Genomic DNA, 51334 nt, shown 5'->3' on the forward strand with positions numbered 1-51334 from the left:
AACTCGGAGTCCGTCAGCCGCGGTGGGCGGCCCAACCATCGCGTTCGGGGCAGGTGATCATCGATCTGCACGTAGAGTGCGGTCAGGAGGGTGTCCAGCTCTTCGGTCGTCACAACCCGAATGCTGGACACCCTTCCTGCGTGTCCGGAGCAGAACCAGCAAAGCCAGCCGACTTCGGAACTACTCGTCTAGGCCCCCGGCGTCTCCCCCGGCCACTCCTCCGCCGTCATCGCGTACCGCTCGTGATCCCGCCAGGCCCCCTGCAGGAACAGCATCCGCGGTGTGAAGCCCTCGTGCCGGAAGCCCAGCCGCTTCGCCAGCGCGATCGAGCGCTCGTTCTCCGGCTGGACGTTGATCTCCAGCCGGTGCAGCCCCAGGCCGCCGCGCGACTGCGGGGTGAAACAGCGGTCGAGCACCAGCCTCATGCCCTCGGTCATCCGTCCGGTGCCGGCGAACGGCAGGTAGGAGTCGTAGCCGAGCGCGCCGTTGCAGAAGCGGCCCATCACGATGTTGGCGACGTTGACCTTGCCCGCCAGTCCCCCGGTGGCGGTGTCGACGACCAGGAAGGTCCGCAGGCCCGGGCCCTGACGCCCCAGCAGGTCGGGCAGGCCGTCCGGCTCGACCGGGTTCCAGCGCCCGATGTGCTCGGCGGACCGTCGCACCGCCGCCGCGTACGGACCCACGTCGTCGGCCCGCGGGGCCCTGATCATCACTCGCATCCCCCCATCATCGGCCATGCGAACGGCCCGCCGCCCGGTAATCCCGGGTGGCGGGCCGTTCGGGGAAGCGGGGACCTACAGCAGGTCCTTGAACTCCTTGGGCAGCTCGAAGTCGGCCGGGCCCTTGCCCGCGCCGAGGCCGAACGCGCCGCCCTGGGCGGGGGCCTGGCCGGCGCCCGGGCCGAGTGCCCGGCGCTCGGCCGCGGCGGCCTCCTCCTGGGCGCGCTTCAGCGGGTTGCCGGACTTGCGCTTGCCCTTGGCGGCCGGGGCCTTCTTGGCGGACTTCTTGCCGCCGCCCATGCCCGGGATCCCCGGCATGCCGGGCATGCCCTTGCCGGAGGCCATCGCGGACATCATCTTGCGGGCCTCGAAGAACCGCTCGACCAGGTTGTTGACCTCGCCGACCTGGACGCCGGAACCCTTGGCGATGCGCAGCCGACGCGAGCCGTTGATGATCTTCGGGTCGGTCCGCTCGGCCGGGGTCATCGACTTGATGATCGCGCCGACGCGGTCGACGTCCTTGTCGTCGATGTTGTTGATCTGCTCGCGGATCTGGCCCATGCCGGGGAGCATCCCGAGCAGCTTGGAGATCGAGCCCATCTTGCGGACCTGCTCCAGCTGGGCCAGGAAGTCGTCGAGCGTGAAGTCCTTGCCGCCGCCCTGCAGCTTGGAGGCGATCTTCTCGGCCTCGGCCTGCGAGAAGGTCTGCTCGGCCTTCTCGATCAGCGACAGCACGTCGCCCATGCCGAGGATGCGCGAGGCCATCCGGTCCGGGTGGAAGGCGTCGAAGTCGTCGACCTTCTCACCGTTGGAGGCGAACATGATCTGGCGGCCGGTGACGTGCGCGACCGACAGCGCGGCACCACCGCGGGCGTCGCCGTCGAGCTTGGAGAGCACCACACCGGTGAAGTCGACACCGTCGAGGAAGGCCTGCGCGGTGGTGACCGCGTCCTGGCCGATCATCGCGTCGACGACGAAGAGGACCTCGTCCGGGTCGACCGCGGCGCGGATGTCGGCGGCCTGCTGCATCAGCTCGGCGTCGATGCCGAGGCGGCCGGCGGTGTCGACGATGACGACGTCGTACTGCTTCTGCTTCGCGTACTCGATCGAGTCGCGGGCCACCTGCACCGGGTCGCCGACGCCGTTGCCCGGCTCGGGACCGTAGAAGGCCACGCCGGCCCGGTCGGCCACCACGTTGAGCTGGTTGACGGCGTTGGGTCGCTGGAGGTCGCAGGCGACCAGCAGCGGGGTGTGCTTCTGCTTCTTCAGCCAGTGGCCGAGCTTGCCGGCGAGGGTGGTCTTACCGGCACCCTGGAGACCGGCGAGCATGATCACCGTCGGGCCGGTCTTGGCGAACTTCACCCGGCGGGTCTCGCCACCGAGGATGGCGATGAGCTCCTCGTTGACGATCTTGATGATCTGCTGCGCCGGGTTCAGCGCGCCGGAGACCTCGGAGCCGAGTGCCCGCTCCTTGACCTGCTTGATGAAGGCCCGCACGACCGGCAGCGCGACGTCCGCCTCCAGCAGCGCGATGCGGATCTCGCGGGTGGTGGCGTCGATGTCCGCCTCGCTGAGGCGGCCCTTGCCCCGGAGGTTCTTGAACGTCGCTGCGAGGCGATCGGAAAGGGTGTCGAACACGTCGTCGCGGGTCCCTTGCGGCATCGGTACTTGTACGGTCGTCGCCCCCCAGGGTATCCGGCCGCCCCGGGTCCGGTCTCCACCCCCGTTCGCCTGCTTCCGCGACGGCCCCGCCCGGGGCTCCGCACCGGGCCGTGCACCGGGCCGTGCACCGGGCCGTGCACCGGGCCGCGGAGCGGGGCGGAGCGGGGCCTCAGCCCAGGGCGGAGCGCACCGCCGCCGCGACCTCCCCCGCCCGCTGCGCGGACAGCGGCCGGCCCGCCTCGTCGGTCAGGTAGAAGGCGTCCACGGCGTCCGCGCCCAGCGTGCTGACGTGCGCGGTACGGACCCGGACGCCCGCCGAGTCCAGCGCCCGGCCGATCCGGTGCAGCAGTCCCGGCGCGTCGTGGGCGCGGACCTCCAGCACGGTGGCGCTGGCCGAGGCCACGGCGGGCACCACGGTGACCACCGGCGGCGGGGTGGAGATGCCCCGGCGGCGCGGCGCGGCGGCGTCCCGCTCGGCGAGCCGGCGGGCGACGTCCAGCGAACCCTCCAGCGCCCGGCGCAGGTCGGCCCGCAGCCGCGCCGCCTCCGGCAGCTCGCCGAACTCGGCGGCCACCGTCCAGGAGAGCAGCAGCACCGGGCCGGCCCCGATCGGGTCCAGCTCCCGCAGACCGGCCTTGCGGACGGTCAGCCGGTGCAGCGCCAGCACCCCGGCCACCGTGCCGAGCAGCCCGGGCCGGTCGGGCACGGCCAGGGTCAGCTCCACCCCCATCGGCTCGATCCCCGGAAGCGGGCCGCCCTCGCCGCCCGAGGGGCCACCCGGAGCGGCCCCGCCAGCGGTGACCCCGCTCCGGGGGATCCGCCCCTGGGCGCCACCCGCCGGACCCTCCTCCGGGACCGGCTCGGCCTCGGTCTGGGCCCGCAGCGAGAGCGCCGGCCCCTGGGTGCGGGCGGCCTCCACCGCCAGCCGCTCCTGCTCCGCGGTCGGCTCGGTGTCCGGCGGGAAGAAATGGCCCCCGGCCAGCTGGGCCGCCGCCCGCTCCACCAGGGTGTCCACCAGCGAGGCGCGCCAGGCGCTCCAGGCGGCCGGCCCGGTGGCGGTGGCGTCGGCCTCGGTGAGCGCGTGCAGCAGCTCCAGCTGCGGCAGGGCGGCGACCGCCTTGGTGATCGTCTCGACCGTCGCCGGATCGTCCGGGTCCCGCCGGGTGGCGGTGTCGATCAGGGTCAGGTGGTGGCGCACCAGCACCGCCAGCGTCTCGGTGTCCTCGTGGTCGAAGCCCATCCGTACGGCCACGTCGCGGACGATCACCTCGCCCGCCTCGGAGTGGTCGCCGGGCCAGCCCTTGCCGATGTCGTGCAGCAGCGCGGCGACCAGCAGCAGGTCCGGGCGGGCCACCCGGCGGGTCATCGCGGCGGCCTTGACGGCCGTCTCCACCAGGTGCCGGTCGACCGTCCAGCGGTGTACGGCGTTGCGCTGCGGACGGCAGCGCACCCGCTCCCAGTCCGGCAGCAGCCGGGTGATCAGCCCCTCGGCCTCCAGCGCCTCCCAGACCGGGACACAGGCCTCGCCCGCGCCGAGCAGCGTGACCAGCTGCTCGCGGGCCTCGTCCGGCCAGGGCACCGGCAGCGGACGGCACTCGGCGGCCAGCCGGCGCACGGTGGCGTGCGAGACGGTCAGGCCGTTCTGCGCGGCGGCGGCCGCGGCCCGCAGCGGCAGCACCGGATCGGCGGCCGGACGGGCGCTCTGCGCGAGCACCGCCTCGCCGTCCTGCTCGACCACGCCCTCGGCGAGCGGACGGCGTTCCACGGCGCCCCGGGCCACCGCGCCCCTGGCCCCGCCGGCGGCGCGTCCGGCGCCGGCGAACGGGAACAGCCGCGGCACCCGCCGGCCGCGCTGGGAGCGGGCGGCGAGCACCCGGTCGACCGCCCGCCAGGTGACGTCGCTCGCGTACGCGATGGTGCGGGCGGCCTCGTACACCTGGCGCAGCAGGGTGTCGGCGTCCAGCACGCCGAGCTGCCGCGCGACCTGGTCCTGGTCCTGCAGGCTGAGCCGTTCGGTGGCCCGGCCGGTGACCAGGTGCAGGGCGTCGCGGACGTCGGCCAGCCGCAGGGCGGCGCCTTCGAGGCCCTCGCGCGGGGCGTCGGCGAGCCAGGTGGCGGCGATCGCGTTGAGGGCGACGACGTCGCGCAGGCCGCCGCGGGCCTCCTTGAGGTCGGGCTCCAGGAGGAAGGAGAGCTCGCCGTGGCGCTCGGCCCGTTCCCGGCAGAGTTCGCGCAGCTCGGGGAGCCGTTCGGGGGCGGCGGCGCGCCAGTCGGCGAGGACGGCGGAACGCAGCGCGGAGGTCAGCGAGCGGTCGCCCGCGATGTGCCGGGCGTCCAGCAGGCCGAGCTGGGCCTTGAGGTCGGCGGCGGCCACCGAGCGGGCCTCGGCGACGGTGCGGACGGAGTGGTCGAGGGCGGCGCCGGAGTCCCAGACGGGGTACCAGATCCGCTCGGGCAGGGCCGGGTCGAGCGGGCCCTCGTGCAGCAGCAGGACGTCCAGGTCGCTGCGGGGGGAGAGCTCGCCGCGCCCGTAGCCGCCGACGGCGACCAGCGCGACACCGGCGGGGATCCCGGAACCGGAGGACCCTGCCGACCCGGCCTCGGCGAGCAGCCCGGAGAGCCACTCGTCGGTGAGCCGGGCCAGCTCGGCACGGCGGGCGGGCCCGGCCGGCCCGGGGCCGTCCAGCAGCCGCGCCCGGGCCTCGCCGTACCCGAGCGGCCCGTACCCGAGCGGCCCGTCCCCGGCGGAACGGTCCGCAGCTCCGGGAGAACCGGCGGGCCCGGAAGGGCCGGAGGAAACGGAAGGACCGGAGGAACCGGGACGGCCGGCCGACCTGGCGGAATCAGAGGAATCGGTGGAACCGGAGGGGTAGGCGTCGGTGGTCATTCGTTCTCCCCGTCCATCGTGCGCTGGGCCGATACGCCGTCAGCGGACCGGCGACCGGATGCCGGTCGCAGGCCCGCCTGCGGGTCAGAGCTGAATGCTAGGGCGTGCCTCAGAGCGCGTCGGGGCCGCGCTCGCCGGTCCTGACCCGGACGGCGGTGTCGACCGGGACGCTCCAGACCTTGCCGTCACCGATCTTGCCGGTACGGGCGGCCTTCACCAGGACCTCGATCAGCTGCTCGGCGTCCTCGTCCTCGACCAGGACCTCGATGCGGACCTTGGGCACCAGGTCCACGGTGTACTCCGCGCCCCGGTAGACCTCGGTGTGACCGCGCTGGCGGCCGTAGCCGCTGGCCTCGGTGACCGTGAGGCCGTGCACTCCGAAGGCCTGCAGGGCGGCCTTCACGTCGTCCAGGCGGTGCGGCTTGATGACCGCGGTGATCAGCTTCATCGGGCGTCGACCTCGGCCTTCTCGGTGTTCACGGACACGGTGACGGGTGCCGCGGAGGCGGCAGGGGCGGCCGGGGCGGCGGCCGTGGTCATCGCGGGGATGCCGCGGGCGATGCCGGCGCCCAGCGCGCTGAAGTCGTACGCGGACTCGGCGTGCTCCGCCTGGTCGATGCCCGCGACCTCGACCTCCTCGGCGACCCGGAACCCGACGGTCTTGTGGATCGCCATGCCGAGCAGCCAGGACAGGACGAAGGAGTACGCGCCGACCGCGGCCACGCCCATCGCCTGCTTGCCGAGCTGCTCCAGGCCGCCGCCGTAGAACAGGCCCTTGGCGCTCTGGCCGACGCCGCCGGTGGCGAACAGGCCGATCAGCAGCGAGCCGACCACGCCGCCGACCAGGTGGACGCCCACCACGTCGAGCGAGTCGTCGAAGCCCCAGCGGTACTTGAGGCCGACCGCGGCGGCGCAGGCCACACCGGCGATCAGGCCGATCGCGACGGCGCCCAGCGGGGAGACCGAGCCACAGGCCGGGGTGATGGCGACCAGGCCGGCGACCGCGCCGGAGGCGGCGCCCAGGGTGGTGAACGCGCCGTGCTTGATCTTCTCGAAGACGAGCCAGCCGAGCAGCGCCGCCGCCGTGGCGACCTGGGTGTTGACCAGGGCCATCGCCGCGACACCGTTGGCGGCCAGCGCCGAACCGGCGTTGAAGCCGAACCAGCCGAACCAGAGCAGCCCGGAGCCGAGCATCACCAGCGGCAGGCTGTGCGGGCGCATCGGGTCCTTGCGGAAGCCGACCCGCTTGCCCAGCACCAGGCACAGGGCCAGGCCCGCGACACCGGCGTTGATGTGCACGGCGGTGCCGCCGGCGAAGTCGATCACGCCGTTGCGGTCGCCGAGCCAGCCGCCGTTGCCGCCGTCGAAGAAGAACACCCAGTGCGCGACCGGGAAGTAGACCAGGCTGACCCAGAGCGCGATGAACAGGCCCCAGGCCGCGAACTTGGCGCGGTCCGCGATGGCGCCGCTGATCAGCGCCGGGGTGATGATCGCGAACATCAGCTGGAAGGCGGAGAACGCGGTGACCGGGATCGTGCCGGTCAGGTCGGTCACGCCGATGCCGCGCATCCCCAGGAAGTCCAGGTTGCCGATCAGGCCGGCGCCCGCGTCGGGGCCGAAGCTGAGCGAGTAGCCGTAGAGCACCCAGAGCACGCTGACGATGCCCAGCGAGATGAAGCTCATGGCGAGCATGTTGAGCGTGCTCTTGGCCCTGACCATGCCTCCGTAGAAGAAGGCCAGGCCCGGGGTCATCACCATGACCAGGGCCGCGCTGATGAGTACGAAGGCGGTATCGCCCGCGCTGAAGCCGTCCGGCATCGGCGTCTCCTCTGAATGGAAGCCGCTCCACACCCGGGATCCCTGTCCCGTGCCACCCGGGGTGTCGGCGATGAAGAGGAGAGTGCCGAAGGCGGGTTTCGGCCGATGCGGCCGGTTGTTTCGCGGCCGTGACGAGGCCGACGTCCGGGTTACGCGCTCGTGAACTACGGCCGTGCCGGCCCGCCGGATGGGTTACCGTTCGGCCGCGCGCCACCGGGAGTGCCGTGAACGCCACCGACCGTGGCGGCGGCGGCCGCCACGGTCGGGGTCGGGTGGTCCGGAGCGGGTTCCCGGTGGCCGGAACCCGTCCGCGGGGGCGGGAGCGGTCGCTCAGACCGCCGAGACGTACTCCGGGAGGTCCTGGGTCACCCGCTCCTGGAGCCGGTTGACCGCGTCCACGCCCTTGAACCGGTTGGCCGCCGCCTCGGTGGTCTTGCGCACCCGCGAGTTCAGCCGCTCGGAGCGGACCTTGGCGGCGATGTCCACCGCCTGCTCGGCCATCGCGGCCGCCTGCTCCGCCTCGTTCTGCAGCACGTGCACGCTGGCCATGCCGATCAGGTTGAAGGCGTAGGAGCGCACGTGGTCCTCGTCCTGGCGGAACAGGTCCACGGCCCGCTCCATCACCGGTGCGGACATCGAGGCGTACAGCTCGGAGCGGCCGGAGTGGTAGGCGAGGTCGCGGTAGGAGTGGGCGTTCTCCGCGTTGAGCTCGGCGGGTGAGAAGAACTTCAGCCAGTTCGGCTCGTCGTCGCTCTCGCGGATGTCGGTGAAGGTGTCCTCGGCCAGCCGCACCGCGCGGGCGCAGCGGTTCACCTCGCCGATGGTGGCGTACGCGCGCGCCTCCATCGCGTACAGCAGGGCCTGCTGGCGCGGGGTCGCGGTGTCGCGGCTGCCGTACTGGGCGAGGTGGATCAGCTCCAGGGCGTCCTCGCCGCGGTTGAGGTGGATCATCTGGCGGCTCATGTCGGTGAGGATCAGCGCGCCGAACGGGCGGTCGCCCGCCTCCTTTGCCGCGTGCAGCGCCAGGACGTAGTACTTCTGGGCGCTGGGGTGCATGCCGACGTCGTACGACATCCAGCCGGCGAGGTGGGCCAGCTCGGCGGTGAGCCGGAACAGCCGGCGGGTGGTGTGCTCCGGGTAGGTCTCCTGGAGCAGGTCGGTGACCTCGTGCAGCTGGCCGACCACGGCCTTGCGGCGCAGGCCGCCGCCGTTCTGGGCGTCCCACTGGCGGAACATGACGGTGGTCTGCTCCAGCAGTTCCAGCTCGGGCTCGGAGAGCCGGCCGCTGTGCGGCTGCCCGCCGTTGGCGGCGGCCAGGATCGGGGTGGGCGCGCCGCCCGGGCCGGGGGCGAGCCAGCGCTGCATCGGCTCGATCAGCGCGGCGCCGGCCGTCAGGGCCAGCGAGGTGCCGAGGAAGCCCCGGCGGTTGAGCATCAGGTCGCTGCGGGAGTAGTCACTGATCAGCTGGACGGTCTGCGGGGCGCTCCACGGCAGGTCGACGCCGCCGCCGACGGTGGAGACCGGGATGGCGGCGCGCAGTCCCAGGTCCTCGATGGAGACCACGGAGCCGAAGCGCTCGGAGAACAGCTCGGACATGATCTTCGGGATCGGCTCGCGGGGCTGCTCCCCGTCGAGCCAGCGACGCACCCGCGAGGTGTCGGTGGACACGTGGTGGGCCCCGATCTGCCGGGCCCGGCGGTTGACCTGACGGGCGAGCTCGCCCTTGGACCAGCCGCTGCGCGCGAACCACGTGGTCAGCTTCTCATTGGGTTGCTTCTCTGCCATGGGAACGTCCCCATCCCGCCCGGCCCCTGTCGCGGAGCCCCGATCGTGACTGCCCGACGCGCGGCCGCCCGAGGGTCGCGGGCTCCTGCCGGACGTGCCGTACCTGAGGTGCTGTCATCTTTGGTGTGCTGAACGTAACGCCCCCTGCGCCGTCCGGGGGAGCGTCCCTGGCGAAACGCCACCTTTCGCCACCCCCAGGAGTGAACCGAAGCCAGTCGGCACACGCTTCACTGGTTATCCCGGCGGCCCGGCATATGCGGCCCGCCAAGTCACACGGCAAACCACAGCAGCCACAGGCGAGTTCGCCCCCCGCGCGGGATGGCGTCCGTCTCGCGCACACGACGATCCGGCACCGGCACCGTCCGCCACAAGGCGGCGCACGAGGCACGTCCGAGTAACAGGCGCACGCCACGCGCTGCGCGCCGCCACCGCACGACGCACCACGCAACGGACAATCAACACAAAGTCACCGTCCCGTAACCACCGGCAACGAGAACCTGTTGGGGGAGGCATGGACAACCTGTTCGGCGAACTTCGGCTGGGGCACCTGCGGCTGGTACCGAGGGGCGCGCGCCGCCGTACCCGCGTCACCGCGTTCCAGGCGGCCGCCGAGTACACCGGCCGCTGGGGCTGGGCGGTCGCCGCCGGCACCCCGGCCGGACCCGCCGGCACCCCGGCCCGCTGCCCGTGCGGCTCGTCCGGCTGCGGCGCCCCCGGCCTGCACCCGGCGGCCGGCGGCGAGCTGCCGGCCGGCACCGGGCCGCGCGGCGACGGCGCCCCCGTCCTGTTCCCCACCGGTCGCGCCTTCGACGTGCTGGACGTCCCCGAGCAGGCCGGTCTGCAGGCCCTGGTCCGGCTGGAGCGGATGGGCACCCAGGTCGGCCCGGTGCTCGCCGCCCCGACCGGCCGGCTGCAGTTCCTGGTCGCCGCCGGCACCGCCCGCCGGCTGCCGGACCTGCTGTACCGGATGGGCTGGGACGACGCCGCGCTGGACCTCGTCTGCCACGGCGAGGGCGGCTACGTCGCCGCTCCCCCGACCGTGCTCGCCGGTCTCGGCCCGGTGCGCTGGCTGCGCCGCCCCACCCGCGACAACGCCGGCTGCCCGCCGGAGGCCCGTCTGCTGCTCGGCACCCTGGCGTACGCCTGCCACCGCGGCCGCGAGCGCGCCCCCGAGCCGGCCTGGATGGCCTCCTGACCCTCCCCGGCCGACGCTCCCCGCTGACGGCGTCCGGGCACGCGGAAGGGCCCGCCCCGAACGGAGCGGGCCCTCGCGGAGCCGGGTGCCGGACGGGGAGCTCAGTCCCCGATCAGCGCGTCCACGAACGCGCCCGGCTCGAACGGCGCCAGATCGTCCGCGCCCTCGCCGAGACCGATCAGCTTGACCGGCACGCCCAGCTCGCGCTGCACCGCGATCACGATGCCGCCCTTGGCGGTGCCGTCCAGCTTGGTCAGCACGATGCCGGTGATGTCGACCACCTCGGCGAAGACCCGGGCCTGGACCAGGCCGTTCTGGCCGGTGGTGGCGTCCAGCACCAGCAGCACCTCGTCCACCGGGCCGTGCTTCTCGACGACCCGCTTGACCTTGCCGAGCTCGTCCATCAGGCCGGTCTTGGTGTGCAGCCGGCCGGCGGTGTCCACCAGGACGGTGTCCACGCCCTCGGCGATGCCCTCCTTGACCGCGTCGAAGGCGATCGAGGCCGGGTCGCCGCCCTCGGGGCCGCGGACGGTGCGCGCGCCGACCCGCTCGCCCCAGGTCTGCAGCTGGTCGGCGGCGGCGGCACGGAAGGTGTCGGCCGCGCCGAGCACCACCCGGCGGCCGTCGGCGACCAGCACCCGGGCCAGCTTGCCGGTCGTGGTGGTCTTGCCGACGCCGTTGACGCCGACCACCAGGACCACCGCCGGGCCCTCCTCGTGCTTGGTGGAGCGCACCGTGCGGTCGGAGTCCTCGCCGATCAGCTGGACCAGTTCCTCGCGCAGCAGGCCGCGCAGTTCCGCGGGGGTACGGGTGCCGAGCACCTTGACCCGGGTGCGCAGCCGCTCGACCAGCTCCTGGGTCGGGGTGACGCCGACGTCGGCGGTCAGCAGGGTCTCCTCGATCTCCTCCCAGGTGTCCTCGTCCAGGTGCTCGCGAGAGAGCAGCGAGAGCAGGCCCTTGCCGAGCGAGTTCTGCGAGCGGGAGAGCCGGGAGCGCAGCCGGACCAGCCGGCCTGCGGTGGGCTCGGGGACTTCGAGGGCGGGGACCTCCGCCGCGGCCTCGGCCTCCTCGACCTCCTCGACGGTGGGGAGCTCCACCTCCTCGACGGTGCGGCGCGGCTCCTCGGTCGGCGGCGCGGACTCCTCGCCGACCTGGGGCTCGCTCGGGGTCGGGGGCGCCGTGATGACCGGCGCCTGCGACTTCGGGGGCAGCTGCTGGCGTCGTCTGCCGGAAACGACGAGGCCGGCGATCGCGCCGACGGCGACCACGGCGATGACTACGGCAAGGATCACGTATTCCATAACGCGTCCCAGTATCCGTGACCCGGGCCCGGACGGACCGCAGGAGTCGCGCCGGATCCGCGCGGGCACCCCCTGACGGCCCCCGGACGACGGTGGACGGATCCCTGTCGGCTCCGGCTACCGCCGTCCGCCGGTCCGCTCCCGGTGCTCCTCGCGCAGCCGCTGGCTGATCACCTGGGAGATGCCGTCGCCCTTCATGGTCACCCCGTAGAGGGCGTCGGCGGACTCCATGGTCAGCTTCTGGTGGGTGATCACGATCAGCTGGGAACTCTCCCGCAGCTCCTCCATGATCCCGACCATCCGGCGCAGGTTGGTCTCGTCCAGCGCCGCCTCCACCTCGTCCATCACGTAGAAGGGGCTGGGGCGCGCCTTGAAGATCGACACCAGCAGGGCGACCGCGGTCAGCGAGCGCTCGCCGCCGGAGAGCAGAGAGAGCCGCTTGACCTTCTTCCCCGGCGGGCGGGCCTCCACCTCGACCCCGGTGGTCAGCATGTTCTCCGGATCGGTCAGCAGCAGCCGGCCCTCACCGCCGGGGAACAGCCGGGCGAAGACGCCCTCGAACTGGGCCGCGGTGTCGTGGTAGGCCGCGGTGAACAGCTGCTCGACCCTGGTGTCCACGTCCTTGACGATGTCCAGCAGGTCGCGCCGGCCGCGCCTGAGGTCGTCCAACTGCTCGCCGAGGAAGGTGTGCCGCTCCTCCAGCGCCGCGAACTCCTCCAGCGCCAGCGGGTTCACCTTGCCGAGCTGCTGGTACGCCTTCTCCGCGGCCCGCAGCCGCTTCTCCTGCTCGGCGCGGACGTACGGGCGCGGCTCCCCCGGCTCCCCGCCGTCCTCGGGCACGGACGGCGGCACCGGACGGTCCGGCCCGTACCCGGCGAGCAGGTCGCCGCCCTCGATGCCGAACTCCTCCAGCACCCGGGTCTCCACCTGCTCGATCCGCAGCCGCTTCTCGGCCCGCAGGACCTCGTCGCGGTGCCCGGCGTCGACCAGCTTGTCGAGCTCGGCCTTGAGCTCGCGGCCGTGCTCGCGGTGCTCGCGCAGCTCCGTCTCGCGTTCGCTGCGGGCCTGCTCGACCGCGGCGCGCTCGGCGTCCGCGCGGGCGAGCGAGACGTCCAGGCGGGCGAGCAGCTGCCGGGCGCCGGACGCGACGGCGGCGGCCACCCTGGCGTCGTGCTCCGCGCGGCGGCGGCGCTCGGCGGCCCGCTCGCGCGCCTCGCGTTCGGCGCGGGCGGCCCGGTCGAGCTGGTCGGCCCGGCCGGCCAGCGAGCGGACCCGCTCCTCGTGGGTGCGGACGGCGAGCCGGGCCTCCAGCTCGGCCTGCCGCGCCCCGGTGGCCGCCTCGGCGAGCCGGTGGCGCTCGGTCTGGTCCGGTTCGTCCTCGCCGGCCGCGTCCGACTCCTCGGCGGCGGCGAGCCGTTCGGCGAGTTCGGTGGCGGCGGCCAGGGCCCGGTCGAGTCCGTCCTCGGCGCGGGCCGCGGCGGCCGACAGCCGTTCGGCCTCACCGGCGGCCGCCCGGGCCTGGCCGATGAGCCGGCCGAGCGTGCCGGCCAGCCGGGCCCGTTCCTTCTCGGCCCGCCGTCCGTCGGTCACCAGGCGTTCCACCTCGGCGGCCGACTCCCGGCGCCGTTCGGTGAGTTCGGCCAGCCGTTCGGCGGCTCCGGCGCAGCGGACGCTCAGCCCGGCGAGGGCGCGGGCGGTCTCGTCCACGGCCGCCCGGGTCTCCAACGAGCTGGGCACACCCGCCGAGCCGCCGTACCCGGAGCCGCCGGCGAGCAGGTCGCCCTCGGCCGTGACGGCGGTCAGGCCCGGGTGGTCGGCGAGCAGCCGCAGCGCGTCGTCGAGCGAGTCCAGCACCACCGTGCCGGCCAGCAGTCCGTGGACGGCGGGCAGCAACTCGGCGGGTCCGTCGACCAGTTCGGCGGCCCACCGGGCTCCGGCGGGCAGCGCCCCGGCCGGGCGGGCGGGCGCGGGCGCACCGGCGATCAGCAGGGCGGCGCGGCCGGCGTCCCGTTCGCGCAGCAGCCGCAGGGCTTCGACGGCGGTGGTGGCCGAGTCCACGGCGAGCGCGTCGGCGGCCGCGCCGAGCGCCGCGGCGACGGCGACCTCGTGGCCGGGTGCGATCCGCAGCAGTCCGGCGGCCGGGCCGAGCAGTCCGGCGGGCCGGTCGGCGTCCGCGAGCAGGGCGCCGGCGCCGTCCTTGTGGCGCAGGCCGAGGGCCAGGGCCTCGTGCCGGGCGGTGAGCGCGGCGCGTTCGCGCTCGGCCGCGCCGGCGACCTCCCGGGCCTCGGCGAGTTCCCGCTCGACGGCGGCGAGGGCGGCACGGGCGGCCTCGTGGGCGCGCTCGGCCTCCTCGTCCAGGGCGCCGAGCGCCTCGGTCTCCTCCCGCAGTTCCCGGTGCTCCCGCTCGGCGGCCGCGGCGCGCAGCAGCGCCTCGTCACGGGCCTCGGCGAGCCGGCCGATCTCGGCCTCGGCGCCGGCCGCGCGGGTGCGGGCCGCGGCGGCCTGGCCGTGGAGCCGGGCGAGGCCCTCGCGGCGGTCGGCGATGGCCCGGGCGGCGTCCTTGAGCCGGCGCTCCTCCTCGGCGAGTCCGCGTTCCAGCCCGCCCCGGGTCTCGACGGCCTCGGCGAGCGCGTACGAGGCCTCCTCCAGGGCCTCGGCGAGCGCGGCCTCCTCCTCGCGGATCCGCTCGGCCTCGCGTTCCAGCTCCTCGGGGTCGCGGCCGCGGCGCTCCTCGGTCCGGCCGTCGGCGGCGGCGTGCCGGGCCCGGGCCTCGGCGAGCCCGATGGTGCCGCGGGTGCGTTCGGCGAGCGAGGACAGCCGGTACCAGGTCTGCCGGGCGGCCTCCAGGCCGGGCCCGAGCTGCTGGACCTGGGCCTCCAGCACGGCTTCGCGCTGGATCGCCCGGCCGAGTTCCTGCTCGACGGTGGAGCGGCGCAGCCGGAGCGCGAGTTCGTCGGCGATCTCCGCCTCGACGGCCCGGCGCAGGGCCAGCAGGTCGTCGGCGAGCAGGCGCAGCCGGGCGTCGCGCAGGTCGGCCTGGATGCCGGCGGCCCGCCGGGCGATCCGCGCCTGCCGGCCGAGCGGGCCGAGCTGGCGGCGCAGTTCGGCGACCAGGTCCTGGACGCGGTTGAGGTTGACCTGCATCGCGTCCAGCTTCCGCAGCGCCTTCTCCTTGCGCTTGCGGTGCTTGAGGACGCCGGCGGCCTCCTCGATGAAGGCGCGCCGGCCCATCGGGTCGGCGTGCAGGACGGAGTCGAGCCGGCCCTGGCCGACGATGACGTGCATCTCGCGGCCGATGCCGGAGTCGGAGAGCAGTTCCTGGATGTCGAGCAGCCGGCAGGTGTCGCCGTTGAGGGCGTACTCGCTGCCGCCGTTGCGGAACATGGTCCGGGTGATCGTGACTTCGGCGTACTCGATGGGCAGGGCGCCGTCGGTGTTGTCGATGGTGAGGCTGACCTCGGCGCGGCCGAGCGGGGGGCGCCCGCTGGTGCCGGCGAAGATGACGTCCTCCATCTTGCCGCCGCGCAGCGATTTGGCGCCCTGTTCGCCCATCACCCAGGAGAGGGCGTCCACCACGTTGGACTTGCCGGAGCCGTTGGGGCCGACCACGCAGGTGATGCCGGGCTCGAAGCGCAGGGTGGTGGCGGACGCGAACGACTTGAACCCGCGCAGCGTCAGGCTCTTCAGGTGCACGCGCCGGTTCTCCTCGTCACTCGCCGGGGCTCGTGGAGGGCCCCGGCGGCGACTGTATCCCGGAGGACCGGGAGGATCCGGACACGACGAAGGGACGCCACGCAGGGCGTCCCTTGCAAGCTGCGTCCCTTTCGGGGCTCAATGCACAGCGGCGTCGATCCGTGAGATCGGGCGGGACTCAGGTGAGAGCCGGCTCCCGCTGATCCAGATCGATGCTGCTGAGCAGCGAGTGCTCGTCAGCGACAGCGGTGAGAGCGTCGTTCTCAGCCTGCATCCGAAGGAGTTCGGACTCCAGATCCTGGACGCGCTGCTGAAGCCGTCGCATCTCGGAGAGCATTCGCGGGTCGGGGCCGCCGACGTACCCGAGAAGCGCCTTTGCCATGATGAATGGTCCTCCACGCTGAGTGACCGAACCGGAACGGTTTGGGTCTAGGGGGAAGGGGGACGCACGCGCGGCGAGCGACCGGCAGTGCTGGCTGGGCACCATGGCACAACCACCGTGAGCTGGGCCCACGGGGGTATGCGCCTACCGGACGAACGCGGTCGTGTGCGCGGGCTTCCAGCGTCTCACCAAAGACGGTACGGGTCAACACGATCACCGCACGCTACCGCGCCCCTGTCACCTGCATGGCGGCATCGTCACGCCGTGCGGTCTCGGGCGGGCTCCACCGGGGTGCTCGTGGATCATCACTCGATGCGGAGTCAACCACGAGTCTGCCCGGATGGCAACCGTATGACACCGGCAGTTGCCTGCACTTTTCCGCGATCCGCGAGCCGGACGACCCGAACGAGTGAACCGGGTGCGGGGTTCAGCGGATCTCGAAGCCCGGGTAGCCGTCGCCGGTGGCCGTCCAGATCTCGGTGACGCCGGTCACGTTACCGGGCGTGCCGGGCCCCCTCAGCAGCGTGAGCAACCGCTCGCAGTCCGGCGGCAGGCCCTCGGCCACCACCTGGACGCGGCCGTCGCCGAGGTTGCTCGCGTAGCCGGTGAGGCCGATCTCCAGCGCGCGGGCCCTGGTCCACCAGCGGAACCCGACCTGCTGCACCTTGCCCCGCACCCAGGCGGTCACCCGGACCGGCTCGTCCCCGTGCGCGTCACGACCATGCATGTCCCGACCCTATCCGGCGGCCGGGACGGTCGCCCCCGACGGCGTGCGGCCGGCCGCGGGCGGCGCCCGCGGCGTCAGCCGGCCTTCGGATCGACCGGGCCCTCGACGGCCCAGCCGGGGCTGTGGATCTCGATCCGCAGGTCGTCGCGGACACCCTCCCGCCCGCAGGTGCGACAGGTCCAGGCGGGGTCGTACGGGTGGGGCCCGCAGCCGTCCGGGGCGTGCCGCAGGGTCACCGGGGGCTGCGGCAGCAGCCAGCGGTCGCCCCAGGAGAGCAGGGCCTGGGTGAGCGGGGCGAGGTCCCGGCCGGCCTCGGTGAGGTGGTACTCGAAGCGCGGCGGGCGCTCGCTGTAGGCGCGGCGCTCCACCACGCCGGCCTCCTCCAGGGCGCGCAGCCGGGCGGTGAGGCGGTCGCGCGGGGCCCCGGTGTTGCGGGCGATCCGGTCGAAGCGGTGGTTGCCGTAGAAGATCTCGCGGACCGCGAGGAGGGCCCACTTCTCGCCGACCACCTGGAGGGCGGCGGCGATCGAACAGGGCCGGCCGGGGATGTCGTCGGGGGTGCGCGAGCTCACACGACCAGCCTGCCACACAGGGTTGTGTTCTCAAACCCGGTCGCGCTACCTTCCCGGGCCATGGACAGAGTTGGAAATTCAAACCCACTTCGTGAGGCCGCCCCGGCCGCCCCCGCCGCCCCCGCCCGCCCCGCGGGCCCGGTGTTCCTGGTGGTCGCCGCCGCCGTCTTCGTCTCCAACCTCGACCTCTTCGTGGTCAACGTGGCCCTGCCCGCGATGGCCGGCCACTTCGGCGGCGCCGCGCTCGCCTCCCTCTCCTGGGTGCTCAACGGCTACGCGATCGTCTTCGCCGCCCTGCTCGTCCCGGCCGGCCGCCTCGCCGACCGGATCGGCCACCGCGCGGGCTTCCTGGCCGGCCTCGCCGTCTTCACCCTCGCCTCGGCGCTCTGCGCCCTCGCCCCCGGCGTCGCCTGGCTGGTCGCCGCCCGGGTGCTCCAGGCCGCCGGGGCCGCGCTGCTGATGCCCACCTCGCTCGCCCTGCTGCTGGACGTCACCGAGGCACAGCGTCGTCCGCGCGCCGTCCGGGCCTGGGCCGCGATCGGCGGGATCGCCGCCGGGCTCGGCCCGGTGCTCGGCGGGCTGCTGGTCGAGGTGGACTGGCGCTGGGTCTTCCTGGTCAACCTGCCGGTCGGGGTGGCCGCCCTCCTCGCCGGCCGGCGGGTCCTCCCCCGCCCGGCCCGTACCGAGCGGGGGCCGCTGCCCGACCTGTTCGGCGCGCTGCTGCTGACCGCCGCGATCGGCCTGCTCGCCGTCGCCCTGGTCAAGGCCGAGGCCTGGGGCTGGGGCTCGTACCGGGTGGTCGGCGGTCTGTTCGCGGCGGCCCTGCTGACCGGTTGGTTCCTGCTGCGCTCGGCCCGCCACCCGGCGCCGGTGGTGGAGCTGCCGCTGCTGCGGGTACGGGGCTTCGCCGCGGCCAACGCGGCCGCCCTGCTGTTCACCGCCGCCTTCGCCGGGATGCTGCTCGGCTCCGTCCTCTGGTGCCAGCAGGTCTGGGGCTACTCGGCGCTGCGAACGGGCCTCGCGCTCGCCCCGGGCCCGCTGCTGGTCCCGCCGGTGAGCCTGGCCGGCGGCCCGCTGCAGCGCCGGATCGGCCCCGGCCCGCTCGCCGCGCTCGGCCCCCTGGTGTTCGCCGCCGGGATCGGCTGGTGGGCCCTGGCCCTCACCGCCGAGCCCGACTACGCGGGCGCGCTGCTGCCCGGGATGCTGCTCACCGGGCTCGGCGTCGGGCTCACCCTGCCGACCCTGATCGGCGCCGCGGCGGCGGCCCTGCCGCCCGCCCGCTTCGCCACCGGCTCCGCCGTCACCTCGATGGCCCGCCAGATCGGCGCGGTGGTCGGCGTCGCCGTCCTGGTCGGCGTGCTCGGGACCCCGCGCGACACCGCGGCCGCCGTGGACGCCTTCCGCCACGGCTGGATCGCGATCGCCCTCACCGCCGTGCTCGCCGGCGCGGCGGCCCTCCTCCTCGTCCGCCCCCGGACGTCACCGCGCTGAGCCCCGCCGCCCCGGGCCCGGACCGACGGGTCCGGGCCCGGTCCGTCCGTCCTTCCTTCAGAAGCCCCCGCCGAAGTCGCCGCCACCGCCGAAGTCCCCTCCGCCGAACCCGCCCCCGAAGTCACCGCCGGAGAAGTCGCCGCCCGAGTGGTCACCCCCGTCGTAGCCCGAGCCGTCCCCCGGCGAGGCGTAGGCGGGGCCGCTCAGCATCGCCGAGCCGAGCATCGTCCCGACCAGCAGGCCGGGCAGCAGCCCGCCGCCGTACCCGCCGAAGTAGCCGCCCGCCCACGGCCCGTACGCCGGTCCCGCGTTCCAGTACGGCTGCGGGCCCGCGGCGGTGGGCACGGTCCGGATGTCCGGCTCCCGTCCGGCGGCCAGCCGCTCGCCGTCCGCGGCGCAGACCGGGACGGCCCGGGCGGCGCCGCCGGCCGGCGCCCAGTCGGCGTCCCGGACCGAGGGGCCGTGCCGCGGGTCGAAGAAGCAGGGCGGACGGCGCTCGGGCACCTCGCGGCCCTCGCGCCGGGCGGCCAGCACGGCCAGCGAGAACCGGCCGTCCTCCAGCGCCTCGGTGACCGGCCCGACCTGCTCCGGCCCCTTCGCCTCGTCCATCAGCCGCTTGGCCCGGTCGTAGGAGTCCAGCGCGCGCGCGTAGTCACCGCGCTGGGTGTCGTCGGCGTCGGCCGCGCCCGGGTCGAAGTCCAGCCGGTCCAGCTCCTCGCCGAAGGCGGTGATGTCCTCGTCCACCACCCGGCGCAGCTGGGCCAGTTCGGCCCGGCGCTGCTCCTCCTTGCGCTGCCGGGAGCGGCGCAGCACCAGGAACACCCCGGCGCCGACCAGGGCCAGCAGGGCGAGCGGGACGACCACCCCGGCCACCGTCGGCCCGGTGTCGGCGGCCACGCCGTGGCCCCGGACCTGCGGGGCGGCGGTGTCGACGAAGTCGTTCAGGACGGCGTCGACGTCGCCGGGGTGCGAGCGCAGGGACGCCCCGGCGATCCGTTCGGCGCTGGTACTCGGCAGGGCGGCGGCGTCCGAGCGGGCCTGGAACTCCTCGCCGCGCCAGATGCCGTAGACGCCGGTGATGCCGACCTTGGTGCGCAGGTCCTGGAAGACGGTCTGCGCGCCGTACTGGTCGGTGGCCGGGACGACCGCGAGGAAGATCGGCTTGTCGGCGGAGCGGACCTTCTCGGCCAGCGCGTCGGCCCGCGCCGGGCCCAGCCGGTCCGCCATCGCCGGATCGACGTAGACCCGGCCCTCCTTGAGCGCGGCGGAGGCGTCGTCCAGTCCGGCCGCCGAGGCGGCGGGGGCCAGCAGCAGCGAGGCGAGCAGGAGCAGCAACCCGAGCGCCGCCGCCACCGGGGCGAACGGCCCGGCGGCCCGGGTACGTCGTCGTACGAGGGGTCCCATGGCAGCGACGCCACCTCTCGAATCGGGCGAATGTGCACATGCTTCACATACCCCCACGCGGCCCACCCCCACCGTCCGCCGGGGTGCCCGCCCTCCTCGGGGATGATGTTTCGCCCGCCGGCCCCTGAACCCGCTCCGGAGCGGGAACCCCCGCCCTGGGCCGCACGTCGTCCCCGCGGGGGGCGGCCTCCCGCGACCAGGCATAGTGGAGCCTGCCTTTTCCCTTCCATGACCATCTCTTGACCATGACTCTCGATCGGAGCACCTGGTGATCATCGGCCTCGTCACCGCCGTGGCAGCCTCGGCCTGCTACGGCACCGGCTCGGTCCTTCAGGCCGTCGGGTCGCGCCGCTCCGCCCGGGAGGAGGCCGCCAAGGGGGCCTCCGGCGGGACCACCGAGCACGGCGGCCCCTCCCTCTCCTCCACCGCGAAGGCCGCCGTCACCTGGGAGTTCATCGTCGGGACGGTGCTCGACCTGATCGGCTTCGGGCTCGGCGCGCTGGCCGCCCGGCTGCTGCCGCTGTTCCTCTCCCAGACCATCATCAGCGCCAACCTGGTGATCACCGCGGTGCTGAGCATCAAGCTGCTGGGCATCCGGCTCAAGCAGCTGGAGTGGGCCTCGATCGGCGTGCTCTGCTCGGCCCTGGTGATGCTCGCGGTCGCGGCCGGCCCGGAGGGCGGCCACCACGCGGACATGACCTTCCACTGGTGGCTGCTGACCGTCACCACCGTGGTGCTGGTCGGGGGCAGCCTGCTGGTGCGCCGGATGGGCTCCAAGGGCGCGATCGTCGCCGGTCTGCTCTCCGGCCTGGGCTTCGGCGCGCTCGGCGTCGGCGTGCGCATCCTCAACGGCGTCGACCCGTTCGAGCTCGGCGCGCTGCTCTCCGACCCTGCTCTGTACGCCGTGCTGATCGGCGGCATCGGCGGCATGTACGTGCACACCGTCGCGCTGCAGATCGGCTCGGTGAACGGCGCGACCGCCGCCCTGGTGGTCGGCGAGACCGTGTTCCCCGGCGCGGTGGGCGTGATCTGGCTGGGCGACGTCACCAAGTCCGGCCTCGGCTGGCTCGGGGTGGTCGGCTTCGTGCTCGCCGTGGTCTCCGCCGTCGGGGTCGCCTACTTCGGCCAGGACACCCACGGCGCCGGCCCGGAGCCGGCCGAGGCCCCGCAGCCGGAGCTCAGCAAGCGCTGAGACCTGCGAAGCCGCAGGGCCCGCCGGTTCACGTCCCAGGCGTACCGGCGGGCCCTTCGCGTTCTCAGCGCGCCCGCGGCGGGCGCTGGCAGCGGGGGCAGAAGTAGCTGGAGCGGTTCATCCAGGCGGCCCGGCGGATCGGCGTGCCGCAGCGGCGGCAGGGCTCGCCCTCCCGGCCGTAGGCGTCCAGGTCGCGGGAGAAGTAGCCGCTCTCGCCGTTCACGTTGACGTAGAGGCTGTCGAAGCTGGTGCCGCCGACGGCCAGCGCCGCGGTCATCACGTCCCGGGCGTTGGCCAGCAGCAGGGCCGCCTGCGGGCGGGTGAGGGTCGCGGTCGGGCGGTCGTAGTGCAGTCGCGAGCGCCACAGCGCCTCGTCCGCGTAGATGTTGCCGACGCCGCTGATCAGGGTCTGGTCCAGCAGGGCGCGCTTGACGGTGGTGCGCCGGGCACGCAGCGCGGCCGTGAAGACGGCGTCGTCGAAGCGGGCGTCCAGCGGGTCCCGGGCGATGTGCGCGATGGACAGCGGGGTGGACTCGGCGTCGTCCTCGGCCTCCTCGACGGCCAGGCCGCCGAAGGTCCGCTGGTCGACGAAGCGCAGCTCGCGGCCGCCGTCGGTGAAGCGCAGCCGGACCCGCAGATGGGTCTCGTCCGCCGCCGAGGGGTCCTGGACGAGCAGCTGGCCGCTCATCCCGAGGTGCCCGATCAGCGAGAATCCCGCGGTCCGCGGCTCCGCGGTGCCCAGCGGCACCCAGAGGTACTTGCCGCGCCGCCGGGCCTCGCCCAGCGTGGTGCCGGTCAGCCGGGCGACGAAGTCCGCGGCGCCGGCCGGCTGGCGGCGCACCGCGCGCGGGTGGAGCACCTGGACGTCGGCGACGGTGCGGCCGGCGACCCAGTTCGCGAGTCCGCGACGGACGACCTCCACCTCGGGGAGTTCTGGCACCTCGACGGCCTCCTGTGCGACGGGACGGGCAGCACGAAGGGTACTGCGGGTCCGGGGTCCGTGAACGCGGGCCCCGGATCCCGTTCGGAGGTCGGAGGGGAGAGCGGGGTCAGGCCCCGCCGGCCGGCAGGCGGTCGGCGTACTTCTCCTTGATCGCACGCCAGGCGCTCTCGGCGGCCTTCTGCTCGGCCTCCTTCTTCGAGCGGCCGACGCCGCTGCCGAAGTCCTCTCCGGCCACCCGGGCGGCGGCGGTGAAGGTCTTCTCGTGGTCCGGGCCGGACTCCTCGACCACGTACTCCGGCACCCCGATGCCCACCGAGGCGGTGAGCTCCTGGAGGCTGGTCTTCCAGTCCAGGCCGGCGCCGAGCTGAGAGGACTCCTCGATCAGCGGGTCGAACAGCCGGTGGACGAACTCGGTGGCCGCGTCCAGGCCGCGGTCCAGGTAGACGGCGCCGATCACGGCCTCGACGGTGTCGGCGAGGATCGACGACTTGTCGCGGCCGCCGGTGCCCTCCTCGCCCTTGCCGAGCCGGATGAACGCGCCGAGGTCCAGGCCCCGGCCGACGTCGGCGAGCGCGCGGGAGTTCACCACCGCGGCGCGCAGCTTGGCGAGCGTGCCCTCGGGGACGTCCGGGTGGACGCGGTAGAGGGTGTCGGTCACCACCAGGCCCAGCACCGAGTCGCCGAGGAACTCCAGGCGCTCGTTGGTGGGCAGCCCGCCGTTCTCGTACGCGTACGAGCGGTGGGTGAGGGCGCGCACCAGAAGGGCGCGCTCGAGCGTGTACCCGAGGCGCCCTTCCAGGACGTCGTATTCGGTCGAAGCCGGCCCGCCGGCCTTGCCACCGCCGGACTGGGCGGAGGACGACTTGCGGGAGGAGTTACCGTCCGACATCGATCCGTGCACCCCGCCGATCAGACCGAGAGGACCTGGCGACGGTTGTACGTGCCGCAGCTCGGGCACGCGATGTGCGCGAGCTTCGGCTCGTGGCAGCGGTCGCACGCCACGAGGGCCGGGGCAACGGCCTTCCAGTTGGACCGGCGGTGGCGCGTGTTGCTGCGCGACATCTTCCGCTTCGGAACAGCCACGGCTACTTCTCCTGGTTCTCGGCGGCACCCTCACGGGTGTCGCTGTTCTCGTTTCCCGGCCGCCGATCAGCGGCTTCGGCACGGGCCTCGTCGCCGTTGTCGGCGGAGAGTCCCTGCAGAGCCGCCCACCGGGGGTCGACGGCGTCGTGGTGGTGCGCCGGGTCGTCACTCAGGCGCGCCCCGCATTCGGAGCACAGGCCCAGGCAGTCTTCCTGGCACACCGGCTGCAGCGGCAGTGCGAGCACCACCGCGTCACGCAGCACCGGCCGGAGGTCGAAGAAATCGCCCTCCAGACGGTAAGTCTCTTCCTCGGAATCCTCGTCGAGGTCCTCGGTCCCGGCGGTCCGGGCGCGGTGACGCTCGTCGGACTCCGGGTAGTAGTACAGCTCCTGGAAGTCCACGTCGATGTCGAACTCGACGGGCTCCAGGCACCGGACGCACTCGCCCTCGACCTGGGCCTCGGCCGTGCCGGTGACCAGCACGCCCTCGACCACGGACTCCAGACGGAGGTCCAGCGCGATCTCGCTCCCCTCCGGCACACCGATCACGTCGATGATGCCCAGGCCCTCGGGGGCCTCCAGGGTCCGGGCGACCTTGCGCAGCGAGCCGGGGCGACGGCCCAGCTCGTGCGTGTCGAACACGAGGGGGTCGCGGTGGTCGAGGCGGTTCAAGGTTCCTGACTTCCTGGGAAAAAAGCTGATGCGCGGCTCTGCTCGCCGGACGATGCGTGGGCAGACCGACGGCCCGACACGGAGAGGCCGGAGTGGTCAGACTACCGGACAGTCCCGCCAGGACCCAATCCTGGCGGGATCCTCCCGCCCCGGGCAGGTCAGCGCCCGCCCAGCTCCCGGAGCCTGGTCATGTCGATCATGCTGGTGTCGAAGAAGCTGGTCTCGTCCAGGCTCTGCTGCTGCGGGACGGCCGGCGGCAGCGCGGGCGGCGCGGGCGGCTGCTGCGGGTAGTGCCCGCCGGTCTCCTGCCCCCAGCCGTCGTACTGCTGGCCGCCGTAGCCCTGCTGCTGCGGGTACGCCCCCGTGGCCCCCGGCCCGGGGTGGCCCCAGCCGTCCGCCCCCGGCTGGCCGGCCGGGTAGGCCGGCTGCTGCGGGTAGCCGCCGTGGGTGTCCTGGCCCTGGTGGCCCCACTGGGCGGCCGCGTAGGGGTCGGCCTGGCCGGCCGGGTCGAAGCCGCCGCCGTACGCCTGCGCGTACTGGTCGGGCTGCTGCGCGGCCGCGTACTGGTCCCCGCCCGGGGTCTGCCAGCCCGCGGCGGCGGGGGTCTGCTCGGGCCAGGTCTGCTGCTGCGGGACGTCGGCGCCGTACCAGGACTGCTCGTCGCCGTCGGCGGCGAAGCCGGCCGCGACCGCCTCGGCGCGGTCCTTGAGCTGCTGGGCCTGGTCGGCGGCGGCGAGGTAGGCGCCGAGCTCGTCGATCGGGGCCTTGCCGAGCAGCTTGTCGCGACCCTTGCCGACCGCCTCCAGGGTCTTGGAGAGGACGACCTCCAGGGTGGCGAGCTTCACATCGACGTACTCGTCGACCTCGGGGCTCGGGCTGATCCGCTGCGGGCGGAACTCCTCGCCGTCGCCCTCGCCCTCCGGCTCGGACTCGAAGACGCTGGAGTCGCCGCGCAGCTTGGTGCGGCCGCGGCCGACGGCGCCGAGCGTCTTGGTGAGCACCACCTCGAAGTTGGCGAGCTTGCTGTCCACGTAGTCGTCGGCCTCGGCGCGCTTGCCCTCGACCTCGGCGCGGGCCTGCGCGAGGATGCGGTCCGCCTCGGCGCGGGCCTGCCGGACCACCTCGGTGTCGGAGATCAGCGAGCCCCGCTCGGCGTGCGCGCCCTGGATGATCCGCTCGGCCTCGGACTGGGCGTCGGCGACCACCTGCTCGTGGTCGGCCATCACCGACTGGGCCTGGGCCAGCTCGGCGGGCAGCGCCGCCCGGAGGTCCTGCAGCAGCCCGACCAGCTCGGCTCGGTTCACGACGCAGGAGGCCGACATGGGCATCGAGCGGGCGTTCTCGACGGCCGCGACGATCTCGTCGACCTTGTTCTGCACGTCCACGGGTCTTCAGTCTTTCCGTGTGCCGCCGACGTTCCGGCGGAGGCAGCGCCCGGCGCGGTGGACCTCACCGCAGGGCAGGGATACAGACTGTACGGCCACTGCCCGGCGAGCTCACAACGCCTGCGGCACCCCGCCCGGCCGGGCGGGGTGCAACCCATGACGAAACAACGGAAAACGACCCATCGGGCACCCGGACGCCCGGGCCGGTCACTGGGCCGCGCGACGCTCCGCGATCCGCTCGACCAGCCGGTCGTGCACCACCGGCGGCAGCAGGTGCGAGACGTCCCCGCCGTACGAGGCCACCTCCTTGACCAGCGTCGACGACAGGAAGCTGTAGGTCGGCGAGGTCGGTACGAAGAGCGTCTCCACCCCGGTCAGCCCGTGGTTCATCTGGGCCATCTGCAGCTCGTAGTCGAAGTCGCTGACCGCCCGCAGGCCCTTGATGATCGCCGGGATGCCCCGGTCGCGGCAGAAGTCCACCAGCAGGCCGAGGTGCGACTCGACCACCACGTTGCCGTACTGGGCGGTGGTCTCCTCGATCAGCGCGATCCGCTCCTCGATGGTGAACATGCCCTGCTTGTTCCGGTTCACCGCGACCGCGACGTGCACCACGTCGTACAGCTTCGAGGCACGCCCGATGATGTCGAGGTGCCCGTTGGTGATCGGGTCGAACGATCCGGGACAGACGGCGCGGCGCATGACGTGTGCTCCCTCGTGGGGTCCTGGTGCTGCGGGCCCGGCGCCCGCTAGTCGTGCTGGCGGGTCTCGGCGGCGGCGCGACCGTACCAGAGCGTGCCCTCGCCGTAGCGGCGGGAGCGCAGCACCTCGAAACCGTCGGGCCAGCCGAACTCGCCGCCTCGGGTGCTGCGCTCCACGGTGACGAGTGCGTCCTGCGCGAGCCAGCCCCCGGCCAGGAGTGTGATCAGCATCTCGCGGAGCTCATCGTCGGTGACCGCGTACGGAGGATCCAGGAACACCAGGTCGTACGGGCTCTGCGGGGCCGGCCCGGCGATCACCTTCTCCGCCCTGGCGGCGCGCAGCTCCGCGCCCGGCAGGGCGAGGGTCCGGACGTTCTCGCGGATCACCCGGGCCGCCTGGCCGTCCGCCTCGACCAGCAGGACGTGCTCGGCGCCGCGCGACAGCGCCTCCAGGCCCACCGCGCCGGACCCGCCGAACAGGTCGAGCATCCGGGCCCCGTGGATCGTGCCGCGCAGCGCCTCCAGGGTGGAGAACATCGCCTCGCGGGCCTTGTCGGAGGTCGGACGGGTGCCCCGGCCGGGCGGTACGGCCAGCCGGCGGCCGCCGGCCGCTCCGGCGATCACGCGGGTCATGAGGTGGCGGATTCCCTTCTGTACGGCTGCGCGCCGGCACGCGGCCGCGCGCACGGCGGAGCCCCGCCGGCCGGCCGGCGGGGCTCCCCATTCAACGCGGTCCGCCCGCGGGTGCGCTATTCGGCCGCGGCCTGGGCCGGCACGGTCGCGCCGAGCAGGGCCGGCGAGGCGTACCGCGACCAGGACAGGCAGCCGTCGGGCGGGCAGTACTCGGGACGGCGGGGGTCGTGGCCCAGCTCACGGAGCTTGGTGCGCACGGAGTCGGGCGTCCGGCCGAAGCGGGCGGCGATCCGGGCGACGGTCTCGGCGTCGTGGAAGCGCCGGACCAGCTCCTCCTCGTGCTGCGGCACCCAGGGGGCGCCGTGGCCGGGGTAGAGCTCGCGCAGCACGTCACGGTCGGGGATGGGCTCGGAGACGTCGGCGACGATCGCCAGGGCGCGCAGCGCGCGGTTGAGCGCGATCCGCAGCGAGGCGACGTCCTCGACCGGCAGGCGGAGCTTGCCCGAGGCGAGCGGCGCGGCGGCCGCCCCCTCGCGCCAGCCGGTCAGGGTGAGGGTGACCTCGCGGTCGTCGTCGCTGGCGAGTTCGATCCGGAAGACCTTGTCGCCCAGCGGGAGCTCGTTGAGATGACGGAATGCCATGGCAGGACCCCCAAGTGTCGCGCCAGGAACGCACCTTGAGGGTGCGTCCTGAACAACTACATTCTCTCCCGGGGGTCTGACAATCGGCCCGGCGCGACAGGGCCGGGCCCGCCCGCTCAGCCCTTCTCCAGATACTCCGCGCGCTCCTCGTCGACCAGGCTCTCCAGCGCGGTGCGCAGCGCCGGGTGGGCGTCCAGCCGCGGGTCCTCCTCGACCAGCCGGGTGGCGGCGGCGCGGGCGGTGACGATGACCTCCTCGTCCTCCAGCACGGAGAGCACCTTGAGCGAGGACTTCACGCCGGACTGCGCCTGGCCCAGCACGTCGCCCTCGCGGCGCTGCTCCAGGTCGATGCGGGAGAGCTCGAAGCCGTCCAGGGTGCCGGCCACCGCCTCCAGCCGGGCGCGGGCGGCGCTGCCCGCGGGCATGTCGCTGACCAGCAGGCACAGGCCCGGTGCGCTGCCGCGGCCGACCCGGCCGCGCAGCTGGTGGAGCTGGGAGACGCCGAAGCGGTCGGCGTCCATAATCACCATGGCGGTGGAGTTGGGCACGTTGACGCCGACCTCGATGACCGTGGTGGCCACCAGGACGTCCACCCCGCCGGCGGCGAAGCGGCGCATCACCTCGTCCTTGGCCTCGGGGGCGAGCCGGCCGTGCAGGATCTCCACCCGCAGGCCGGCCAGCGGCCCCTTCGCCAGCTTCTCGGCGGTCTCCACCACCGACAGCGGCGGGCGGCGGTCCTCGCCGCGGGCGCCGTCGTCGGCGGGGCCGTCGAGGTCCTCCAGCTCCTCCTCGGCCTTGGCGGCCCGGGCGCCCCGGCGGCCCTTGGCCGGCTCCGGCTCCTCGTCGCCGATCCGGGGGCAGACCACGTAGGCCTGGTGGCCCTTGGTGACCTCCTCGCGCACCCGTTCCCAGGCGCGGACCAGGAAGTTGGGCTTCTCCAGGGCCGGGACGACATGGGTGGCGATCGGCGAGCGGCCGGCCGGCAGTTGGTCCAGGACGGAGGTCTCCAGGTCACCGAAGACGGTCATGGCGACCGTGCGCGGGATCGGGGTGGCCGTCATGACCAGCAGGTGGGGCGGCTGTTCGCCCTTGGCGCGCAGCGCGTCCCGCTGCTCGACGCCGAAGCGGTGCTGCTCGTCGACGACGACCAGGCCGAGGTCCTGGAACTGGACCTTGTCCTCGATCAGGGCGTGGGTGCCGATGGCGATGCCGGCGTCCCCGCAGGCCATGTCGAGCAGCGCCTGCCGGCGGGCCGCGACGCCCATCGAACCGGTCAGCAGCACCACCTTGGTACCGAGCTCGGAGCCGCCCAGCATGCCGCCCTCGGCGAGGTCGCCCATCATCTCGACGATCGAGCGGTGGTGCTGCTGGGCGAGCACCTCGGTGGGCGCGAGCAGCACGGCCTGCCCGCCGGCGTCGACCACGGCGAGCATCGCCCGCAGCGCGACCAGCGTCTTGCCGGAGCCGACCTCGCCCTGGAGCAGCCGGTGCATCGGGTGCTCGCCGGCCAGGTCGGCGAAGATCTCGTCGGCGACTCTCCGCTGCCCGTCGGTGAGGGTGAACGGCAGCCGCGCGTCGAAGGCGTCCAGCAGCCCGCCGGCCCGGCGCGGGCGCGGGCGGGCGGGCAGCGCCGAGTCGGCGGCCCGGCGCTGGGCCAGGGCGATCTGGAGGACGAAGGCCTCGTCCCAGCGCAGTCGGCTCTGGGCGCGCTCGCGGTCGGCGTGGCCGCGCGGCCGGTGGATCAGCTCCAGCGCCTCGGCCAGCGGGATCAGGTCGTGCTCGGCGCGCAGCTCCTCCGGCAGCGGCTCGACGACCTCGCCGAGATGGGTGTCGAGCGCCATGTCGACGCACTTGGAGAGCTTCCAGCTGGGCATCTGGGCGCTGGCGCCGTACACCGGGATGAGCCGGCCGGCGAAGCGCTCGGCGACCCCGGAGTCGGCGTCCTGGTCGAGCAGCTGGTAGTCCGGGGAGACCAGTTGGCGCTCGCGGTTGAAGACGCCGACCTTGCCGGCGAACAGGCCCTGCGCGCCGGGACGCAGTTCCTTCTGCCGCCAGCCCTGGTTGAAGAAGACCAGCGAGAGCCGGCTGCGGCCGTCGGTCACCTCGACCTTCAGCCGGTCGCCCTTGCGGCCGTGGAAGGGGATCAGGGTGACCTTCTCGATCCGGGCCAGCACGGTGACGTGCTCGTCGATCTCCAGCTCGTCCAGACTGGTGAGCTGGCCGCGTTCGACGTAACGGCGCGGATAGTGGTGCAGCAGGTCGCCGACCGTGCGCAGCTTGAGGCTGTCGGCGAGGACCTTGGCGGTGCGGTCGCCGACGAGCTTGGTCAGTGGTTGATCGAGAGCGCCCATCACGCCCTGTTTACACCACCGGACCGACAGATCACTCCACCCCGATGAGCAGCGGCGCGGACTCCTGCCCGCCGTGGAAGACCGCGGCGTCCACCTCGGGCCGCCGGTACCGGGCGTGCGCGACCAGCCGGTCGGCCAGGCCGTCGGGGGCGCCCTCGCCGAGGATCAGGGTGACGAGCTCGCCGCCCGCGCCGAGCATCCGGTCGAGCACGCTGGTGCCGACCTCGATGAGGTCGGCGCCGATCACCGCGACGTCGCCGTCGATCAGGCCGAGCACGTCCCCGGCCTGGCAGACGCCCGCCATCGTCCAGGACTCCCCCTCGGCGAGGGCGAGTTCGGCGTACCGGGTGGCGCCGGCCGCCGAGGTCATGGCGACCACGTCCTCGTCGAAACGCCGCCCGGCCTCGTGCACGGCGAGCGCCGCCAGGCCCTGGACCGGCGAGCGGGTGGGCAGCACGGCGATCCGCACGCCCTCCTCGCGCAGCTGGTCGGCGGCGGCGCCGGCGGCGGCCCTCAGCTCGGGGTCGTTGAGCAGCAGGACGACCTCGCGGGCGCCGGCCCGGCGGACCGCCGCGGTGAGGTCGGCGCTGGCCGGGGGCCGTCCGGCGGCGTGCAGGACGACGGCGCCGGCCTGCTCGCACAGCTCGGCCAGGCCGGGGCCGGGGACGACGCTGAGCACCGCGCGGGTGCGCACCTCGCGCTCGCCGCGGTCGTCGCCGGCACCGGAACGGGCGGCGGCCTCGGCGAAGTGGGTGATCCGGATCTGGTGCGGCCGGCCGGCCTCCACCCCGGCCTCCACGGCGGCGCCGGCGTCGTCGACGTGCACGTGGACGTTCCACAGGCCGTCCCCGCCGCCGACCACCAGCGAGTCACCGAGCCCGGCCAGCCGCCCGCGCAGCGCGGGCAGCGCGTCGTCGGGGGCGTCCAGCAGGTAGATCACCTCGAAGGCCGGATGCCCGGGGCCGGGCGGCCGCACGTGCCCCTCGCAGCTCCCGGCGATCCGCACGTCGTCGCGCAGCGCGACCGGGCCCATCGGCTGGTGGCCGGCCACCGCGTCGGCCAGCGCGCCGAGGACGGCGACCAGGCCGCGTCCGCCGGCGTCGACCACCCCGGCCTCGGCGAGCACGGCGAGCTGTTCGGGGGTGCGCCGCAGGGCCTCGCGGGCGGCCCGGTAGGCCGTCTCGGCGACCTGGGCGAGCCCGTCGCCGGCCCGCGCGGCCTCCCGGGCGGCCACCCGGGCCACGGTCAGCAGGGTGCCCTCGACGGGTTCGGCGACGGCCTGGTACGCGGAGTCGGCGGCCCGCTGCAGCGCGGCCCGCAGCTGGTCGGCCCCGCCGCCCTCGGCCAGCGTCTCGGCGGTGCCGCGCAGCCACTGGGCGAGGATCACCCCGGAGTTGCCGCGGGCGCCGACCAGCGCGCCGCGGGCCATCACCCGCGCGGTCTCGCCGAGGCCCGGGGCGGCCCGGTCGGCCCCGGCGGCCTCGCTGAAGCTGTTCTCCACCGCGGCGGCGGCGGACTCGACGGTCAGGTAGAGGTTGGTGCCGGTGTCGCCGTCGGGTACGGGGTAGACGTTGAGCGCGTCGATCTCCTCGCGGGCCTGGCCGAGCGCGCGCAGGGCCAGCCGGCACCAGGTGCGCACGGCCGGGGCGTCGAGCGTCTGCAGCACCAGGTCTCCTCCGGACGGGACACCGCGATGGCCTCGGGGTGAACGGCGAGCGGCGATGTTGGCAGGTTATCGGGGAGCGGGCGGTGGCCGCTGGAGGGTGAGGGCCGGAGCGATCACCGGCGCGATCGTGGTAGTTTCGTTGAACGGAAGCAAGCGTTGTATGCTCTTCCGGTTGCCTGGAACAGTTCCGGGCTCACCCCTTGGTCCGGTCCGGTTCACGTGAGTGCTCCGGTGGGTTGACGGGGTTTTCGAACGTACATGATCTGAAGTCTTGGAGTGACTCCTGTGGCTGCCAACTGCGACGTCTGCGGCAAGGGGCCGGGCTTCGGCAACAGCATCTCCCACTCGCACCGCCGCACCCCCCGTCGTTGGAACCCCAACATCCAGACGGTGCGCGCTGTGATCGGGCGGACGCCGAAGCGGCTCAACGTCTGCACCTCGTGCATCAAGGCCGGTAAGGTCTCGCGCTGACGCGCAGACCGGTACGCCGGTCCTCCAGTCAGCCGGTTCATCCTCGGATGAACCGGCTTTCTGTCGTTCCCGCGTGACCTCCGGAAGGCCGGTCCCCGGAAGGCCTGTCCCCGGGAGCACGTGCCCCCGGGGACCCGCCGCTACGACCCGGCCGGACGCCAGCGCCAGGCGTGGTCGACCGGGCCGATCCCGGCCCCCAGGGCGAAGCCGCCCGCGATCGCGCCGGTGATGTACTCCTTCGCCGAGCCGACCGCCTCGGGCAGCGCCTCGCCCTTGGCGAGCCCGGCCGCGATCGCGCTGGCCAGGGTGCAGCCGGTGCCGTGGGTGTGCCGGTTGTCGTAGCGGGGGGCGCGGTACCAGTGCACCTCGTCCGGGCCGCCGTACAGCAGGTCCGCGGCCTCGCCGGCCAGGTGGCCGCCCTTGACCAGCACCCAGCGCGGGCCGAGGTCGAGCAGCGCCCTGGCCGCGTCCAGCATCTGTCCCTCGTCCTCGACCGTGCGACCGGTGAGCTGCGTCACCTCGTGGAGGTTGGGCGTGGCGAGGGTGGCCACCGGCAGCAGCCGCTCCCGTACGGTGGCGACGGCCTCGGCGGCGAGCAGGGCGTCCCCGTGCTTGGAGACGCCGACCGGGTCGACCACCACCGGGGCGGCCACGCCGGCCAGCAGCTCGGAGACGGTCTCGACCAGCTCGACCGAGGCGAGCATGCCGGTCTTCACGGCCTGGACGCCGATGTCGTCCACGACGCTGCGGAACTGGGCCCGGACGGCCTCGGCGGGCAGTTCCCAGTAGCCCTGGACACCGAGGGAGTTCTGCGCGGTGACCGCGGTGATCACGCTCATGCCGTGGACGCCGAGGGCGAGCATCGCCTTCAGGTCGGCCTGGATGCCGGCGCCGCCGCCGGAGTCGGAGCCGGCGACGGTGAGCACGCGGGGAGGAGCTGTCATGGGCCCCAACCTACCGGGCGGGGTTCAGAGCACGGCCTCCGATTCCGCCCAGCGGTCCTTGGGCACGGTCTTGAGCCGGGTGACCGCGTCGGCGATCGGGACCAGCGCGATCTCGCCCCGGCGCAGCGCGGTGAAGTGGCCGAAGGCGCCCTTGTGGACGGCCTCCACGGCGTGCCAGCCGAACCGGGTGGCGAGCACCCGGTCGCGGGCGGTGGGGATGCCGCCGCGCTGGACGTGGCCGAGGATGACCGGCCGGGCCTCCTTGCCGAGCAGGTCCTCCAGCTCGTGGGCGAGCCGGTTGCCGATCCCGCCGAAGGTCCGGTGGCCGAACTGGTCGAGGTCGCCGTGGTCGAAGCGCATCGTGCCGGGCATCGGACCGGCCCCCTCGGCGACCGCGATGATGGCGAACTTCTTGCCGCGGGCGAAGCGGTCCTCGACCAGCCGGGCCACCGCCTCGATGTCGAAGGGCTTCTCCGGGAGCAGGATGCCGTGGGCGCCGCCCGCCATCCCCGCGGTGAGGGTGATCCAGCCGGTGTGCCGGCCCATCAACTCGACCACCATGACCCGCTGGTGGGACTCGGCGGTGGTCTTCAGCCGGTCGATCGCCTCGGTCGCCACGTGCACCGCGGTGTCGAAGCCGAAGGTGACGTCGGTGGCGTCGATGTCGTTGTCGATCGTCTTCGGGACGCCGACCACCGGCAGCCCGGCGTCGCTGAACAGCCGGGCCGCGGTGAGGGTTCCCTCGCCGCCGATCGCGATCAGCGCGTCGATGCCGAGGTTGCGGGCGAGGGTGGTGGCGTTCTCCACCGCCCACTCGATCCGCTCGCGCCTGACCCGGGCCGAGCCGAGGATCGTGCCGCCCAGGGTGAGCAGTCCGGTGACGTCGTCGTGCGAGACCGGCCTGGCCCGGCCCTCGATCAGGCCGAGGAAGCCGTCCTCGATGCCGAGGATCTCGTCCCCGTGGACGTCGGTGCCGCGGTGCACCACGGAACGGATCACCGCGTTGAGGCCGGGGCAGTCGCCGCCGCTGGTCAGGACACCGATACGCATGGTGGCTGTGCTCTCCCGTTCCGCCGTGGTTCGGGCCACCCGGGGCTTCCCGGGCGGCCCCGGTCGGTAGGCAGCCTAGGGCCTGTCGCTTGGATTTTGTCGGATCAGACCGCGGCTCCCCCAACCTTCGGCTGGGGGGACCCCCATTCGTGCGTGCATCGCAAGGCGGAGGAAGGAGCCACTGCGGTGGGGGCACCTCCCGGCCGGAGGCTGGGGGCCATTGGCGACCGACGACAACGCAGCGTGGGGGCACCTCCCGGCCGAAGGCTGGGGGAGTGCGTGCCCGGACGCCGCGGGCCCGGCAAGGATCCGAGCGACAGGCCCTGTTGGTTCGGGGACCGCCGGGGCCCGTGACACAGCCGGACCGACGCGCCCCGGCCCACGGCCGTTCACTCGGCGAAGTGGTCCCAGCCGCCGACCCGGTCCCAGGGGGCGCCGTCCACCGTGACCCGGCCGCCCCGGCTGCCCGTCGGTCGTCCGGTCACCCGGCCCACCACCCGCCAGCGGGCGGGCAGTTGGACGCCGGCGGGGAAGGTCGCCGCGATCGCGTGGTCCTCGCCGCCGGAGAGCACCCACACCAGCGGGTCCACCCCGACCGCCTGGCCGATGTCGGCCATCTGCGCCGGTACGTCGAAGTCGGCCGCGCGCAGGTCGATGTCCACCGCGCTGGCCTTGGCGACGTGACCGAGGTCCGCGACCAGCCCGTCGCTGACGTCGATCATCGAAGTGGCGCCGAGCTCCGAGCCGGCCGGGCCCGCGTGGTAGGGCGGTTCGGGCCGACGGTGCGCCTCGACGAAGGCCCGCGGCGAGCGGAAGCCGCGCTGCAGCACGGTCAGTCCGGCGGCCGACCAGCCCAGCCAGCCGGTCACCGCGACCACGTCGCCGACCTGCGCCCCGGCGCGCGTCACCGCCGCGCGCCCCTGGAGGTCCCCGAGCGCCGTGATGGCCAGGGTGATGGTCTCCCCGCGCACCACGTCGCCGCCCACCACCGTGGCGCCGGCCACCTGGCACTCGTCGCGCAGCCCGTCCATCAGCTCGGTGGCCCAGGTGGTGGGCAGGTCGGCGGGGGCGACCAGGCCCAGCAGGATCGCGGTCGGCACCGCGCCCATGGCGGCCACGTCGGCCAGGTTCTGCGCGGCGGCCTTGCGGCCCACGTCGTACGCGGTGGACCAGTCCCGGCGGAAGTGCCGACCCTCGATCAGCACGTCGGTGGTGGCCACCACCCGGCCGTCCGGCGCCTTCACCACGGCCGCGTCGTCGCCCGGGCCGAGGTCGACCGCCTCGGTGAGCGGTACCCGGGCGGTCAGCTCCTTGATGAGTCCGAACTCACCGAGCTCGCCCACGGTCCCCTGCATCTGCCGTCCTCTCGCAGTCCGGCCGACACCGGCCGGACGATTCCACTCGAACGTTTCGCAACCCCCGTCCCCGGGGAGAGCGCGCCCCCCGCGCGCAGCGTACGCCCTCCGGACGCGCAGAGGTCTCCCCTCCCCGGCCCGCTGCGCGGTAGCGTGGTGATCAGTCTGCCGTTGCCCCCCGCGCTCCCCACCCGGGCGCCCCGACCGGGCGGTCACGGCGGCGGTCCCCGTTCCCAGCCGCCGGGAGGTCCCCGTGGTCCAGGCATACATCCTGATCCAGACCGAGGTGGGCAAGGCCGCCTCCGTCTCCGAGACCATCAAGGGTCTCCCGAGCGTCCAGCAGGTCGACGACGTCACCGGCCCGTACGACGTGATCGTCCGCGCCGAGGCCGACGACTTCGACGAGCTCGGCCGCCTGGTCGTGGCCCAGCTCCAGAGGATCGAGGGCATCACCCGCACCCTCACCTGTCCGGTGGTCCACCTGTAAGGCCCGGCTACCATCGGCGGGTGGCCCGACAACTGCGCGTCCCCCGCGTCCTGGCGACGCTCCCGGCCCCCGTCCGGTGGCTGGCGCTCCCGCTCGCGCTGACCTGCACCGTGGTGGTGCTGGTCGGCAGCTGGAGCACGTCCGAGGAGCCGATCGAGGTGCCCGTGCCGACGGGCAAGGCCGCGGGGTACTGCCGGGAGCTGGCCGGGGCGCTGCCGCAGGCCCTGCTGGGCCACCCCCGCAAGGACCCCTCCCCCGCCTCGCCGTACGTGGCCGTCTGGGACTCCTCGCCGCGCACGGTGCTGCGCTGCGGCGTGCCGCACCCGGACGAGCTCACCTTCGAGCGGCAGAAGGAGATCTCGCCCACCATCGACGACGTGACCTGGTTCGCACACGAGCTGGGCGACGGCGGCTACCGGTTCACCGCGACCCAGCGCGCGGCCTTCGTGGAGGTCACCGTGCCCGGAGGGGCCTACGCCAACCCGCTGGACGCGGCCGCCGCGCTCTCCGCGGCGGTCAAGGCGCACGTCCCGGCCTGAGCCGGGACGACGGGAGGGGCGGGCCCGTCGACGGGCCCGCCCCTCCTCGCGTCGGGCGTCAGCGCAGGCCGGTGGAGCGGTTCAGCGCCCGCTGCAGCAGCCGGTCGATCAGCTCGGCGTACGGCATCCCGGTGGCCTGCCACATCTTGGGGAAGGCCGAGATGGGCGTGAAGCCGGGCATGGTGTTGATCTCGTTGACCATCCAGGTGCCGTCGTCCAGCAGGAAGAAGTCCACCCGGGCCAGGCCCTCGCAGCCGAGCGCCTCGAAGGCCGCCAGCGCCTGCCGGCGGATCTCGGCGGTCTCCTCCTCGGAGAGCCGGGCCGGGATCTGCACCTCGGAGGAGTCGATGTACTTGGCCTCGAAGTCGTAGAACTCGTAGCCGCCGCCGACCAGGACCTCGGCCGGCACGCTGGCCCGCGGACCGTCCTCGAACTCCAGCACCGCGCACTCGATCTCGCGGCCGGAGACCCCCGCCTCGATGATCAGCTTGGGGTCGTGCCGGCGGGCCTCCTCGATCGCGGCGTCCAGGTCGGCCAGGTCCTTGACCTTGGTGATGCCCATGCTGGAGCCGGCCCGGCAGGGCTTCACGAACAGCGGCAGCCCCAGCCCGGCGGCCCGCTCGCGGACGGCGGCGCGGCCCTCCTCGCTCTCCCACTCGCGCGGGCGCACGATGGTGTACGAGCCGACGCCCAGCCCGTGCGAGGCCAGGATCCGCTTGGTGAACTCCTTGTCCATGCCGACCGCGCTGGCCAGCACGCCGTTGCCGACGTACGGGACGCCGGAGAGTTCCAGCAGGCCCTGGAGGGTGCCGTCCTCGCCCCAGGGGCCGTGCAGCAGCGGCAGCACCACGTCCACCTCGCCGAGGGCCTTGGGGGCCGTTCCGGGCTCGCTCCAGACCACCTCGCGGCTGCCCGGGGCGAGCGGCAGCGCGACCTGGCCCTCGACGGACTCGGCGACCTGGGCGACGTCCGGCAGCCGGCCGTCCGTGATGGCCATCCGGGCGGGCTCGTCGCTGACCAGCGCCCAGCGGCCCTCGTGGGTGATGCCGATCGGCAGCACCTCGTACTTGTCACGGTCGATCGCCCGCAGAACGCTGCCCGCGGTGGTGACCGAGATGGCGTGCTCGGAGCTGCGGCCGCCGAAGACGATCGCTACGCGCGGCTTCGCGGACGGGTTCTGGGAGGTCTTTTCGATGCTCATATCGGGTTTGAGACTACCGTGCGAGGGGTTTCCGGGACGTCAGCCGCCCCGGCCCGCCCGTCGGCCGCCCGCCCGTGGGGCCCGGCGGGCCCCACGGCGCTCAGCGGCTCAGCGGCGCAGAGACTCGGAGGCTCAGCGGCGCTCCGGCTTGGCGGAGCGCGACATCAGCGCCTGCAGCGCCTCCTGGGTGGGCCGGCCGTTGTGCACCACGTCCACCACCGCCTCGACGATCGGCATGTCGACCCCGCTGCGGCGGGCCAGGTCCAGCACCGACTCGCAGGACTTCACGCCCTCGGCGGTCTGCCGGGTGGCCGCGATGGTCTCGGCCAGCGACATCCCCCGGCCCAGGTTGGTGCCGAAGGTGTGGTTGCGCGACAGCGGCGAGGAGCAGGTCGCCACCAGGTCGCCCATCCCGGCCAGCCCCGCGAAGGTGTACGGGTCGGCGCCGAGCGCCAGCCCCAGCCGGGTGGTCTCGGCGAGCCCGCGGGTGATCAGCGTCGCCTTGGTGTTGTCGCCGAGCCCCATGCCGTCCGCCATGCCGACGGCCAGGCCGATCACGTTCTTCACCGCGCCACCCAGCTCGCAGCCCACCACGTCACCGTTGGTGTACGGCCGGAAGTACGGGGTGTGGCAGGCCGCCTGGAGCCGCTTGGCGACCTCCTCGTCGGCGCAGGCCACCACGCTGGCGGCGGGCTGCCGGTTGGCGATCTCCCGGGCCAGGTTGGGGCCGCTGACCACCGCGACGCGCTCCGGGCCGACCCCGGCGACCTCCGCGATGACCTCGCTCATCCGCTTGGCGGTGCCGAGCTCGATGCCCTTCATCAGGCTGACCAGCACCGTCCGGTCGCCGAGCAGCGGCGCCCAGACGGCGAGGTTCTCGCGCAGCGTCTGCGAGGGCACCGCGAGCACCGCGAAGTCCGCGCCGGCCAGCGCCTCGGCGGCGTCGGTGGTGGCCCGGACCGACGCGGGGAGCTCGATCCCCGGCAGGTAGTCCGGGTTGACGCGGGTGGTGTTGATGGCGTCCACCAGCTGCTGCCGGCGGCCCCACAGCACCACCTCGCTGCCGGCGTCGGCGAGCACCATCGCGAAGGCGGTGCCCCAGGATCCGGTGCCGAACACGGCGCATCGGGTCACTTGGCCGCCTCCTCGCCGTTGCCGCGGGCCTTGCCGGCCGCCCGGCTGCGCTCGGCCTCGGCGGCCTCGGCCCGGTGCCGGGCGGCGGCGCGCATGTCGTACCGCTCGGCCGGCGGCTCCTCGCCGCGGATCCCGGCCAGCACGGCCGTGATCGCCTGCATGATGTCCTCGGTGGCGTCCCTGAGCACCTGGGCGGTCAGCTCCTGGCCCTGGTACTTGGTGAGGTCCACCGGCGGGCCGGCCGCGACGGTCACCCCGTGGCGCGGGAACAGGTTGAACTTCGCCTTGCCCGCACCGCCCCTGCCGTACGGCGGGATGATCTCGTGGGCGCCCCAGTGCGCCACCGGGATGACCGGCGCGCCGGTCATCAGCGCCACCCGGGCGACCCCGCTCTTACCGGTCATCGGCCACAGGTCCGGGTCCCGGGTGAGCGTTCCCTCCGGGTAGAACTGCACGCACTGGCCGCCGTTGACGGCGTCGATCGCCGCCCGGAAGGCCTGCGCGGCGTCGGTCGACTCGCGGAACACCGGGATCTGGCCGGTCTTGCGCAGCATGAACCCGATGAACGGGACCGAGAACAGCGAGGACTTGCCGAGGATCCGCGGCGGGCGCCCGCTGTTGTACTGCCAGTGCGCGTAGACGAGCGGGTCGATGATCGAGTTGTGGTTGACGGCCGTGATGAAGCCGCCCTCCTTCGGCAGGTGCTCCCAGCCCCGCCAGTCGGGCTTGACCAGAGCGGTCGTCACCGGCTTCACCAGCACGGCCGCGAAGCGGTACCAGATGCCGTAGTCGGCGTTGCCGAAGCTGGCGTACGAGCGGCGGGCCACCCCAGGTCCTCTCATCCGGTGCGGCACGTGGGGTGCCGCGGTCAGTGCCGCCCGGCCCCCGTCCGGGGAACCCCGGTGCCCGGGGCCCGGGCGCGGAACAGTCTCGCCCGAGCGCTCACCGGCTGTCGAGCGACCCCCGCGGCGGGCCGGGCACACGTGACCAATCGCACGTCAGCGCCCGTCCGGCGGCCTGGCGGGGGTTCCGGGACCGGCGCCACAATGGCGCCGATGACCCAGGACACCGTACGCCCCAGCGGACCCCTCCCGCCGCCCGCACCCGCCGCCGGCTGGTCCCTGGTGCTGCCGCTCAAGCCGCTCGCCCTGGCGAAGAGCCGGCTCGCCCCCTTCGCCGGGCCGCACCGCGCCGACCTGGCGCTGTCCTTCGCGCTCGACACCGTCACGGCCGCGCTGGCCACCCCGGGCGTGGCGCGGGTCCTGGTCGTCACCCGGGACGCCGCGGCCGGCGAACGGCTCGCCGCGCTCGGCGCCGTGGTGGTCGCCGACGAGCCCGGCGGCGGCCTCAACCCCGCGTTGGCGCACGGCGCGGTCACCGCGCTGGCGCTCGCGCCCGACGCGCCCTTGGCCGCGCTCTCCGCCGACCTCCCGGCGCTGCGCCCGGCCGAACTCGCCCGGGTGCTGGCCGCCGTGCCGCCCGTCGGACGGGCCTTCCTGGCCGACGCCCCGCGGCTGGGCACCACCCTGCTGGCCAGCGCCCCCGGCAGCGCGCTCGCGCCGGCCTTCGGCGACGGCTCCCGGGCCCGCCACCGGGCCGGCGGCGCACGCGAACTGCGGCTGGACGGCGTGGAGTCGGTGCGCCGGGACGTCGACACCGGGGCCGACCTGGCCGAGGCGCTGGCGCTGGGCGTGGGCCGGCACACCGGGGCGGCGGCGGCCGCGCTGCGCTGACCGCTCCCGGGGCCGGCGGCGTGTGCCCGGACGGCGGCGGCGTGCGCGCACGACGACCGGCCGCCCGTGGACGACGGGCCGCGTTGTCGGTGCCCCTCGCTATGCTGCAACCATGCAGGCCACCGCGTTCACCTTCGACCCCGCCACCCGGGCCGGCTCCGTGCTGCTCGACGACGGGACGCCGGTCCCCTTCGACGCGGCCGCCTTCGACGCCGGCGGGCTGAGGCTGCTGCGCCCCGGTCAGCGGGTGCGGATCCGCACCGAGGGCGCCGGCGAGGCCCGCCGGGTGGTCTTCGTGACGCTCCAGACCTTCCCCGACCCGGCCGACGCGGTCTGATCCCCGGGTCCGACCGGACCGGGCCCCGGACGCGAGAAGAGCCGTGGCGGTCCGCCCGCCCGGGGGAATTCCGGGAGGGGTGACCGTCACGGCTCTCGAAGGCCGTCCGGACTACTTCGCGGTGGTCTTGCGCGCGGTGGTCTTGCGGGTGGTGGTCTTCTTCGCCGGAGCCGTCTTCTTGGCGGCAGCGGTGGTCTTCTTCGCGGCGGCGGCCGTGGTCTTCTTCGCCGCGGCGGTGGTGGTGGCCGTCTTCTTCGCGGCGGCGGCCTTCTTGGTGGCGGCCGTGGTGGCCGTCTTCTTGGCCGCGGCGGCGGTGGTCTTCTTGGTGGCGGTCGCCTTCTTGGCGGCGGCGGCCGTGGTCTTCTTCGCCGCGGCGGTGGTGGCGGTCGCCTTCTTGGCGGCGGCCTTCTTCGCCGGGGCGGCGGCAGCGGCGGCGGCCGTGGCGGCACGCTTGGTGGCGGCGCGCTTGGCGGCCGGGGTCGCGGCGACACCGCTCTTGCCCGGGGTGAGGGAACCCTTGGGGGCCTTCTTGACGGACGGGCCCTCCTTCGGCAGCTTCTTGGCGCCGCTGACCAGGTCCTTGAAGCCCTGGCCGGGACGGAAGCGCGGAACGGAGGTCTTCTTGACCTTGACCTTCTCGCCGGTCTGCGGGTTGCGGGCGAAGCGCGCGGAGCGCTCCACCTTCTCGAAGGTGCCGAAACCGGTGACCGAGACCCGGTCACCCGCCACGACGGCACGCACCATGGTGTCGAGCACTGCGTCGACGGCTTCTGCGGCAGCCTTGCGACCGCCCAGCTGCTCGGCCACCGCTTCGACAAGCTGAGCCTTGTTCACGTCTTCCCCTTCGGAAACGGGCGCCGGATGATTCCATCCGTTCATTTCGCACGTTAGGTATGTATCTGCGGACTTTCAATTACCAAACGCGCGAATCACCCTAGTGTCGCAATGGATTTGCGCGTCGGCGACCTCAGAGGCCGGGCGGGCGCCCGGCGTCGAGGTCCTGCACAAAGCGACCCAACCGCCTTGCCGCCTCCGGAAGATCGCGCTTGGCGGTCTCGGTGACGATCAGGAGTTGACGGGTGAGAGCGGTCTTTGCATCGGCGGACACGTTCAGCGCATGCACGCGGGCGTGAGCTTGCTTCAACCGCTCGGCCACTAGCGCGTAGAGCGCTTCGACGTCCTGGTCGTCCGGCCCCTCAGCGGCTGAGGTGGCGGCGTCCCGCGGATCGTCAATTCGGCGTTCGGCTCCCCGGCCCATGGACTCCGGTGACGCGGGTTCGCCGCCCGCGTACGGAGGTTCATGGTGCCGGTGCATGTACTGATTGTGCCATCTACCCGCAGTTGTGCTCGCGCGGGGCCCTCCGGGGCATTGCATTGTCGGCAATCGGGGCGCTCGCGGGAGTCGAACTCCGGCTCCGGAACGGCGGATGGCCCGCCCCCCCGAGGGGAGGACGGGCCATCCGGTGGAACGCGGTAATGCGGTACCCGACGAAGAGTCAGGCGGCGTGCTGCGTACGGGGCTTGAACGCCGGACGGCGCGCCTCGAAAGCGGCGATGTCCTCCTCGTCGCTCAGCGTGATGCTGATGTCGTCCAGACCGTTCAGCAGCCGCCAACGCACGTTGTCGTCCAGCTCGAAGGGGGCCGTGACGCCCTCGGCGCGGACCTCGCGGGCCTCCAGGTCGACGGTGATCTCGGCGGTCGGGTCGGCCTCCGTCAGCGCCCACAGCCGCTCCACGGTCTCCTGCGGGAGGACCACCGTCAGCAGGCCGTTCTTCAGCGAGTTGCCGCGGAAGATGTCGGCGAAGCGGGACGAGATGACGGCGTGGAAGCCGTAGTTCTGCAGGGCCCAGACGGCGTGCTCACGGGAGGAGCCCGTGCCGAACTCGGGGCCGGCCACCAGCACGGTGGCGCCCTGGCGCTCGGGGCGGTTGAGGACGAACGCCTCGTCCTTGCGCCAGGCCTCGAACAGCCCGTCCTCGAAGCCGGAGCGGGTGACCTTCTTCAGCCAGTGGGCCGGGATGATCTGGTCGGTGTCGACGTTGCTGCGGCGCAGCGGGACGGCACGGCCGGTGTGGGTGGTGAACTTCTCCATGCTGCTCAGGCCTCCACAGCGACATCGGACGACAGATCGGCGGGCGCGGCCAGACGGCCGAGCAGGGCGGTCGCGGCGGCGACCTGCGGCGAGACCAGGTGGGTGCGGCCGCCCTTGCCCTGGCGGCCCTCGAAGTTGCGGTTCGAGGTCGAGGCGCAGCGCTCACCGGGGGCCAGCTGGTCGGGGTTCATGCCCAGGCACATCGAGCAGCCGGCGTGGCGCCACTCGGCGCCGGCGGCGGTGAAGACCTTGTCCAGGCCCTCCTCGACGGCCTGCAGGGCGACCCGCACCGAGCCGGGCACGACCAGCATCCGTACGCCGTCGGCGATCCGGCGGCCCTCCAGAACGGCGGCGGCGGCCCGCAGGTCCTCGATCCGGCCGTTGGTGCAGGAGCCGACGAAGACCGCGTCGACCTTGACCTCGCGCAGCGGGGTGCCGGCCTCCAGGCCCATGTACGCCAGGGCGTTCTCGGCCGCGATCCGCTCCTGCGGGTCGGCGAAGGACGCCGGGTCCGGGACGGAGGAGCCCAGCGGGGCGCCCTGGCCGGGGTTGGTGCCCCAGGTGACGAACGGGGTCAGCTCGGTGGCGTCGATGAAGATCTCGTGGTCGAAGACCGCGTCCTCGTCGGTGCCCAGGGTCTTCCAGTACGCGACCGCGGCGTCCCAGTCCTCGCCCTCGGGGGCGTGCGGGCGGCCCTTGAGGTACTCGAAGGTGGTCTCGTCCGGGGCGATCATGCCGGCCCGGGCGCCCGCCTCGATGGACATGTTGCAGATGGTCATCCGGGCTTCCATGGACAGCCCGCGGATGGCTGAGCCGCGGTACTCCAGGACGTAGCCCTGGCCGCCGCCGGTGCCGATCCTGGCGATGACGGCCAGGATCAGGTCCTTGGCGGTGACGCCCTCGGGCAGCTCGCCCTCGACGGTGATCGCCATGGTGCGGAACGGCGCCAGCGGCAGGGTCTGGGTGGCCAGCACGTGCTCGACCTGGCTGGTGCCGATGCCGAAGGCCAGGGCACCGAAGGCACCGTGGGTCGAGGTGTGGGAGTCGCCGCAGACCACGGTCATGCCGGGCTGGGTCAGGCCCAGCTGGGGGCCGACCACGTGCACGACGCCCTGCTCGACGTCGCCCAGCGAGTGGATGCGGACACCGAACTCGGCGGCGTTCTTGCGCAGGGTCTCCAGCTGCACCTTGGAGACCGGGTCCGCGATCGGCTTGTCGATGTCCAGGGTGGGCGTGTTGTGGTCCTCGGTGGCGATCGTGAGATCGGTCCGACGGACCTTGCGCCCGGCCAGCCGGAGGCCGTCGAAGGCCTGCGGGCTGGTCACCTCGTGCAGCAGGTGCAGGTCGATGTAGAGCAGGTCGGGCTCGCCCTCGGCGCGCCGCACGACGTGGTCGTCCCAGACCTTCTCTGCGAGTGTCCGTCCCATCGGAATCCCTCCAGCCGGCCGCGTTGCCGGCCTTCTCGTCTCGTCGAGCTCAGTAGCTTCCGCCGCCCTGTGAGGCACACTCCGCGCTGCCTGCACGCCGGATCGGTGTCCACGATGCGGACACCCGGTGGGGGTCGCATCCTGGATGTCTCCCGGGCTGCTGCATCCAGAGTGGCGCTTTTCTCGCGAGATTGAACTTGCGTCTCGCGGAATGAGACTGCAGTCTTAGGGCATGGACAACACTAGCGGCGTCGGCGTTCTCGACAAGGCCGCTCTGGTGCTCAGCGCACTGGAGTCGGGCCCCGCCACGTTGGCGGGGCTGGTCGCCGCCACCGGTCTGGCGCGCCCCACGGCCCACAGACTCGCCGTCGCACTCGAACACCACCGTCTGGTCACCAGGGACATGCAGGGGCGCTTCATCCTCGGCCCCCGTCTCTCCGAACTCTCCGCCGCGGCGGGCGAGGACCGGCTGCTCGCCACCGCGGGCCCGGTCCTGACCCACCTGCGCGACGTCACCGGCGAGAGCGCACAGCTCTACCGCCGCCAGGGCGAGATGCGGATCTGCGTAGCCGCCGCCGAGCGGCTCTCCGGCCTGCGGGACACCGTCCCGGTCGGCAGCACCCTGCCGATGAAGGCCGGCTCGGCCGCCCAGGTCCTGCTGGCCTGGGAGGAGCCCGAACGGCTCCACCGGGGACTGCAGGGCGCCCGCTTCACCGCCACCGCCCTCAGCGGCGTGCGGCGGCGCGGGTGGGCCCAGTCGATCGGCGAGCGGGAGCCGGGCGTGGCCTCGGTCTCCGCGCCCGTCCGCGGCCCCTCCAACCGGGTCGTGGCCGCCGTCTCGGTCTCCGGCCCGATCGAGCGCCTGACCCGCCACCCGGGCCGGCTGCACGCCCAGGCCATCATCGAGGCCGCCAACCGGCTCACCGAGGCCCTCCGCCGCAGCTGACCGCCGCGGCCGGGACGACGAAGGGCCCGCCCACCTCGTGGAGGTGGGCGGGCCCTTTCCCGTTCGTCCGCGCGGCCTCCCGGGGCCGGCCGGGGCGATTCCCGCGCGGGCGGCCGCCCGGGAATGCGTACCGCCCGGAAATGCGCGACCATCCGGAAACGCGAAAGGCCCCGGATCTCCGGGGCCTTCATTTCTGGCTGGGGTACCAGGACTCGAACCTAGACTAAATGAACCAGAATCACTCGTGCTGCCAATTACACCATACCCCAACAAAGCAATCGGCCGATGGGGTGACCCACCGGCTTCCTGCTTCGGTACCCCCGACCGGATTCGAACCGGCGCTACTGCCGTGAGAGGGCAGCGTGCTAGGCCGCTACACAACGGGGGCTTTCCAGGTGATCCCTTGCGGGATCCGTACCCCCGACCGGATTCGAACCGGCGCTACTGCCGTGAGAGGGCAGCGTGCTAGGCCGCTACACAACGGGGGCTTGATCTTCATTTGTACTGCCGAACCGCGATCCTACCGGATCACCGTACTGCGCTGGGGTACCAGGACTCGAACCTAGACTAAATGAACCAGAATCACTCGTGCTGCCAATTACACCATACCCCACCGGAGTTGATCCCCCTGCGGGGTCTTCCCTGGCGTTGCGCCTCCTGCTCGGTTACCGACGGGGTTTCACTCCCTCGTCCGTTCCCTCCCGGGCGGCGCAGAAAGAACATTACCCGATGCCGGGCGCGGCTCCAAAATCGATAACCGCAGGCAGCGGCCGGGGCGGCTGCGGGCCAGGTCAGCACCGGGCCCGCGGCCGCCCCGACGGGCCTCAGGAGGCCGGCACGACCGCCAGCGCGGCGTTCAGCCGGCGCAGCGTCTCGGGGCGCCCGAGCAGCTCCATCGACTCGAACAGCGGCGGGGAGACCCGGCGGCCGGTGACGGCCACCCGCAGCGGCGTGAAGGCGAACTTGGGCTTGATGCCCAGGCCCTCCACCAGCGCCTCGCGCAGCGCGGCCTGGATGGGCTCCGGGGTGAAGTCCTCCAGCGCCTCCAGCGCCTTGACGCTGGCCTCCAGCACCGGCCGGGAGTCGGCGCCCAGCACCTTGGCCGCGTCGTCCGGGTCGAGGGCGAAGTCCTCCGGCGCCACGAAGAGGAAGCCGGCCATGTTCACGATCTCGCTCAGCGCGACCATCCGCTCCTGGGTGAGCGGCGCCACCTTCGCCAGCAGCTCCAGCTGCTCGGCGGTGGGCTCGGCCGGCAGCAGACCGGGGGCCTGGAGGTACGGCACCAGCCGGCGCACGAACTCCTCCGGGGCGAGCCGGCGCACGTGCTCGGCGTTGATGTGCTCGCACTTCTTGAGGTCGAAGCGGGCCGGGTTGGCGTTGACGTCCGAGATGTCGAACGCCTGGACCAGCTGCTCCATCGAGAAGAGGTCGTCGTCCGCGGAGAGCGACCAGCCGAGCAGCGACAGGTAGTTGAGCAGGCCCTCGGGGATGAAGCCGCGCTCGCGGTACAGGTTGAGCGAGGCCTGCGGGTCGCGCTTGGAGAGCTTCTTGTTGCCCTCGCCCATGACGTACGGCAGGTGGCCGAAGCTCGGGGTGGTGCCGTTGCCGACGCCGATGTCCGCGAGCGCCGCGTACAGCGCGATCTGGCGGGGGGTGGAGGAGAGCAGGTCCTCGCCGCGCAGCACGTGGGTGATGCCCATCAGCGCGTCGTCCACCGGGTTGACCAGGGTGTACAGCGGCGCGCCGTTGGCCCGCACGATGCCGTAGTCGGGCACGTTCTCCGGCTCGAAGGTGAGCGTGCCGCGCACCAGGTCGTCGAAGGAGATGGTGCGGTCGGGCATCCGGAAGCGCAGGATCGGCTCGCGCTTCTCGAGCTTGAAGACGGCCACCTGGTCGTCCGTCAGCTCGCGGCAGTGGCCGTCGTAGCCGGACGGCCTGCCCGCCGCGCGGGCCGCTTCGCGGCGGGCGTCGAGCTCCTCGGTGGAGCAGTAGCAGTGGTACGCGTGGCCGGCCTCGTGCAGGCGGCGGGCGACGTCGGCGTAGATGTCCATCCGCTGCGACTGCCGGTACGGCGCGTGCGGGCCGCCGACCTCGGGACCCTCGTCCCAGTCGAAGCCGAGCCAGCGCATCGCGTCGAGCAGCTGCTCGTACGACTCCTCGGAGTCGCGCGCCGCGTCGGTGTCCTCGATGCGGAAGACCAGCGTGCCGCCGTTGTGGCGGGCGAAGGCCCAGTTGAAGAGGGCGGTGCGGACCAGGCCCACGTGCGGGTTGCCGGTCGGGGAGGGACAGAAGCGGACCCGGACGTCCGGGTTCGCGGCGGTGTTAACCACGCTTGATCACCTTGTTGGTGAGAGTGCCGATGCCTTCGATGGAGACGGCGACCTGGTCGCCGACGTTGAGGGGGCCCACCCCCGCGGGTGTGCCGGTGAGGATGACGTCGCCGGGCAGCAGCGTCATGGCCTCGGAGATGTGGACGATCAGCTCGGCGACCGGGCGGACCATCAGGGAGGTGCGGCCGGTCTGCCGCAGCTCGCCGTTGACCGTGCAGGTGACGGCGAGGTCGGACGGGTCGAGGTCGGTCTCGATCCACGGGCCGAGCGGGCAGGAGGTGTCGAAGCCCTTGGCGCGGGCCCACTGGCCCTCGCGCTGCTGGACGTCGCGGGCGGTCACGTCGTTGGCGCAGGTGTAGCCGAGGATCACCTCGGGCACCCGTTCCAGCGGGACCTCGCGGCACATCCGGCCGATGACCACGGCGAGTTCCGCCTCGTGCTGGACGTCCGAGGAGAACGGCGGGTACGCGATGGACTCGGTCGGGCCGATCACCGCCGTGGACGGCTTGAAGAAGGTGAGCGGGACGTCCGGGACCTCGTGGCCGAGCTCGGCGGCGTGCGCCGCGTAGTTGCGGCCGACCGCCACGATCTTGTTCGGCAGCATCGGGCTGAGCAGCCGGACGTCCTGGAAGCGGTAGCTCTCGCCGGTCGGTTGCGGCTGGCCGAAGGGGTGGCCCGCCAGGGCGTGGACGATCAGGGACTCGGGCTGGGAGGGGTCACCCTCGACCACGCCGAAGGAGACGCTGCCGGCGGCAGGGCTCCCCTCCCGGACGGAAAACCTGGCAATGCGCACGGCTGGGATACCCCTCGCTTCGTCGGCCGCCCGGGCGCGCCCGGGCGCTGGTGGGCCGTACGTGCCTCGCGCACGGCCTGGTCGATCGTTCCCCAGGCTATCGCGTGGGCCCCCGGCCGCCCGCTTTACCCCTGTTCACCGCGGTTGCGCCGGGTGTGCGTCAGGAGCCGTGCCGGGCGGCCCCGGCGGCGCCGGGACGTGCCGAGGGCGCCGCGGCCGGATCGGCCGGGGCGCCCTCGGGCGGCGCGCGGAGCGCGGGGTGCCGGGGTCAGTCCTGCGGGACCTGGACGGCCGGGGCCACCATCAGCACGGTGCGCCGCGGGTTGGCGGTGCTGGTGGGCAGCTCGGTCGAGTAGGTCACCGCGTCCTCGGGCTTGCGGGCGCCGGGGATCTTGCTGAAGTCCTCGACCGAGGCCAGGGTCGTCCGGCGCGGGTTCGCCGTGGAGCGGCAGGAGAGCGTGGACTTGGTCGCGGCCTTCTTCGCCTGGGACATCGCGTCAGCACCTTGGAGGTCTGGGCCGGCCCGGTCCGCGCGCTGGCGCCGACCGGCCGCGGCCGGGAGTGATTCGGGGTGTTTCTGGGCAGGCTGATCGGGGCCGTGCTCCGGATGCAGCCAGATTACGGATCTCATTTCATAGCGACCGTGACCAAAGCTACACATTGCGCTGTGACTTTCGTCACAAATTCACGAGCAGTTCCCAAATATCCGACATATCGACGCATCAGAATTTACCGACATAGGGGCGATTTCGGGCATATCGGAAGCACTCCGACTCCTGTTGATCTCGGGTCGGCTTGGCATGTATCCGGCGAGTGTCCGAAAAATGCGGTATTCCGGTCCGGTTACCACACAGTCAGTGAGACCCCGCGCGCGGTCGGTAGCGCCGCGCGGCGTGCCCCGGCGGCCCTTGTTGGGATTCCCCGGCTGTGCTGGAATGCCACGGACCGTGGGTAGGGAGTAGTCCACCCCGGTGCCCGCTCTCCCGGACCGGCCGGGGTGCGGATGGAAACTCGACACCGTCCAGGCCGCGGCGACGCGGCAGGACGCCCGGTCCAGAGGTTGCGACGCCAGTGCAGGGACGTTTCAAAAGGGGTAGCGGCGCCGCGGGTGACCCGGAGTCGCGAGAGCCCGTGGCAGGCCCCCAGCAGGCGCTGACGCCCGGAAACCCGGCCGAGCCGGGGTCCGCGGAGCCCGGCCGCCCGGAGGGTGCCGAGCCGGACGACCGGAAGTCCACCCGCGACAAGCTCCGCAAGACCCTCACCCGCCGCCGGGCCAAGGGCATGAGCCGACTCGCGGTGCGCAACTGGCGCATCCGGACCCGACTGATCGCGCTGCTCGCGCTGCCGGTCCTGGTCGCGCTCATCCTCGGTGGGCTGCGCATCCAGACCTCGCTCGAGTCGTCGCAGCAGCTCGCCCAGATGGCCAACCTCTCGGATCTGGCCAAGAAGGCGACCAACCTCGCCGACGCGCTGCAGACCGAGCGCGACATCAGCGCCGGCCCGATCACCCACAACCCGCAGGCGCCGCTCGACGACGAGATCGTCAACGCCCGCAAGATCACCGACGATCTGAGCCGCACCTTCAGCGCCTCCTCGGACAAGTTCGAGAACCTCGAACTCTCCGGCGGCAAGGCCCTGCTCCTGCAGATCCGCAAGGACCTCAACGCGATCTCGGACGCGCGCCTCGGCCCGTACCAGAACAACCAGAACATCCAGGCCACCATCACGGCCTACGACGTGATCATCCGCGACCTGCTCTCGATCACGCAGGACATCGCGCTCGCGTCCAACAACGGCGACCTGGTCCGTTCCACCCGAGCCCTGCAGCAGTTCTCGCTGACCAAGAACTCGACCTCGCAGCAGCGCGCGCTCATCAGCGCCGCGCTCGCCAACCCCAAGGGCCCGGACCTCAGCCCCTCCGACGAGTCCTTCGGCATCCGCCTGAAGTCGGCCTACGAGAACGCGCTCACCAGCTTCAACTACATCTACACCTCGCACGACCTCGACAACCTGCGCGGCCAGCTGAGCTTCAACAACGTCGTCGCGGCCGCCGACCGCTACTCGGGCCAGATCCTCCAGCAGAGCGGTATCCACCAGGCCGACCCGATCTCGTACAAGGACTGGTACGAGCGCTCCACCGCCAAGATCTCCGCCGAGCGGCGCATCGAGGCGAAGCTGATCGAGGACCTGGACGGCAAGGCCCAGGAGCTCCAGGCCGCCGCCGACACCGAGGCCCTGATCATCGCCGCCGCCGTCGCGATCGTGCTGCTCGTCGCCCTCGGTGGCGCGGCCCTGATCGCCCGCTCGATGGTGCGCTCGCTGACCCGACTGCAGAGCGCGGCCGAGGACGTCGCCGAGCGCCGTCTGCCCGAGCTGGTCAAGACCCTCTCCGAGAGCGACCCGCAGGACGTCGACGTCACCGTCGCGCCCGTCGGCATCGACTCGACCGACGAGATCGGTCACGTGGCCCACGCGTTCGACATGGTGCACAGCGAGGCCGTCCGCCTCGCCGCCGAGCAGGCCCTCCTCCGCGGCAACATCAACGCGATGTTCACCAACCTCTCGCGCCGCAGCCAGGGCCTCATCCAGCGCCAGCTGTCGCTCATCTCCGAGCTGGAGAGCCGCGAGGCCGACCCCGACCAGCTGGCCAGCCTCTTCAAGCTGGACCACCTGGCGACCCGTATGCGCCGTAACGGTGAGAACCTCCTCGTCCTCGCGGGTGAGGACCCGGGCCGCCGCTGGACCAGGCCCGTCCCGCTGGTCGACGTGCTCCGCGCCGCCGCCTCCGAGGTGGAGCAGTACGAGCGCATCGAGCTCGCCTCCGTGCCGTCGGCCGAGGTCGCCGGCCGCGTCGTCAACGACCTCGTCCACCTCCTCGCCGAGCTGCTGGAGAACGCCACCTCGTTCTCCAGCCCGCAGACCCGCGTCCGGGTCACCGGTCACGCCCTGCCGGACGGCCGGGTGCTGGTCGAGATCCACGACACCGGCATCGGCCTCAGCCCCGACGACCTCGCGGACATCAACGAGCGTCTGGCCAGCCCGCCGACCGTGGACGTCTCCGTCTCCCGCCGCATGGGCCTCTTCGTGGTCGGCCGCCTGTCCCTGCGACACGGCATCCGCATCCAGCTGCGCCCCAGCGACTCCGGCGGCACCACCGCGCTCGTCATGCTCCCGGTGGACGTCACCAACTCCGCCGACCGCCGCGGCCCCGGCCGTCCCGGCTCGGCCCAGGCCAAGCAGCAGCGCGGGGTCGCCCCGACGCCGCGCCAGCAGCGCCAGATGCCGGCCGGCCCGAACGGCGGCCCGGGCGGTGGCCCGGCCGCGCTCGGCCAGGGCCCGGGCGGTGCCCCGCAGGGCCGTCCGCAGCTCGGCCAGGGCGGTGCCCCGGCCGGTGGCCGGCCCGGTCAGGGCGGCCCGAACGGTGCGCCCCCGCAGAACCCCCAGCAGCAGAACCAGCAGAACCCGCAGCAGGGCCCCGGCGGCCGTGCCGGCGGTGCCCCGGGCGGTCTGCCGACCCGCCAGGTCGGCCAGTCGCTGCGCGAGACCCCGCCGCCGCAGGCCCAGCAGGGCCCGGGCCGGCAGGGCCCGCCGCAGG

45 protein-coding genes, 4 tRNA genes and 1 pseudogene are annotated in these 51334 nt (G+C 73.6%); 10 read left to right on the top strand and 40 right to left on the bottom strand.

Translation table 11 applies throughout. From position 1 onward, the window contains the following. The 7 genes and pseudogenes from ACWEQL_RS14490 to nsdA all read right to left on the bottom strand — a co-directional run. Window positions 1-113, bottom strand: a pseudogene (locus ACWEQL_RS14490) (IS982 family transposase); the annotation flags it as partial. A 75-nt stretch (window positions 114-188) separates the two neighbouring features. After that, window positions 189-719, bottom strand: a complete 531-nt coding sequence (locus ACWEQL_RS14495; protein WP_452150569.1) for a GNAT family N-acetyltransferase — start codon at window positions 717-719, stop codon at window positions 189-191. Window positions 720-794: 75 nt separating this feature from the next. Continuing rightward, window positions 795-2357: a signal recognition particle protein gene (ffh, locus tag ACWEQL_RS14500; protein ID WP_452150570.1), complete on the bottom strand. Its 1563-nt coding sequence runs from the start codon at window positions 2355-2357 to the stop codon at window positions 795-797. Window positions 2358-2550: 193 nt separating this feature from the next. Beyond that, window positions 2551-5268: a [protein-PII] uridylyltransferase gene (locus ACWEQL_RS14505; protein WP_452150571.1), complete on the bottom strand. Its 2718-nt coding sequence runs from the start codon at window positions 5266-5268 to the stop codon at window positions 2551-2553. Window positions 5269-5377: 109 nt separating this feature from the next. Continuing rightward, on the bottom strand, window positions 5378-5716 hold the full coding sequence (locus ACWEQL_RS14510) for a P-II family nitrogen regulator (RefSeq protein ID WP_452150572.1): 339 nt from the start codon (window positions 5714-5716) through the stop codon (window positions 5378-5380). Continuing rightward, a complete protein-coding gene (locus tag ACWEQL_RS14515) occupies window positions 5713-7086 on the bottom strand; it encodes an ammonium transporter (protein WP_452150573.1) in 1374 nt (457 codons plus the stop codon). The genes ACWEQL_RS14510 and ACWEQL_RS14515 overlap by 4 nt, the downstream gene beginning before the upstream one ends. Before the next feature lie 330 nt (window positions 7087-7416). Next, on the bottom strand, window positions 7417-8871 hold the full coding sequence (gene nsdA / locus ACWEQL_RS14520) for a transcriptional repressor NsdA (protein ID WP_452150574.1): 1455 nt from the start codon (window positions 8869-8871) through the stop codon (window positions 7417-7419). Between the two features lie 511 nt (window positions 8872-9382). Between nsdA and ACWEQL_RS14525 the strand changes: the two genes are divergently transcribed. Then, window positions 9383-10066 (top strand): bifunctional DNA primase/polymerase, encoded by a 684-nt coding sequence (locus ACWEQL_RS14525; protein WP_452150575.1) that lies wholly within the window; start codon window positions 9383-9385, stop codon window positions 10064-10066. 101 nt (window positions 10067-10167) lie between these two features. Here ACWEQL_RS14525 and ftsY read toward each other — a convergent pair whose 3' ends face one another. The 5 genes from ftsY to ACWEQL_RS14550 all read right to left on the bottom strand — a co-directional run bounded on the left by ftsY (window position 10168) and on the right by ACWEQL_RS14550 (window position 16741). Beyond that, a complete protein-coding gene (ftsY, locus tag ACWEQL_RS14530; protein WP_452150576.1) occupies window positions 10168-11367 on the bottom strand; it encodes a signal recognition particle-docking protein FtsY in 1200 nt (399 codons plus the stop codon). Between the two features lie 117 nt (window positions 11368-11484). Then, the gene (smc, locus tag ACWEQL_RS14535; RefSeq protein ID WP_452150577.1) at window positions 11485-15060 is read right to left on the bottom strand and encodes a chromosome segregation protein SMC; all 3576 of its coding nucleotides are present in this window, start codon (window positions 15058-15060) and stop codon (window positions 11485-11487) included. A gap of 178 nt (window positions 15061-15238) precedes the next feature. Then, window positions 15239-15442: a hypothetical protein gene (locus ACWEQL_RS14540; protein ID WP_148642783.1), complete on the bottom strand. Its 204-nt coding sequence runs from the start codon at window positions 15440-15442 to the stop codon at window positions 15239-15241. A 427-nt stretch (window positions 15443-15869) separates the two neighbouring features. Then, window positions 15870-16169 (bottom strand): acylphosphatase, encoded by a 300-nt coding sequence (locus ACWEQL_RS14545; protein WP_452150578.1) that lies wholly within the window; start codon window positions 16167-16169, stop codon window positions 15870-15872. A gap of 74 nt (window positions 16170-16243) precedes the next feature. Beyond that, window positions 16244-16741, bottom strand: a complete 498-nt coding sequence (locus ACWEQL_RS14550) for a winged helix-turn-helix transcriptional regulator (protein WP_452150579.1) — start codon at window positions 16739-16741, stop codon at window positions 16244-16246. A gap of 60 nt (window positions 16742-16801) precedes the next feature. Here ACWEQL_RS14550 and ACWEQL_RS14555 point away from each other — a divergent pair, with 60 nt between their 5' ends. Further along, entirely contained in the window at window positions 16802-18232 is a 1431-nt protein-coding gene (locus ACWEQL_RS14555; protein WP_452150580.1) for an MFS transporter, read from the top strand. Window positions 18233-18289: 57 nt separating this feature from the next. Here ACWEQL_RS14555 and ACWEQL_RS14560 read toward each other — a convergent pair whose 3' ends face one another. Beyond that, entirely contained in the window at window positions 18290-19636 is a 1347-nt protein-coding gene (locus ACWEQL_RS14560; RefSeq protein ID WP_452150581.1) for an EGFR-like transmembrane domain-containing protein, read from the bottom strand. A 268-nt stretch (window positions 19637-19904) separates the two neighbouring features. Between ACWEQL_RS14560 and ACWEQL_RS14565 the strand changes: the two genes are divergently transcribed. Then, window positions 19905-20828 carry a hypothetical protein gene (locus ACWEQL_RS14565; RefSeq protein WP_452150582.1) on the top strand — a complete coding sequence of 308 codons (924 nt, stop codon included), beginning with the start codon at window positions 19905-19907 and terminating at the stop codon, window positions 20826-20828. A 64-nt stretch (window positions 20829-20892) separates the two neighbouring features. Here ACWEQL_RS14565 and mutM read toward each other — a convergent pair whose 3' ends face one another. From mutM to ACWEQL_RS14615, 10 genes are all read right to left on the bottom strand, one after another. After that, window positions 20893-21768, bottom strand: a complete 876-nt coding sequence (mutM, locus tag ACWEQL_RS14570; protein WP_452150583.1) for a bifunctional DNA-formamidopyrimidine glycosylase/DNA-(apurinic or apyrimidinic site) lyase — start codon at window positions 21766-21768, stop codon at window positions 20893-20895. Between the two features lie 109 nt (window positions 21769-21877). After that, window positions 21878-22660 (bottom strand): ribonuclease III, encoded by a 783-nt coding sequence (gene rnc / locus ACWEQL_RS14575; RefSeq protein ID WP_452150584.1) that lies wholly within the window; start codon window positions 22658-22660, stop codon window positions 21878-21880. 20 nt (window positions 22661-22680) lie between these two features. Continuing rightward, a complete protein-coding gene (gene rpmF / locus ACWEQL_RS14580; RefSeq protein WP_030275709.1) occupies window positions 22681-22854 on the bottom strand; it encodes a 50S ribosomal protein L32 in 174 nt (57 codons plus the stop codon). Between the two features lie 2 nt (window positions 22855-22856). Beyond that, window positions 22857-23525 carry a YceD family protein gene (locus ACWEQL_RS14585; protein WP_452150585.1) on the bottom strand — a complete coding sequence of 223 codons (669 nt, stop codon included), beginning with the start codon at window positions 23523-23525 and terminating at the stop codon, window positions 22857-22859. A 158-nt stretch (window positions 23526-23683) separates the two neighbouring features. Continuing rightward, window positions 23684-24910 (bottom strand): cell division initiation protein, encoded by a 1227-nt coding sequence (locus ACWEQL_RS14590; RefSeq protein WP_452150586.1) that lies wholly within the window; start codon window positions 24908-24910, stop codon window positions 23684-23686. Between the two features lie 207 nt (window positions 24911-25117). Next, window positions 25118-25609 carry a pantetheine-phosphate adenylyltransferase gene (coaD, locus tag ACWEQL_RS14595; RefSeq protein WP_452150587.1) on the bottom strand — a complete coding sequence of 164 codons (492 nt, stop codon included), beginning with the start codon at window positions 25607-25609 and terminating at the stop codon, window positions 25118-25120. 47 nt (window positions 25610-25656) lie between these two features. Continuing rightward, window positions 25657-26241, bottom strand: coding sequence for a 16S rRNA (guanine(966)-N(2))-methyltransferase RsmD (gene rsmD / locus ACWEQL_RS14600; protein WP_452150588.1), 585 nt, complete (start codon window positions 26239-26241; stop codon window positions 25657-25659). Window positions 26242-26357: 116 nt separating this feature from the next. Beyond that, complete coding sequence (locus tag ACWEQL_RS14605) at window positions 26358-26882, bottom strand: hypothetical protein (RefSeq protein WP_452150589.1); 525 nt, start codon at window positions 26880-26882, stop codon at window positions 26358-26360. A gap of 116 nt (window positions 26883-26998) precedes the next feature. Further along, on the bottom strand, window positions 26999-29233 hold the full coding sequence (gene recG / locus ACWEQL_RS14610) for an ATP-dependent DNA helicase RecG (protein WP_452150590.1): 2235 nt from the start codon (window positions 29231-29233) through the stop codon (window positions 26999-27001). Window positions 29234-29264: 31 nt separating this feature from the next. Further along, on the bottom strand, window positions 29265-30899 hold the full coding sequence (locus ACWEQL_RS14615) for a DAK2 domain-containing protein (RefSeq protein WP_452150591.1): 1635 nt from the start codon (window positions 30897-30899) through the stop codon (window positions 29265-29267). Between the two features lie 285 nt (window positions 30900-31184). Here ACWEQL_RS14615 and rpmB point away from each other — a divergent pair, with 285 nt between their 5' ends. Then, window positions 31185-31370 (top strand): 50S ribosomal protein L28, encoded by a 186-nt coding sequence (gene rpmB, locus ACWEQL_RS14620; protein WP_014138233.1) that lies wholly within the window; start codon window positions 31185-31187, stop codon window positions 31368-31370. Window positions 31371-31510: 140 nt separating this feature from the next. On the opposite strand, the gene thiD is transcribed toward rpmB, so the two are convergent. The 3 genes from thiD to ACWEQL_RS14635 form a co-directional block, all read right to left on the bottom strand. Next, on the bottom strand, window positions 31511-32314 hold the full coding sequence (gene thiD / locus ACWEQL_RS14625; protein WP_452150592.1) for a bifunctional hydroxymethylpyrimidine kinase/phosphomethylpyrimidine kinase: 804 nt from the start codon (window positions 32312-32314) through the stop codon (window positions 31511-31513). A 24-nt stretch (window positions 32315-32338) separates the two neighbouring features. After that, window positions 32339-33364 carry an ATP-dependent 6-phosphofructokinase gene (locus tag ACWEQL_RS14630; protein WP_452150593.1) on the bottom strand — a complete coding sequence of 342 codons (1026 nt, stop codon included), beginning with the start codon at window positions 33362-33364 and terminating at the stop codon, window positions 32339-32341. Between the two features lie 389 nt (window positions 33365-33753). Continuing rightward, complete coding sequence (locus ACWEQL_RS14635; protein WP_452150594.1) at window positions 33754-34719, bottom strand: thiamine-phosphate kinase; 966 nt, start codon at window positions 34717-34719, stop codon at window positions 33754-33756. A 253-nt stretch (window positions 34720-34972) separates the two neighbouring features. On the opposite strand from ACWEQL_RS14635, the gene ACWEQL_RS14640 reads away from it, so the two are divergent. Then, the gene (locus ACWEQL_RS14640; RefSeq protein ID WP_452150595.1) at window positions 34973-35206 is read left to right on the top strand and encodes an Lrp/AsnC family transcriptional regulator; all 234 of its coding nucleotides are present in this window, start codon (window positions 34973-34975) and stop codon (window positions 35204-35206) included. A 20-nt stretch (window positions 35207-35226) separates the two neighbouring features. After that, window positions 35227-35745, top strand: coding sequence for a DUF3515 domain-containing protein (locus ACWEQL_RS14645; RefSeq protein WP_452150596.1), 519 nt, complete (start codon window positions 35227-35229; stop codon window positions 35743-35745). A 58-nt stretch (window positions 35746-35803) separates the two neighbouring features. Here the strand turns inward: ACWEQL_RS14645 and ACWEQL_RS14650 are convergent, their stop codons facing one another. The 3 genes from ACWEQL_RS14650 to ACWEQL_RS14660 form a co-directional block, all read right to left on the bottom strand. Beyond that, on the bottom strand, window positions 35804-36946 hold the full coding sequence (locus tag ACWEQL_RS14650) for a D-alanine--D-alanine ligase family protein (RefSeq protein WP_452150597.1): 1143 nt from the start codon (window positions 36944-36946) through the stop codon (window positions 35804-35806). Window positions 36947-37078: 132 nt separating this feature from the next. After that, entirely contained in the window at window positions 37079-38080 is a 1002-nt protein-coding gene (locus ACWEQL_RS14655; RefSeq protein ID WP_452150598.1) for an NAD(P)H-dependent glycerol-3-phosphate dehydrogenase, read from the bottom strand. Then, window positions 38077-38922 (bottom strand): lysophospholipid acyltransferase family protein, encoded by an 846-nt coding sequence (locus ACWEQL_RS14660; protein WP_452150599.1) that lies wholly within the window; start codon window positions 38920-38922, stop codon window positions 38077-38079. Before ACWEQL_RS14660 ends, ACWEQL_RS14655 begins: the two co-directional genes overlap by 4 nt. A 213-nt stretch (window positions 38923-39135) precedes the next feature. Here ACWEQL_RS14660 and cofC point away from each other — a divergent pair, with 213 nt between their 5' ends. Both cofC and ACWEQL_RS14670 read left to right on the top strand, forming a co-directional pair. Further along, complete coding sequence (gene cofC, locus ACWEQL_RS14665; RefSeq protein ID WP_452150600.1) at window positions 39136-39813, top strand: 2-phospho-L-lactate guanylyltransferase; 678 nt, start codon at window positions 39136-39138, stop codon at window positions 39811-39813. Window positions 39814-39925: 112 nt separating this feature from the next. Further along, window positions 39926-40150 carry a hypothetical protein gene (locus ACWEQL_RS14670; RefSeq protein ID WP_452150601.1) on the top strand — a complete coding sequence of 75 codons (225 nt, stop codon included), beginning with the start codon at window positions 39926-39928 and terminating at the stop codon, window positions 40148-40150. Window positions 40151-40261: 111 nt separating this feature from the next. On the opposite strand, the gene ACWEQL_RS14675 is transcribed toward ACWEQL_RS14670, so the two are convergent. The 4 genes from ACWEQL_RS14675 to leuC all read right to left on the bottom strand — a co-directional run bounded on the left by ACWEQL_RS14675 (window position 40262) and on the right by leuC (window position 43670). After that, a complete protein-coding gene (locus ACWEQL_RS14675; RefSeq protein WP_452150602.1) occupies window positions 40262-40984 on the bottom strand; it encodes an HU family DNA-binding protein in 723 nt (240 codons plus the stop codon). Window positions 40985-41117: 133 nt separating this feature from the next. Further along, the gene (locus ACWEQL_RS14680; RefSeq protein WP_452150609.1) at window positions 41118-41384 is read right to left on the bottom strand and encodes an SCO5555 family protein; all 267 of its coding nucleotides are present in this window, start codon (window positions 41382-41384) and stop codon (window positions 41118-41120) included. Between the two features lie 262 nt (window positions 41385-41646). Further along, window positions 41647-42243: a 3-isopropylmalate dehydratase small subunit gene (gene leuD, locus ACWEQL_RS14685; RefSeq protein ID WP_452150603.1), complete on the bottom strand. Its 597-nt coding sequence runs from the start codon at window positions 42241-42243 to the stop codon at window positions 41647-41649. A gap of 5 nt (window positions 42244-42248) precedes the next feature. Next, window positions 42249-43670, bottom strand: coding sequence for a 3-isopropylmalate dehydratase large subunit (leuC, locus tag ACWEQL_RS14690; RefSeq protein WP_452150604.1), 1422 nt, complete (start codon window positions 43668-43670; stop codon window positions 42249-42251). Window positions 43671-43902: 232 nt separating this feature from the next. Here leuC and ACWEQL_RS14695 point away from each other — a divergent pair, with 232 nt between their 5' ends. Continuing rightward, window positions 43903-44616 (top strand): IclR family transcriptional regulator, encoded by a 714-nt coding sequence (locus ACWEQL_RS14695; protein WP_030246527.1) that lies wholly within the window; start codon window positions 43903-43905, stop codon window positions 44614-44616. 194 nt (window positions 44617-44810) lie between these two features. Here ACWEQL_RS14695 and ACWEQL_RS14700 read toward each other — a convergent pair. From ACWEQL_RS14700 to ACWEQL_RS14730, 7 genes are all read right to left on the bottom strand, one after another. Further along, window positions 44811-44885, bottom strand: a tRNA-Gln gene (locus ACWEQL_RS14700). Window positions 44886-44931: 46 nt separating this feature from the next. After that, window positions 44932-45004: transfer RNA gene (locus ACWEQL_RS14705), tRNA-Glu, on the bottom strand. A gap of 27 nt (window positions 45005-45031) precedes the next feature. After that, window positions 45032-45104 (bottom strand) — tRNA-Glu (locus ACWEQL_RS14710). A 53-nt stretch (window positions 45105-45157) separates the two neighbouring features. Continuing rightward, window positions 45158-45229: transfer RNA gene (locus ACWEQL_RS14715), tRNA-Gln, on the bottom strand. 211 nt (window positions 45230-45440) lie between these two features. Continuing rightward, window positions 45441-46946 (bottom strand): glutamate--tRNA ligase, encoded by a 1506-nt coding sequence (gene gltX / locus ACWEQL_RS14720; RefSeq protein WP_452150605.1) that lies wholly within the window; start codon window positions 46944-46946, stop codon window positions 45441-45443. After that, window positions 46939-47739 (bottom strand): fumarylacetoacetate hydrolase family protein, encoded by an 801-nt coding sequence (locus tag ACWEQL_RS14725; protein WP_452150606.1) that lies wholly within the window; start codon window positions 47737-47739, stop codon window positions 46939-46941. The genes gltX and ACWEQL_RS14725 overlap by 8 nt, the downstream gene beginning before the upstream one ends. Window positions 47740-48007: 268 nt before the next feature. Next, entirely contained in the window at window positions 48008-48232 is a 225-nt protein-coding gene (locus ACWEQL_RS14730) for a hypothetical protein (protein ID WP_452150607.1), read from the bottom strand. Window positions 48233-48870: 638 nt separating this feature from the next. On the opposite strand from ACWEQL_RS14730, the gene ACWEQL_RS14735 reads away from it, so the two are divergent. Beyond that, window positions 48871-51334: sensor histidine kinase (locus ACWEQL_RS14735; protein ID WP_452150608.1), on the top strand; the 2464-nt coding region annotated here is incomplete at its 3' end.

It is taken from the genome of Kitasatospora sp. NPDC004240 (genome assembly GCF_053603215.1).

Excerpts from the sequence above, each read along its gene's own strand:
- ACWEQL_RS14505 (WP_452150571.1), bottom strand. The coding sequence starts at position 5,268 with ATGACCACCGACGCCTACCCCTCCGGTTCCACCGATTCCTCTGATTCC.
- rnc (WP_452150584.1), bottom strand. The coding sequence starts at position 22,660 with ATGTCGGACGGTAACTCCTCCCGCAAGTCGTCCTCCGCCCAGTCCGGC.
- ftsY (WP_452150576.1), bottom strand. The coding sequence starts at position 11,367 with ATGGAATACGTGATCCTTGCCGTAGTCATCGCCGTGGTCGCCGTCGGC.
- ACWEQL_RS14635 (WP_452150594.1), bottom strand. The coding sequence starts at position 34,719 with ATGCAGGGGACCGTGGGCGAGCTCGGTGAGTTCGGACTCATCAAGGAG.
- ACWEQL_RS14605 (WP_452150589.1), bottom strand. The coding sequence starts at position 26,882 with ATGGCATTCCGTCATCTCAACGAGCTCCCGCTGGGCGACAAGGTCTTC.
- ACWEQL_RS14630 (WP_452150593.1), bottom strand. The coding sequence starts at position 33,364 with ATGCGTATCGGTGTCCTGACCAGCGGCGGCGACTGCCCCGGCCTCAAC.
- coaD (WP_452150587.1), bottom strand. The coding sequence starts at position 25,609 with ATGCGCCGCGCCGTCTGTCCCGGATCGTTCGACCCGATCACCAACGGG.
- ACWEQL_RS14650 (WP_452150597.1), bottom strand. The coding sequence starts at position 36,946 with ATGAGCATCGAAAAGACCTCCCAGAACCCGTCCGCGAAGCCGCGCGTA.
- ACWEQL_RS14730 (WP_452150607.1), bottom strand. The coding sequence starts at position 48,232 with ATGTCCCAGGCGAAGAAGGCCGCGACCAAGTCCACGCTCTCCTGCCGC.
- ACWEQL_RS14525 (WP_452150575.1), top strand. The coding sequence starts at position 9,383 with ATGGACAACCTGTTCGGCGAACTTCGGCTGGGGCACCTGCGGCTGGTA.
- thiD (WP_452150592.1), bottom strand. The coding sequence starts at position 32,314 with ATGACAGCTCCTCCCCGCGTGCTCACCGTCGCCGGCTCCGACTCCGGC.
- ACWEQL_RS14670 (WP_452150601.1), top strand. The coding sequence starts at position 39,926 with ATGCAGGCCACCGCGTTCACCTTCGACCCCGCCACCCGGGCCGGCTCC.
- ACWEQL_RS14660 (WP_452150599.1), bottom strand. The coding sequence starts at position 38,922 with ATGAGAGGACCTGGGGTGGCCCGCCGCTCGTACGCCAGCTTCGGCAAC.
- ACWEQL_RS14510 (WP_452150572.1), bottom strand. The coding sequence starts at position 5,716 with ATGAAGCTGATCACCGCGGTCATCAAGCCGCACCGCCTGGACGACGTG.
- ACWEQL_RS14555 (WP_452150580.1), top strand. The coding sequence starts at position 16,802 with ATGGACAGAGTTGGAAATTCAAACCCACTTCGTGAGGCCGCCCCGGCC.
- ACWEQL_RS14695 (WP_030246527.1), top strand. The coding sequence starts at position 43,903 with ATGGACAACACTAGCGGCGTCGGCGTTCTCGACAAGGCCGCTCTGGTG.
- leuD (WP_452150603.1), bottom strand. The coding sequence starts at position 42,243 with ATGGAGAAGTTCACCACCCACACCGGCCGTGCCGTCCCGCTGCGCCGC.
- cofC (WP_452150600.1), top strand. The coding sequence starts at position 39,136 with ATGACCCAGGACACCGTACGCCCCAGCGGACCCCTCCCGCCGCCCGCA.
- rsmD (WP_452150588.1), bottom strand. The coding sequence starts at position 26,241 with ATGACCCGCGTGATCGCCGGAGCGGCCGGCGGCCGCCGGCTGGCCGTA.
- ACWEQL_RS14560 (WP_452150581.1), bottom strand. The coding sequence starts at position 19,636 with ATGGGACCCCTCGTACGACGACGTACCCGGGCCGCCGGGCCGTTCGCC.
- nsdA (WP_452150574.1), bottom strand. The coding sequence starts at position 8,871 with ATGGCAGAGAAGCAACCCAATGAGAAGCTGACCACGTGGTTCGCGCGC.
- ACWEQL_RS14495 (WP_452150569.1), bottom strand. The coding sequence starts at position 719 with ATGCGAGTGATGATCAGGGCCCCGCGGGCCGACGACGTGGGTCCGTAC.
- recG (WP_452150590.1), bottom strand. The coding sequence starts at position 29,233 with ATGGGCGCTCTCGATCAACCACTGACCAAGCTCGTCGGCGACCGCACC.
- leuC (WP_452150604.1), bottom strand. The coding sequence starts at position 43,670 with ATGGGACGGACACTCGCAGAGAAGGTCTGGGACGACCACGTCGTGCGG.
- ACWEQL_RS14545 (WP_452150578.1), bottom strand. The coding sequence starts at position 16,169 with ATGCATGGTCGTGACGCGCACGGGGACGAGCCGGTCCGGGTGACCGCC.
- ACWEQL_RS14515 (WP_452150573.1), bottom strand. The coding sequence starts at position 7,086 with ATGCCGGACGGCTTCAGCGCGGGCGATACCGCCTTCGTACTCATCAGC.
- ACWEQL_RS14540 (WP_148642783.1), bottom strand. The coding sequence starts at position 15,442 with ATGGCAAAGGCGCTTCTCGGGTACGTCGGCGGCCCCGACCCGCGAATG.